General features: G+C 37.3%; 57 protein-coding genes and 2 riboswitches (2 of these 59 cut by a window edge). Of the genes, 46 read left to right on the forward strand and 11 right to left on the reverse strand.

Annotated features, from left to right (window positions below):
• The 11 genes from HMPREF2963_RS00300 to HMPREF2963_RS00350 all read left to right on the forward strand — a co-directional run.
• Window positions 1-109 carry the final stretch of a uracil-DNA glycosylase gene (locus tag HMPREF2963_RS00300; protein ID WP_006269516.1) on the forward strand. The gene continues 545 nt to the left of window position 1, outside the view, so only the last 109 of its 654 coding nucleotides appear in the window; the start codon falls outside the window, past its left edge; the stop codon is at window positions 107-109.
• 8 nt (window positions 110-117) lie between these two features.
• Window positions 118-588 carry an NUDIX hydrolase gene (locus HMPREF2963_RS00305; protein WP_070667943.1) on the forward strand — a complete coding sequence of 157 codons (471 nt, stop codon included), beginning with the start codon at window positions 118-120 and terminating at the stop codon, window positions 586-588.
• Between the two features lie 11 nt (window positions 589-599).
• The gene (locus HMPREF2963_RS00310) at window positions 600-1,874 is read left to right on the forward strand and encodes a dihydroorotase (RefSeq protein ID WP_070667945.1); all 1,275 of its coding nucleotides are present in this window, start codon (window positions 600-602) and stop codon (window positions 1,872-1,874) included.
• 267 nt (window positions 1,875-2,141) lie between these two features.
• A complete protein-coding gene (gene metK, locus HMPREF2963_RS00315; protein WP_003069208.1) occupies window positions 2,142-3,335 on the forward strand; it encodes a methionine adenosyltransferase in 1,194 nt (397 codons plus the stop codon).
• Window positions 3,336-3,692: 357 nt separating this feature from the next.
• Window positions 3,693-4,952, forward strand: coding sequence for a UDP-N-acetylglucosamine 1-carboxyvinyltransferase (locus HMPREF2963_RS00320; protein WP_070667947.1), 1,260 nt, complete (start codon window positions 3,693-3,695; stop codon window positions 4,950-4,952).
• A gap of 76 nt (window positions 4,953-5,028) precedes the next feature.
• Window positions 5,029-5,580: a GNAT family N-acetyltransferase gene (locus HMPREF2963_RS00325; protein ID WP_070667949.1), complete on the forward strand. Its 552-nt coding sequence runs from the start codon at window positions 5,029-5,031 to the stop codon at window positions 5,578-5,580.
• The gene (gene spxR / locus HMPREF2963_RS00330; protein ID WP_039677069.1) at window positions 5,573-6,850 is read left to right on the forward strand and encodes a CBS-HotDog domain-containing transcription factor SpxR; all 1,278 of its coding nucleotides are present in this window, start codon (window positions 5,573-5,575) and stop codon (window positions 6,848-6,850) included. The genes HMPREF2963_RS00325 and spxR overlap by 8 nt, the downstream gene beginning before the upstream one ends.
• Window positions 6,851-6,874: 24 nt before the next feature.
• Window positions 6,875-7,732 (forward strand): methionyl aminopeptidase, encoded by an 858-nt coding sequence (locus tag HMPREF2963_RS00335; protein ID WP_003034526.1) that lies wholly within the window; start codon window positions 6,875-6,877, stop codon window positions 7,730-7,732.
• 52 nt (window positions 7,733-7,784) lie between these two features.
• A complete protein-coding gene (locus tag HMPREF2963_RS00340) occupies window positions 7,785-8,687 on the forward strand; it encodes a YihY/virulence factor BrkB family protein (RefSeq protein ID WP_048800426.1) in 903 nt (300 codons plus the stop codon).
• 86 nt (window positions 8,688-8,773) lie between these two features.
• A complete protein-coding gene (locus tag HMPREF2963_RS00345; protein WP_020997766.1) occupies window positions 8,774-9,235 on the forward strand; it encodes a MarR family winged helix-turn-helix transcriptional regulator in 462 nt (153 codons plus the stop codon).
• The gene (locus HMPREF2963_RS00350; RefSeq protein WP_037597073.1) at window positions 9,235-9,942 is read left to right on the forward strand and encodes a B3/B4 domain-containing protein; all 708 of its coding nucleotides are present in this window, start codon (window positions 9,235-9,237) and stop codon (window positions 9,940-9,942) included. The genes HMPREF2963_RS00345 and HMPREF2963_RS00350 overlap by 1 nt, the downstream gene beginning before the upstream one ends.
• A 67-nt stretch (window positions 9,943-10,009) precedes the next feature.
• Here HMPREF2963_RS00350 and HMPREF2963_RS00355 read toward each other — a convergent pair whose 3' ends face one another.
• Entirely contained in the window at window positions 10,010-10,453 is a 444-nt protein-coding gene (locus HMPREF2963_RS00355) for a GtrA family protein (protein ID WP_039677071.1), read from the reverse strand.
• A gap of 28 nt (window positions 10,454-10,481) precedes the next feature.
• Window positions 10,482-10,591, forward strand: a riboswitch (PreQ1 riboswitch).
• Between HMPREF2963_RS00355 and HMPREF2963_RS00360 the strand changes: the two genes are divergently transcribed.
• The gene (locus HMPREF2963_RS00360; RefSeq protein WP_003034511.1) at window positions 10,589-11,098 is read left to right on the forward strand and encodes a QueT transporter family protein; all 510 of its coding nucleotides are present in this window, start codon (window positions 10,589-10,591) and stop codon (window positions 11,096-11,098) included. Its footprint overlaps the riboswitch before it by 3 nt.
• A 55-nt stretch (window positions 11,099-11,153) precedes the next feature.
• Here the strand turns inward: HMPREF2963_RS00360 and HMPREF2963_RS00365 are convergent, their stop codons facing one another.
• The gene (locus HMPREF2963_RS00365) at window positions 11,154-12,203 is read right to left on the reverse strand and encodes a PTS sugar transporter subunit IIC (protein ID WP_070667951.1); all 1,050 of its coding nucleotides are present in this window, start codon (window positions 12,201-12,203) and stop codon (window positions 11,154-11,156) included.
• Between the two features lie 24 nt (window positions 12,204-12,227).
• Window positions 12,228-13,175, reverse strand: coding sequence for a 2-dehydropantoate 2-reductase (locus HMPREF2963_RS00370; protein WP_070667953.1), 948 nt, complete (start codon window positions 13,173-13,175; stop codon window positions 12,228-12,230).
• A gap of 317 nt (window positions 13,176-13,492) precedes the next feature.
• Here HMPREF2963_RS00370 and ligA point away from each other — a divergent pair, with 317 nt between their 5' ends.
• The 5 genes from ligA (at window position 13,493) to kphA (ending at window position 19,379) form a co-directional block, all read left to right on the forward strand.
• Window positions 13,493-15,451 carry an NAD-dependent DNA ligase LigA gene (ligA, locus tag HMPREF2963_RS00375; protein ID WP_070667955.1) on the forward strand — a complete coding sequence of 653 codons (1,959 nt, stop codon included), beginning with the start codon at window positions 13,493-13,495 and terminating at the stop codon, window positions 15,449-15,451.
• A gap of 8 nt (window positions 15,452-15,459) precedes the next feature.
• Window positions 15,460-16,431 carry a diacylglycerol kinase family lipid kinase gene (locus HMPREF2963_RS00380; RefSeq protein ID WP_070667957.1) on the forward strand — a complete coding sequence of 324 codons (972 nt, stop codon included), beginning with the start codon at window positions 15,460-15,462 and terminating at the stop codon, window positions 16,429-16,431.
• Window positions 16,432-18,732 (forward strand): type I pullulanase, encoded by a 2,301-nt coding sequence (gene pulA, locus HMPREF2963_RS00385; RefSeq protein WP_070667959.1) that lies wholly within the window; start codon window positions 16,432-16,434, stop codon window positions 18,730-18,732.
• Between the two features lie 116 nt (window positions 18,733-18,848).
• On the forward strand, window positions 18,849-19,121 hold the full coding sequence (gene rpsP / locus HMPREF2963_RS00390) for a 30S ribosomal protein S16 (protein WP_003034395.1): 273 nt from the start codon (window positions 18,849-18,851) through the stop codon (window positions 19,119-19,121).
• Window positions 19,122-19,139: 18 nt separating this feature from the next.
• Window positions 19,140-19,379 carry an RNA-binding protein KphA gene (gene kphA / locus HMPREF2963_RS00395; protein ID WP_003001620.1) on the forward strand — a complete coding sequence of 80 codons (240 nt, stop codon included), beginning with the start codon at window positions 19,140-19,142 and terminating at the stop codon, window positions 19,377-19,379.
• 59 nt (window positions 19,380-19,438) lie between these two features.
• Here kphA and HMPREF2963_RS00400 read toward each other — a convergent pair whose 3' ends face one another.
• Window positions 19,439-19,948, reverse strand: coding sequence for a transcription repressor NadR (locus HMPREF2963_RS00400; protein ID WP_006269552.1), 510 nt, complete (start codon window positions 19,946-19,948; stop codon window positions 19,439-19,441).
• Window positions 19,949-19,986: 38 nt separating this feature from the next.
• The gene (locus tag HMPREF2963_RS00405) at window positions 19,987-20,511 is read right to left on the reverse strand and encodes an ECF transporter S component (RefSeq protein ID WP_003034468.1); all 525 of its coding nucleotides are present in this window, start codon (window positions 20,509-20,511) and stop codon (window positions 19,987-19,989) included.
• A gap of 141 nt (window positions 20,512-20,652) precedes the next feature.
• Here HMPREF2963_RS00405 and HMPREF2963_RS00410 point away from each other — a divergent pair, with 141 nt between their 5' ends.
• The 5 genes from HMPREF2963_RS00410 (at window position 20,653) to HMPREF2963_RS00430 (ending at window position 26,468) form a co-directional block, all read left to right on the forward strand.
• A complete protein-coding gene (locus HMPREF2963_RS00410; RefSeq protein ID WP_003034555.1) occupies window positions 20,653-21,516 on the forward strand; it encodes a GNAT family N-acetyltransferase in 864 nt (287 codons plus the stop codon).
• Between the two features lie 55 nt (window positions 21,517-21,571).
• Window positions 21,572-22,204 carry a copper homeostasis protein CutC gene (locus tag HMPREF2963_RS00415; RefSeq protein WP_003024673.1) on the forward strand — a complete coding sequence of 211 codons (633 nt, stop codon included), beginning with the start codon at window positions 21,572-21,574 and terminating at the stop codon, window positions 22,202-22,204.
• A gap of 12 nt (window positions 22,205-22,216) precedes the next feature.
• Window positions 22,217-22,888: an MmcQ/YjbR family DNA-binding protein gene (locus tag HMPREF2963_RS00420; protein WP_070667961.1), complete on the forward strand. Its 672-nt coding sequence runs from the start codon at window positions 22,217-22,219 to the stop codon at window positions 22,886-22,888.
• A gap of 95 nt (window positions 22,889-22,983) precedes the next feature.
• A complete protein-coding gene (locus tag HMPREF2963_RS00425) occupies window positions 22,984-24,726 on the forward strand; it encodes an ABC transporter ATP-binding protein (RefSeq protein ID WP_070667963.1) in 1,743 nt (580 codons plus the stop codon).
• Window positions 24,726-26,468, forward strand: a complete 1,743-nt coding sequence (locus tag HMPREF2963_RS00430; protein ID WP_070667965.1) for an ABC transporter ATP-binding protein — start codon at window positions 24,726-24,728, stop codon at window positions 26,466-26,468. The genes HMPREF2963_RS00425 and HMPREF2963_RS00430 overlap by 1 nt, the downstream gene beginning before the upstream one ends.
• A gap of 30 nt (window positions 26,469-26,498) precedes the next feature.
• Here HMPREF2963_RS00430 and HMPREF2963_RS00435 read toward each other — a convergent pair whose 3' ends face one another.
• On the reverse strand, window positions 26,499-27,770 hold the full coding sequence (locus HMPREF2963_RS00435) for an aminotransferase-like domain-containing protein (RefSeq protein ID WP_083312512.1): 1,272 nt from the start codon (window positions 27,768-27,770) through the stop codon (window positions 26,499-26,501).
• A gap of 236 nt (window positions 27,771-28,006) precedes the next feature.
• Between HMPREF2963_RS00435 and HMPREF2963_RS00440 the strand changes: the two genes are divergently transcribed.
• From HMPREF2963_RS00440 to rpsU, 3 genes are all read left to right on the forward strand, one after another.
• Window positions 28,007-30,310, forward strand: coding sequence for a CAP domain-containing protein (locus tag HMPREF2963_RS00440; RefSeq protein ID WP_003069170.1), 2,304 nt, complete (start codon window positions 28,007-28,009; stop codon window positions 30,308-30,310).
• A gap of 265 nt (window positions 30,311-30,575) precedes the next feature.
• Window positions 30,576-30,914, forward strand: coding sequence for an ATP cone domain-containing protein (locus HMPREF2963_RS00445; RefSeq protein WP_003069168.1), 339 nt, complete (start codon window positions 30,576-30,578; stop codon window positions 30,912-30,914).
• A 161-nt stretch (window positions 30,915-31,075) separates the two neighbouring features.
• A complete protein-coding gene (gene rpsU, locus HMPREF2963_RS00450; RefSeq protein ID WP_000048054.1) occupies window positions 31,076-31,252 on the forward strand; it encodes a 30S ribosomal protein S21 in 177 nt (58 codons plus the stop codon).
• 113 nt (window positions 31,253-31,365) lie between these two features.
• Here rpsU and mscL read toward each other — a convergent pair whose 3' ends face one another.
• A complete protein-coding gene (gene mscL, locus HMPREF2963_RS00455; RefSeq protein WP_070667969.1) occupies window positions 31,366-31,743 on the reverse strand; it encodes a large conductance mechanosensitive channel protein MscL in 378 nt (125 codons plus the stop codon).
• A 154-nt stretch (window positions 31,744-31,897) separates the two neighbouring features.
• Here mscL and dnaG point away from each other — a divergent pair, with 154 nt between their 5' ends.
• The 9 genes from dnaG to HMPREF2963_RS00500 all read left to right on the forward strand — a co-directional run bounded on the left by dnaG (window position 31,898) and on the right by HMPREF2963_RS00500 (window position 41,682).
• On the forward strand, window positions 31,898-33,673 hold the full coding sequence (gene dnaG / locus HMPREF2963_RS00460; protein ID WP_315968410.1) for a DNA primase: 1,776 nt from the start codon (window positions 31,898-31,900) through the stop codon (window positions 33,671-33,673).
• A 2-nt stretch (window positions 33,674-33,675) separates the two neighbouring features.
• Window positions 33,676-34,788 (forward strand): RNA polymerase sigma factor RpoD, encoded by a 1,113-nt coding sequence (gene rpoD, locus HMPREF2963_RS00465; RefSeq protein WP_003031450.1) that lies wholly within the window; start codon window positions 33,676-33,678, stop codon window positions 34,786-34,788.
• An 18-nt stretch (window positions 34,789-34,806) separates the two neighbouring features.
• Window positions 34,807-35,136: a metal-sulfur cluster assembly factor gene (locus HMPREF2963_RS00470; protein ID WP_003069160.1), complete on the forward strand. Its 330-nt coding sequence runs from the start codon at window positions 34,807-34,809 to the stop codon at window positions 35,134-35,136.
• 142 nt (window positions 35,137-35,278) lie between these two features.
• On the forward strand, window positions 35,279-36,607 hold the full coding sequence (gene brnQ / locus HMPREF2963_RS00475) for a branched-chain amino acid transport system II carrier protein (RefSeq protein ID WP_070667973.1): 1,329 nt from the start codon (window positions 35,279-35,281) through the stop codon (window positions 36,605-36,607).
• 140 nt (window positions 36,608-36,747) lie between these two features.
• Window positions 36,748-37,458 carry a thiol-disulfide oxidoreductase-associated membrane protein CcdA2 gene (ccdA2, locus tag HMPREF2963_RS00480; RefSeq protein WP_003069152.1) on the forward strand — a complete coding sequence of 237 codons (711 nt, stop codon included), beginning with the start codon at window positions 36,748-36,750 and terminating at the stop codon, window positions 37,456-37,458.
• Between the two features lie 16 nt (window positions 37,459-37,474).
• Entirely contained in the window at window positions 37,475-38,059 is a 585-nt protein-coding gene (locus HMPREF2963_RS00485; protein WP_003069149.1) for a redoxin family protein, read from the forward strand.
• A gap of 12 nt (window positions 38,060-38,071) precedes the next feature.
• Window positions 38,072-39,181, forward strand: coding sequence for a peptide-methionine (R)-S-oxide reductase MsrB (gene msrB / locus HMPREF2963_RS00490; protein WP_070667975.1), 1,110 nt, complete (start codon window positions 38,072-38,074; stop codon window positions 39,179-39,181).
• A gap of 57 nt (window positions 39,182-39,238) precedes the next feature.
• Window positions 39,239-39,973, forward strand: a complete 735-nt coding sequence (locus HMPREF2963_RS00495; RefSeq protein WP_070667977.1) for a response regulator transcription factor — start codon at window positions 39,239-39,241, stop codon at window positions 39,971-39,973.
• A complete protein-coding gene (locus HMPREF2963_RS00500; RefSeq protein ID WP_070667980.1) occupies window positions 39,970-41,682 on the forward strand; it encodes a cache domain-containing sensor histidine kinase in 1,713 nt (570 codons plus the stop codon). Before HMPREF2963_RS00495 ends, HMPREF2963_RS00500 begins: the two co-directional genes overlap by 4 nt.
• Window positions 41,683-41,709: 27 nt before the next feature.
• Here the strand turns inward: HMPREF2963_RS00500 and HMPREF2963_RS00505 are convergent, their stop codons facing one another.
• From HMPREF2963_RS00505 to HMPREF2963_RS00515, 3 genes are read right to left on the reverse strand one after another with little or no spacing between them, the layout of a single operon-like run.
• Window positions 41,710-42,489 carry an ABC transporter permease gene (locus HMPREF2963_RS00505; protein WP_037619524.1) on the reverse strand — a complete coding sequence of 260 codons (780 nt, stop codon included), beginning with the start codon at window positions 42,487-42,489 and terminating at the stop codon, window positions 41,710-41,712.
• Window positions 42,490-42,491: 2 nt separating this feature from the next.
• Window positions 42,492-43,271, reverse strand: coding sequence for an ABC transporter permease (locus HMPREF2963_RS00510; RefSeq protein ID WP_070667982.1), 780 nt, complete (start codon window positions 43,269-43,271; stop codon window positions 42,492-42,494).
• Complete coding sequence (locus HMPREF2963_RS00515; RefSeq protein WP_070667984.1) at window positions 43,264-44,247, reverse strand: ABC transporter ATP-binding protein; 984 nt, start codon at window positions 44,245-44,247, stop codon at window positions 43,264-43,266. Before HMPREF2963_RS00515 ends, HMPREF2963_RS00510 begins: the two co-directional genes overlap by 8 nt.
• Window positions 44,248-44,787: 540 nt before the next feature.
• On the opposite strand from HMPREF2963_RS00515, the gene nox reads away from it, so the two are divergent.
• The 6 genes from nox (at window position 44,788) to HMPREF2963_RS00545 (ending at window position 52,511) form a co-directional block, all read left to right on the forward strand.
• Window positions 44,788-46,161 carry a H2O-forming NADH oxidase gene (gene nox / locus HMPREF2963_RS00520; protein ID WP_037597045.1) on the forward strand — a complete coding sequence of 458 codons (1,374 nt, stop codon included), beginning with the start codon at window positions 44,788-44,790 and terminating at the stop codon, window positions 46,159-46,161.
• A 146-nt stretch (window positions 46,162-46,307) separates the two neighbouring features.
• Entirely contained in the window at window positions 46,308-47,864 is a 1,557-nt protein-coding gene (locus HMPREF2963_RS00525) for a ClC family H(+)/Cl(-) exchange transporter (protein ID WP_070667987.1), read from the forward strand.
• Window positions 47,865-48,053: 189 nt separating this feature from the next.
• Window positions 48,054-49,037, forward strand: coding sequence for a GMP reductase (gene guaC / locus HMPREF2963_RS00530; RefSeq protein ID WP_003069129.1), 984 nt, complete (start codon window positions 48,054-48,056; stop codon window positions 49,035-49,037).
• A riboswitch (purine riboswitch) is annotated at window positions 49,033-49,128 on the forward strand. It overlaps the preceding gene by 5 nt.
• Before the next feature lie 99 nt (window positions 49,129-49,227).
• Window positions 49,228-49,809, forward strand: coding sequence for a xanthine phosphoribosyltransferase (locus tag HMPREF2963_RS00535; protein ID WP_003069126.1), 582 nt, complete (start codon window positions 49,228-49,230; stop codon window positions 49,807-49,809).
• Window positions 49,809-51,074 (forward strand): nucleobase:cation symporter-2 family protein, encoded by a 1,266-nt coding sequence (locus HMPREF2963_RS00540; RefSeq protein ID WP_003069124.1) that lies wholly within the window; start codon window positions 49,809-49,811, stop codon window positions 51,072-51,074. Before HMPREF2963_RS00535 ends, HMPREF2963_RS00540 begins: the two co-directional genes overlap by 1 nt.
• 99 nt (window positions 51,075-51,173) lie before the next feature.
• Window positions 51,174-52,511 (forward strand): MATE family efflux transporter, encoded by a 1,338-nt coding sequence (locus HMPREF2963_RS00545; RefSeq protein WP_070667989.1) that lies wholly within the window; start codon window positions 51,174-51,176, stop codon window positions 52,509-52,511.
• A gap of 76 nt (window positions 52,512-52,587) precedes the next feature.
• Here the strand turns inward: HMPREF2963_RS00545 and HMPREF2963_RS00550 are convergent, their stop codons facing one another.
• Window positions 52,588-52,788: a 4-oxalocrotonate tautomerase gene (locus HMPREF2963_RS00550; protein ID WP_261786447.1), complete on the reverse strand. Its 201-nt coding sequence runs from the start codon at window positions 52,786-52,788 to the stop codon at window positions 52,588-52,590.
• A gap of 103 nt (window positions 52,789-52,891) precedes the next feature.
• Here HMPREF2963_RS00550 and HMPREF2963_RS00555 point away from each other — a divergent pair, with 103 nt between their 5' ends.
• The 6 genes in view from HMPREF2963_RS00555 to HMPREF2963_RS00580 are tightly spaced (at most 49 nt apart) and all read left to right on the forward strand, a layout consistent with a single transcriptional unit that may run on beyond the window.
• Window positions 52,892-53,497, forward strand: a complete 606-nt coding sequence (locus HMPREF2963_RS00555; protein ID WP_070667991.1) for a thymidine kinase — start codon at window positions 52,892-52,894, stop codon at window positions 53,495-53,497.
• Entirely contained in the window at window positions 53,494-54,573 is a 1,080-nt protein-coding gene (prfA, locus tag HMPREF2963_RS00560) for a peptide chain release factor 1 (RefSeq protein WP_049517428.1), read from the forward strand. Before HMPREF2963_RS00555 ends, prfA begins: the two co-directional genes overlap by 4 nt.
• Entirely contained in the window at window positions 54,573-55,403 is an 831-nt protein-coding gene (gene prmC, locus HMPREF2963_RS00565) for a peptide chain release factor N(5)-glutamine methyltransferase (protein ID WP_070667993.1), read from the forward strand. Before prfA ends, prmC begins: the two co-directional genes overlap by 1 nt.
• Entirely contained in the window at window positions 55,396-55,986 is a 591-nt protein-coding gene (locus HMPREF2963_RS00570; RefSeq protein WP_070667995.1) for an L-threonylcarbamoyladenylate synthase, read from the forward strand. The genes prmC and HMPREF2963_RS00570 overlap by 8 nt, the downstream gene beginning before the upstream one ends.
• A 49-nt stretch (window positions 55,987-56,035) precedes the next feature.
• The gene (gene glyA, locus HMPREF2963_RS00575) at window positions 56,036-57,292 is read left to right on the forward strand and encodes a serine hydroxymethyltransferase (protein ID WP_070667997.1); all 1,257 of its coding nucleotides are present in this window, start codon (window positions 56,036-56,038) and stop codon (window positions 57,290-57,292) included.
• Between the two features lies 1 nt (window position 57,293).
• Window positions 57,294-57,671: the start of a nucleoid-associated protein gene (locus tag HMPREF2963_RS00580; protein WP_020997781.1), read on the forward strand. The gene runs 597 nt beyond the window's last position; only the first 378 of its 975 coding nucleotides appear in the window; its start codon is at window positions 57,294-57,296; its stop codon lies off the right edge, out of view.

Genomic DNA, 57,671 nt, shown 5'->3' on the forward strand with positions numbered 1-57,671 from the left:
TCCGAGTCCTTTATCGGCTCATCGAGGTTTTTTTGGAAGTAGACCTTTTTCTAAGACAAATGAATTTTTAAAAAATCAAGGATTAGAACCCGTTGACTGGTTAGTTTAGGAGGAGAAATGGTTAAATTAGCAACGATTTGTTACATTGACAATGGAAAAGAAATTTTACTACTTCATCGCAATAAAAAGCCTAATGATATTCATGCTTGCAAGTGGATTGGTGTTGGTGGTAAATTAGAAAAAGGTGAAACACCGCAAGAGTGTGCGGTGCGAGAAATCTTTGAAGAGACGGGATTACAAGTAAATAAGCCAGTACTAAAAGGTATTATCACTTTTCCGGATTTCACGCCTCACCATGACTGGTACACTTATGTATTTAAAGTGACAGAATTTACAGGTGAGCTGATTGACTGCGACGAAGGTACTTTGGAATGGGTACCTTATGAACAAGTTCTATCTAGACCGACTTGGGAGGGAGATCACATCTTTGTATCGTGGCTTTTAGAAAATAAACCGTTTTTCTCGGCCAAATTTTCTTACAAAGGAGAGACGTTAGTGGAGAGCCATGTTGATTTTTATGAAGATTAAGGAGAAAATTTATGTTGTTAATTAAAAATGGTCGACTCATGGATCCTAAATCTGGTTTAAATCAGATTTGTGATATCTTGATGAAGGATAAAAGAATTCTTCAAATTGGTCAAGATTTGAAAGTAGAAAATGCTCAGGTAATTGATGCGACTGGATTGGTGGTAGCACCAGGATTGATTGATATCCATGTTCATTTTCGTGAGCCTGGTCAGACACATAAGGAAGACATCCACACAGGTGCTTTGGCAGCGGCAGCAGGTGGATTTACAACGGTTGTCATGATGGCAAATACCACTCCAACGATTTCAACAGTAGAGACACTAAAGGAAGTATTAGCATCTGCCGATCGTGAAAAAATTCATATTAAAGCTGTTGCAACTATTACAAAGAATTTTGATGGACAACATTTGACAGATTTTAAAGGGCTTTTAGCAGCGGGAGCTATTGGTTTTTCAGATGACGGAATTCCATTAAAAAGTACGAAAATGGTACGCGAAGCTTTAGAAGAAGCTGACAAACATGGTGCATTTATTTGTCTTCATGAAGAGGACCCAGAACTAAATGGTATTTTGGGATTCAATGAGCATATCGCTAAAGAACATTTTGGATTCTGCGGTGCGACAGGTGTTGCTGAATATAGTATGATTGCGCGTGATGTCATGATTGCTCATGCAACCAATACTCATATTCATATTCAGCATTTATCAAAAGCAGAAAGCGTGAAAGTCGTGGAATTTGCTCAGCGATTGGGCGCTCATGTGACAGCAGAAGCAGCACCCCAGCATTTTTCTAAAACAGAAGAGCTATTGTTGCTCAGAGGTAGCAATGCTAAGATGAATCCACCCCTTCGTTTGGAATCAGATCGTTTAGCTGTCATTGAAGGGCTTAAATCAGGAGTGATTTCGGTTATTGCGACAGACCATGCACCTCACCATGTCGATGAAAAAAATGTAAAAGATATCACCCAAGCACCGTCTGGTATGACAGGTTTAGAGACATCGCTTTCACTTGGCTTGACGTATTTGGTAGACGCAGGTCATTTGACCCTCATGCAGTTGCTGGAAAAAATGACGATTAACCCCGCACAGCTTTATGGTTTTGACGCGGGTTATCTTGCTGAGAACGGTCCAGCCGATCTCACGATTTTTGATGCAAATGCCGAACGCATGATAACAGAAGATTTCGCCTCAAAATCAATTAATTCGCCATTTATTGGCGAAAAATTGAAAGGTGTTGTTTGTTATACTATCTGTGATGGACAAATCGTGTATGAAGGTAAATCGTGATAAGAACATAAGGTTGGAAATATTTTTCAACCTTTTTATATTCTTAATTTCTTCTAATTTTTATCAAATTGTCTGTTTATTTTAATAAAAAATGATACAATAGAGAAGTTAAAAGAGTCCCGAAAAGGTAGTCAAAGGTTAAATATTGACCGTAGAGACTAGTGCTTTGTAACTTTTTAACGTAAGTCTGTTTACAGATTTTCAAGTAACTTCCTAGCAATAATAGAATTTCTAGGGACAATATTTCATTAAAAGGGGGACATGAATATGTCAGAGCGTAAACTTTTCACGTCTGAATCTGTATCTGAAGGACATCCAGATAAGATTGCAGACCAAATTTCAGATGCTATTTTAGATGCTATTTTAGAGCAGGATCCAGAAGCTCATGTAGCTGCTGAGACAGCTGTCTATACAGGTTCCGTCCATGTTTTTGGAGAAATCTCTACAAATGCTTATGTGGATATTAACCGCATAGTTCGTGATACGATTGCAGAGATTGGCTACACAAATGCTGAATATGGTTTTTCTGCAGAGACGGTGGGAGTGCATCCGTCGCTTGTTGAGCAGTCATCAGACATTGCTCAAGGGGTGAATGAGGCCTTAGAAATTCGTGGGAATGTTGATCAAGATCCACTTGATTTGATTGGCGCTGGAGATCAAGGTCTTATGTTTGGCTTTGCCGTAGATGAAACGCCTGAACTAATGCCACTGCCTATTTCTTTAAGTCACAAATTAGTCCGTCGTTTAGCAGAGCTTCGCAAATCTGGAGAAATTTCCTATCTTCGTCCGGATGCAAAATCTCAGGTAACGGTTGAATACGATGAAAACGACCAAGCAGTCCGTGTTGATACTGTAGTTATTTCCACTCAACATGACCCAGAAGTAAGCAATGAGCAGATTCATCAAGATGTAATTGAAAAGGTCATTAAAGAAGTTGTTCCAGCAGAATATTTAGATGAAGAAAGCAAGTTTTTCATCAATCCAACTGGTCGCTTTGTTATTGGTGGTCCTCAAGGAGATTCCGGTTTAACTGGACGTAAGATTATCGTTGATACTTATGGCGGGTATGCACGCCACGGAGGAGGAGCTTTCTCTGGTAAAGACGCTACAAAGGTCGATCGTTCCGCTTCCTATGCTGCTCGTTACATTGCCAAAAATATTGTCGCTGCTGGCTTGGCCAAGAAAGCTGAAGTCCAGCTAGCCTATGCTATTGGGGTTGCACATCCAGTATCAGTCCGCATTGATACTTTTGGTACAGGTGTAGTTTCAGAAAGCAATCTTCAAGAAGCGGTTCGACAAATCTTTGACCTTCGTCCAGCTGGTATTATTCAAATGCTTGATTTGAAACGCCCAATTTACCGTCAGACTGCTGCCTATGGGCACATGGGACGTACGGATATTGACTTGCCGTGGGAAAAACTTGATAAAGTAGATGCTTTAAAAGCAGTTGTTGCAAAATAAAGAAGAAGTTAGGATACAAGTCTCTTGTTTATAAATTTTTTATGTGGCATTTTACAATCAGCCGCAGTTGCAATCTGACTTAAAACGTATTTATTTGTGCCGATTATATTAGTGTTATCTGCAAACTCCAGCAGTTCCCTAGATTGTCGGATCTAGTTATCATTTTGAGGAGCGGGACAAAATTGATTTTTGTCCCGCTCTTTTTAGAATGCCACCAAAATAAAAGAGTTTTGTAATCGTTATATAACAAGAATGACAAGTTAAAAGAGATTTCTTTAAAAGGATAGGATTTTCACAGAAACTGTGTTATAATAAAGTGCAGTATATTTGATTATAAATTCCTTGAAAGAGCTAAAAATGAAAAAAATTGTAATTAATGGTGGTCGCCCCTTAAAGGGAGAGGTGACCATTAGCGGTGCTAAAAATAGCGTGGTTGCTTTAATTCCAGCGATAATTTTATCTGATGAAATTGTAACATTGGATTGTGTGCCAGATATTTCCGATGTTGTGAGTTTGATTGACATCATGGAAGCTATGGGAGCAAGCGTTGAGCGTCAAGACGATACACTGAAAATTGATCCTCGTGGGATAAAAAATATGCCTATGCCTTATGGTAAAATCAATAGCTTGCGTGCTTCTTATTACTTTTATGGTAGTTTGCTTGGACGCTATGGTGAAGCAACAGTTGGCTTGCCTGGTGGCTGTGATTTGGGGCCTCGACCGATTGATTTGCATATCAAAGCTTTTGAAGCTATGGGGGCTACTATGACCTATGAGGGAAATTCCATGAACCTTTCGACAGGTGGCGAGCGGCTTCATGGAGCTAGTATTTACATGGATACAGTAAGTGTCGGAGCGACTATTAATACCATGCTTGCAGCGGTAAAGGCAAAAGGGCGTACTGTTATTGAAAATGCGGCTCGTGAGCCTGAAATCATTGATGTAGCGACACTTTTAAATAATATGGGAGCCCACATCCGAGGGGCCGGTACTGACATTATTATCATTGAAGGTGTTGATCAACTCCATGGAACTCGTCACCAAGTTATTCCGGATCGAATTGAAGCAGGAACTTATATCTCAATGGCAGCGGCAATTGGTGAAGGAGTGCAAATCAATAATGTCCTTTATGAACACTTAGAGAGCTTTATTGCGAAATTAGAAGAAATGGGAGTCCGCATGACCGTTTCTGAAGATAGCGTGTATGTCGAAAAGCAGCATAATTTGAAAGCAATCAACATTAAGACTGCTCCTTATCCAGGCTTTGCTACAGACTTACAACAGCCCATTACGCCGCTTTTATTAACGGCTAAGGGACGTGGTTTGATTATTGATACGATTTATGAAAAGCGAGTAAATCATGTCGCTGAATTAGCAAAAATGACCGGTAAGATTTCAACAAGTGCCAATCATATTGCTTATGAAGGACCTAATCAATTGCAAGGGGCAGTCGTCAAAGCAACTGATTTGCGAGCAGGAGCAGCTCTTGTAATCGCAGGATTGCTAGCTCACGGAAAAACTGAGATTACAAATGTAGAATTTATTTTGCGTGGCTATTCAAATATTATTGAAAAGTTGACTAATTTAGGAGCAGATATTCAGCTGGTTGAAGAATAACTTTGAATAGTGTTGGCATGATGAAGTGGGATAGCTCAGTTGGTACGCCAGCTGAGCTTTATCTTCGAGGTAAGGTATGAATTTGTGGACAAAATTGGCAGAATTTGCCTTTATAGAAACAGAACATTTAGTATTGCGTCCCTTTTCCTTTATGGATAGTGAAGATTTTTATAAAATTGCCTCCAATCCTGAAAATCTACATTTCATTTTTCCTGCACAGGCTAATTTGCAAGAAAGTCAACATGTATTGGCTAATTATTTCATGAAATATCCTCTTGGAATTTGGGCGATCTGTGATAAAGATTCTGGGCAAATGATTGGTTCTGTTAAATTTGAAAAAATGGATGAAATCAGAGGCGAAGCAGAATTAGGTTATTTTCTTCACCAAGCTTATTGGAGACGCGGTTTGATGACTGAATGTGTCAAAAATATTATTTATCTTTCTTTTACACAATTTGGGTTTAAGAAGTTACGAATTGTCACTCATCTGGAAAATAAAGCTAGTCAACGAGTTGCTCAAAAGTCTGGTTTTCGGTTTGGTCGTCAATTTAGGGGAAGCGATCGTTATACACGTAAAATGCAGGATTATTTAGAGTTTTGCTATGAAAAAGGAGACTTTCATGAGTAAGCATCAAGAAATTATCACTTATTTAGAAGAATTACCAGTAGGAAAGCGTGTCAGTGTACGCAGTATCTCTAATTTTTTAGGAGTAAGTGAGGGAACTGCTTACCGTGCAATTAAAGAAGCAGAAAACCGTGGATTGGTTGAAACGCGTCCTCGTAGTGGCACGATTCGTGTAAAATCTCCTAGGGTGGAGCTAGAACATTTAACATATAAGGAAATTGCAGAAATTACAGGTTCTGAAGTCTTAGCTGGTCAGGATGGACTTGAAAAGGAATTCAGTAAATTCTCAATCGGAGCAATGACCGAAAAGAATCTCTTACGCTACTTAACGGAAGGAGGTCTCTTGATTATTGGAGACCGCACCCGTATTCAGTTATTAGCCTTGAAGCATGAAAATGCTGTGTTAGTGACAGGTGGTTTGGAAGTAAGCCGCGATGTTTTAAAATTAGCGAATCGCTTAAGCATTCCTGTTCTAAGATCACAACATGATACCTTTACAGTTGCGACAATCATCAATCGTGCATTGTCTAATATGCAGATTAAAACAGATATTTTAACAGTGGAGCAAGTGTATCGGGGGAGTCATGAATATGGATTCTTGAAAGATACTGATACCGTTCGTGATTTTATGGATTTGGTCCGGAAAAATCGCAACAGTCGTTTTCCTGTCGTTAATCAGCACAATATGGTAGTTGGTGTGGTAACAATGCGTGATGCTAGCGATAAATCACCTCACACTATTTTGGATAAAGTTATGACGAAAAATATCTATGCCGTCACTTTAAATACTAGTATTGCCAATGTTAGTCAGCGTATGATTACAGAAGATTTTGAAATGGTGCCAGTTATTCGCAACGATCAAACTCTGCTTGGAGTCATCACGCGTCGTGATGTCATGGAAAAAATGAGTCGCGACCAAGTCTCCAGCCTGCCCACTTTCAGCGATCAAGTCTCTCAAAAACTGCGTCACATTAATGATGAATTTACTTTTGTTGTAGAACCCTTTATGTTAGAAAATAACGGTGTCTTATCTAATGGTATTTTGACAGAAATTTTAACGACAGCAACGCATCAGTATGTGACATCTGGCAAGAACAATATTGTCATTGAGCAAATGACAATTTATTTCTTGCAAGCTGTTCAGATTGATGAAAGTTTGACACTTCGTCCAAGAATAGTTCGACAAACAAGGCATTCTGCCATTTTAGATTACGATATTTATTTAAAACTTCAATTGGTTGCAAAAGCGACCATTACAGTAAAGATAAACTAATACCTCAGATATTAAGGAGAAAGAATGATAACTTTAAAATCACAACGTGAAATTGATTTAATGGAAAAAAGCGGCGCATTTCTCGCCAGTATTCATATTGGTTTAAGGGATTTGATTAAGCCGGGCATTGACATGTGGGAAATTGAAGAATATGTCCGCAGACGTTGTAAGGAGGATAATGCTCTTCCGCTTCAGATTGGTGTGGAAGGCAGCATCATGGATTACCCTTATGCCACTTGCTGCTCATTGAATGATGAAGTGGCACATGCTTTTCCACGTCACAAAAAATTAGTTGAAGGTGACTTAATCAAAGTAGATATGGTCGTTGGCTTGGTTGATAAAGCTGAGTTAGATGTTTCTAAACTTGATTTCAATAATGTGGAACAAATGAAACACTATACGGAAAATTTCCGTGGAGGTGTGGCGGATTCTTGCTGGGCTTATGCAGTTGGTCAAGTGAGTGAAGAAGTACAACAATTGATGGAGGTTACAAAAGAATGCCTTTATCGTGGAATTGAAGCTGCTCAAGTTGGCAATCGGATTGGTGACATTGGTGCAGCGATTCAAGAATATGCGGAAAGTCATGGTTATGGTGTTGTTCGTGACTTAGTAGGACATGGTGTTGGACCAACTATGCACGAAGAGCCAATGGTGCCTCATTACGGACGTGCTGGACGTGGTTTACGTCTTCGTGAAGGAATGGTCTTGACAATTGAGCCGATGATTTCAACAGGCACTTGGGAGATTGACACAGATTTTGAGACGGGGTGGGCTCATAAAACGCTGGACGGTGGACTTTCTTGTCAATACGAACATCAATTTGTGATTACCAAAGATGGTCCTGTTATCTTGACCAGTCAAGGGGAAGAAGGAACGTATTAAAACTAGAAGTAGAATGAGGGGGCTTTTTGCTCCTTCTTCTATAGGGGATGAGATGAAGAAGTTGGTTTCTAGGATCGGACATAATCCATTTTTACAAGCTTTTTTTAAATTTTATCAGGCATCTGAGATTGATTTGACCAGCATTGCAGTGGCTTATTATTTGTTGATTTCAATTTTTCCATTGCTGTTAATTGTTGTGAATATATTGCCTTATTTTCAAATTCCAATAGCAGAATTTTTAGAAGCGATAGAAGATGTTCTGCCAGAGTCACTTTATGAAGTGATTGCAAAGGTCATTCGTAATGTATTAACCCAACCATCTTCTGGCTTGTTGAGCTTCTCCATTCTTTCGGCTTTATGGGCTTTTTCACAATCAATGTCTTTCTTGCAAAAAGCTTTTAATAAAGCTTATGGTGTCGCCAAAGATAGAGGACTCATTTCGCACAGATTGTTTAGTATAGTGATGAGTTTAGGATTACAGTTGCTCTTTGCTCTTTCTCTTTTGCTGACAATGTTTGGGCGAATGTCTCTTCGTCTGCTCCATAGTTTTTGGGGATTTGATAACCAGCTTTATACTAGTCTACAAAAGATGACGCAGCCAACCATTTACACTTTACTTTTTCTTTCTTTATTGATGTTGTATTACTTTTTACCTAATGTCAAAATCAAGAAAATTCGCTATGTACTACCAGGAACGGTTTTTGTAGTTCTTACAATTGGTGTATTGCTAAATTTGTTTTCCGTTTATTTGGACACTTATGTAAATCACTTAATGGATGTTCGATTTTTCAGTTCCATTTTTGTTGTGGTCGTGATGATTTGGTTTACTCTCATTGCTCAAATACTTATTATTGGCGCGATTCTAAATGCAAGTTATCAACGTTGTCACGAAAGTTCATTTGAAACAAGGCATAAACAATTGACCACACGACTCATTCAAAAAACAAAAAAATGAAAAAAGAAGATAAAACTTCTTTTTTTAATATCATTTTATTGCATTTACAACAAAAATAGTTTATAATAATTGGCGAAGGAGGGAATATGACTATTTTGCGGGAAATTGGAATTATTGCTCGAGCGCTGGATTCGATTGCGAATATTGAATTTCGTGATATTGATTTGGCACGTGGACAGTATTTGTATTTAGTCCGAATTGCTGAAAATCCAGGGATTATTCAGGAAGAGTTGTCTGAACTTTTAAAAGTAGATCGTTCAACGGTTGCCCGTTCTGTGAAGAAATTGGAGAAAAAAGGATTTTTAGAACAGAAGTCAGCACCTGATAACCGAAAAAACAAAGAATGGTTTGTTACAAAAAAAGGCGCGGCTCTCTATCCATTTATTTTAGCTGAAAATCAATATTCTGAGCAAACTTCATTGCAGGGATTTTCGATAGCAGAAGCAAAGCAGTTGGAGGAAATGTTGATTCGAGTTCGCGAAAATATCACGGGTGATTGGGATTCAGTAAAAAAAGGACAAAAAAGAAATTATGAAAGAGGTAGATGATGAAAGTTACAGTTGAAAATGAATTTTGGGAGTTATTTCCTCAAGCACAAATTAGTATTATGGTAGCTAAAGGATTGGATAATAGTGTTGATGAAAGTAAGGACCTTTATTTTAAATCCTTGTTAGACAAGGGAAGCAAACGAGCAGAAGATTTTATTTCTGATGAACCATTTACGCAAAATGAGGTTATTCAGGAATGGCGGCAGGCTTTTACCAAATTTAAAACTAAAAAAGGAGCCCGTTCTTCCATTGAAGCACTTTTAAAAAGAGTGAGTCAAGGTCGTGAGTTCAATCCAATCAATCCATTGGTGGATATTTATAATAGTGTTTCACTTTCTTATGCTGTGCCTTGTGGTGGTGAAGATATTGACAAAATTGAGGGAGGACTACATTTAGCTAAAGCGCAAGGTGGAGAATCTTTCTTTCCGCTTGGAGCGGAGACGGATGCACCAGCTCTTCCAGAAGAAATCATCTACCATGATGATGAAGGAGCGGTTTGTCGTTGTCTCAACTGGCGCGAAGCTAAGCGAACTATGCTGACAGAAGAAACCAGAGATGCAGTGCTAGTTATTGAAGCTGTCAATGAAGAACAAGCAAAACGTGCACAAGCTGCTATGCAAGAATTGCAATATTTGGTAGAAGATTATTTTGGTGTAAAAGGAGAAATCACTCACTTGACAATGGAGCATCCAAGTGTAGAAATTTAAGAATAAAAAAGAGCTTCGAAGCTCTTTGGGATTAAAAACAAGCCACCATTTTGAGTAGGTTTGTTTTTTATTTCTTTGATTTATTTTTAAATACAAAGATTTTACTGAAAACATAATTGAGCACAATAATAATAATTTGAGCAAGCAAAGTTTCAATAGTGTTGACCGTTTTAATGTCATTGTGGACAAATTGACCAATAATAGCAGGAAAAGTAGTAACGAAAACGAGTGTGAGTCCCATATCCAATAAAAAGGTAGAGAGTCGCGCAACAACAAACTTGATAAAACGAGAGAACCAACCCTTTCTTTCTTGTTTAAAAACAATCGTATCGTTTGTTACAAAAGCAAAGAGGATACCAGCGATATTTCCCAAAGCTGTAGCTAGCAATTCATTGCTTGTATAAGCGTAACAAAGCATACGAGTAAGAACAGCAACAACAGTTGTAGCAACACCAAAAAACAAATAAGACAAAATTTCATTCTCAAAAAAGTGTGTAATATATTTTTTCATATATTTACTCTATCATATTTAAAAAAATTGTGCTATACTTGAAAAGCTGTATTAATGTTCTCAATGCAGCCCTTGGCGCTTAGTTTCCTTTCGCCAAGCATATTATACGCGGTTATAGCCGCCAAAGGAGAAAACATGGAAAAATTTACTATTCGCGATATGGCTCAGATTGCTCTCGTTGCTGCGATTTATGTCGCTCTAACAATGACACCGCCCCTGAATGCTATTAGCTATGGTGCCTACCAATTTCGGATTTCTGAGATGATGAACTTTATGGCTTTTTATAAACCTAAGTACATCATTGGGGTCACACTGGGCTGTATGATTGCTAATTTGTTTAGTTTTGGAATCATTGATGTCTTTGTTGGTGGCGGATCAACCTTGGTCTTTTTGAGCTTGGGTGTGTATTTCTTTAGAAAATACATGAACGAATATTTGTTTAACGGATTGATCAATAAAGCTTTCTTTTATTTTGCGATTTTCTTTTCATTTTCAATGATTACAATTGCCGCAGAGTTATATTTTGTTGCGAAAGCCCCGTTTCTTTTTACATGGTTTACAACGGCAATTGGAGAGTTTGTTTCACTCATTATTGGTGGAATTTTAATGGACAAGCTAAATAAGCGGATTGACTTGGGGAAATAAATGCTTTGAATAGCAGACTAATAAAAAATCTGTCGAATCTTCGACAGATTTTTTATTAGTCTTGGAATTTAAATACAACAGAAGAGTCATATAGTTTCAAGATTTTTTCAAAAACAATTTTACTTGCAAGGGCTGCAAGGATTGGAACAATGAGCCATACAACAACTGCTAAAGCTATATTTAATCCTGCATCAATAGAGGCTAATGGTCCAACCAAACCTACGAGACCAAAACCTGCTGACTGAGCTGTTCCACTGACTGAGAAAAGAGCTACCGGGATAGCGGATATAACGGCTGTTGTCAAACACGGAACTAAAATAATTGGATATTTAAAGACGTTTGGCATCATCAATTTCATAGCTCCCAAAGCAATAGCTAAAGTCACCCCTGAATTATTCACTTTCCAAGAGTGAACAACTAAAGCAACGGCTGTAGCTGCCACGCCCATTGCTGAAGCTCCGGCTGAAATTCCATTTAATTGAATGGCTAAACCAATGGCAACGGTTGAGATTGGAGAAATGATAATAAAGGCAAATGAACAACAAATTAAAATCGACATCAATAGCGGTTGTAAGTGTGTAAATTCATTGATAACCACTCCAATGCCAGTTGTAATTTGTTTAACAAATGGCAAGAGCAGTAAGCCAATCAAGGCTGCACCTACCCCGACGACAATTGGCATAGCTACCACAGCTGTTGAACCAAATCGATCTTTGATTAACATAAGCATGCCAACTGCGATAGCTGCTGTTAACATGGTGTTAATTAGGTCTCCTGTGCCAGCTCCGACATATTTTCCAAGTTCAGTATTGAAAGTGACGACACCTGAAGCTACAAAAGCAGCTCCTGCAGTGACCATCATCTGCATGGGTTTAAATCCAAATTGCAAAGCGATTAACCCACCGATAATCAATGGTGTAGCTAATTGGAAGATAACAGCGATATGAATAATGGTCTGTGCAATTGGCACGGTGCTGAAATATTTTAAAATAGCTGATAAAACAGCGTTTGGAATTAAACCAATAATAACTCCTAATGCCGTTCCCGACAATACTTTATTGACAAAAATTTTTGTCGTCATCTTTTCTTGTGCTTGTGTTTCCATCTAATTTCCCTTTCTGTTTCCAAACTATTTAGCGCCTAATATTTGTTCTTTGCAGTGAACCAATTCTGTCAAGAAGGAGCAATATGGAGTTTGTATACCATACTTTTGACCTTTTCGTACGACAGCTCCGTTGATATAATCAATTTCTGTCAGACGATTATGCTCGTTCAAATCTTGATACATTGATGGGTGATGTAATCCGATTGTATCTCGATTGTAGCAATTTTTTTCGATGTAATCTACAGTTTCCTCAACATTCAAATCGACATTTTCATATTTTGCAACCGCCGCAAATTCATTGACAATGCGCTCAACAATTGTATGGGCGGGAGTGGTGTCACCGAAATCTGCCATATTAGAAAGTAAAATAGTGCATAAACCATTCATTGTCCCGTTTACACAGGCTTTTTTATAAATGGCGTGCAAGATATTTTCAGAATACTGTGCGTTCAATCCAGCAGAATTTAAGATTTCTACAATGTGATCAGCTGCTTGTTTCGCTTTTGAATCTGAAACGAGATTCTTCAGTGCAACAGTTCCGTTTCCGAATAACTTCACTCGACCTGGTCCTTCCATACCTGCTGTCCACATAGTATTTCCGATCATGATATGCTCTTTTGGAACATATTTTTCAATGATTTCTTCATGTCCAATTCCATTCAATAAACAAAGAACATTTGTGTGCTCTTTTATCAATGGCTGAATGTCTGTTAGCATTGCTTCTAACTGCATTGCTTTAGTAAATAGAATGATTAAATCACTGGACAAAGTTGGTTCTACTTCGTTTTGAAGATAAATTGGCAATTTCGCAACAAGCTCCTCGCCATTAAAATTAGCCTGCAAGCCATTTTTTTGGATAGCTTTTACATGGTCTGCCCAACCATCTACTAAAATGACCTTATGACCCGCTTGATGCAACATGAGACCAAACCGGCTGCCCATTGCACCTGCACCTGCAATTGTAATATTCACAATAAGATTCCTCCTCTATATTGTTTGGATTATTTCTTTATTAAAAGAAAATGAACTATATATATTTTACTTCTTTTATCTTTTTTTATCAATTAAATTTTGAATTTATAATTTTTGAAGTTGTAGGCTAGCTCTAGCTTTTTAACCAAAAAAATTCATTAAATTATTTGTAAAAATACAGCAGATTTTAGCTAGTAAATACTTATAATATTTAGACATCATTGTTTTTACGCTGTTTTATTTGATATGTCTAAATTTTTTATGATATTAACAGTAATAATCCTGTAGAATCGTATGTTTTATGATAAAATAGAAATATGAAAGACAGAATGTTAGAACTGGTGAATCTACTAAATCAATATGCGCATGAATATTATACAACTGATAATCCAAGCGTATCGGATAGTGAATATGATAGGTTATATCATGAATTGTTAGATTTAGAACAGCAATACCCAGAGCTCGTTCAGGCTGATAGCCCAACTCATCGTGTGGGTGGTAAGGTTTTAGAAGGGTTTGAAAAATACCAACATCAGTATCCGCTATATAGTTTGCAGGATGCTTTTTCACGTGAAGAGTTAGAGGCATTTGATGTACGGATTCGCAAAGATTTTCCAAAGGTGAGTTATCTGTGTGAGTTAAAAATTGATGGTCTCTCCATTTCTCTTATGTATGAAAATGGTATTTTGGTTGCAGGAGCCACTCGGGGAGATGGCTCCGTCGGAGAAAATATCACAGAAAATTTAAAAAGGGTGAAAGATATTCCGCTAACTTTGCCAACTGCTGTAAATTTGACAGTTCGTGGTGAATGTTACATGCCACGTAGTTCTTTTGACGCAGTGAATCAACTGCGTCAAGAAAATGGAGAGCCAGAATTTGCAAATCCGAGAAATGCAGCGGCAGGAACGCTGCGTCAGTTGGATACTGCAATTGTTGCCAAGCGAAATCTAGCAACTTTTCTTTATCAAGAAGCCAGTCCAACAGATGTGTCAACTCAAGAAGCTGTTTTAAATAAGTTATCTAAAAATGGCTTTAGCGTAAATGAACGGCATATTTTGGCATATTCGATGGATGAAGTATGGCGATTTATAGAGCAAATCAATCACGAACGTGCGCAATTGCCTTATGATATTGATGGTGTTGTCATCAAGGTAAATGATTTATCTGTTCAAGAAGAGCTCGGTTTTACCGTGAAAGCTCCTAAATGGGCGATTGCTTATAAATTTCCGGCGGAAGAAAAAGAAGCACAGCTTTTATCGGTTGATTGGACGGTTGGGCGAACTGGAGTGGTTACACCGACCGCTAATCTTACACCTGTGAAATTAGCAGGGACAACCGTCAGTCGAGCAACTCTGCACAATGTCGATTACATTGCTGAAAAAGATATTCGTAAAGACGATACAGTTATCGTTTATAAGGCGGGTGATATCATTCCAGCTGTTTTGCGAGTGGTTGAAAACAGGCGCCGATCAGAAGAGCAACTAGAGATTCCAACGAACTGTCCAAGTTGCAACAGCGAGCTGATTCACTTTGAAGATGAGGTGGCTTTGCGCTGTATCAATCCGCGCTGTCCTGCACAAATCAAAGAAGGTTTAATTCATTTTGCTAGTCGTGATGCCATGAATATCACAGGGCTTGGACCAGCAGTGGTGGAGAAATTATTTTCTCAGGAATTGGTGAAAGATGTGGCTGGCATTTACCACTTGACTGTCGAAGATTTGTTGCAATTGGAGAATATTAAGGAAAAATCAGCTAACAAGTTGTACTCTGCTATTCAAGCTTCTAAAGAAAATTCAGCAGAGAAATTACTATTTGGGCTGGGCATTCGCCATGTTGGAAGCAAAGCGAGTCAGATTTTGTTAGAGCATTTTCATGATTTGGAACAATTAGCAAAAGCAGAAAGAGAAGAAATTGTTGCACTGGATAGTCTAGGAATGGTGATTGCTGAAAGTTTGACTAGTTATTTTGCTCAGGAAGGATCGCAGATTCTACTGAGAGAATTGAAAGAAGCAGGGCTTAATCTAGCTTACTTAGGTGAAAAAGTTGCAGCAAACGCAGTTCTTTCTGGATTGACCGTTGTCTTAACAGGAAAATTAGAACGCTTGAATCGTTCAGAAGCAAAAGTAAAATTAGAAAGTTTAGGTGCAAAGGTGACGAGCTCTGTTTCTAAAAAAACGAGTTTAGTCGTTGCTGGAGCAGATGCAGGAAGTAAATTAATAAAAGCTCAAGAGTTAGGCATTGACATTCGTGATGAATCTTGGCTTGAGAGCTTGTAGAGGTTTGTATGGAAACAGCTAGAAAAAGAGCACGATTGATTTATAATCCGACCTCTGGTCAGGAAATTATTAAAAAAAATATCGCAGAAGTTTTAGACGTTTTAGAAGATGTGGGTTATGAAACAAGTGCTTATCAGACAACGCCCGCTCCTTTATCAGCTCAAAACGAAGCAGAGAGAGCGGCTAAAGCAGGATTTGATTTAATTGTGGCAGCTGGTGGCGATGGAACAATTAACGAAGTGGTTAATGGCGTGGCACCGTTGGAAAACCGTCCTAAGTTGGCGTTTATTCCTACTGGTACAACCAATGATTATGCGCGTGCTCTCAAAATTCCAATGGGAGATCCAGTAGCAGCTGCTCGGATTATTGAAAAAGATCAAACCATAAAAATGGATATTGGTCAGGCTTATGGGGAAAAATATTTCATCAATATCGCTGCGGCAGGGACTTTGACAGAATTAACATATAGTGTTCCAAGTGAAGTAAAATCGCGCCTTGGTTATCTTGCTTATGTAGCCAAGGGAGCGGAAATGCTGCCAAAATCTAAATTACGTAAAGTACATATTGAGCACGACCACGGTGTGTTTGAAGGCAAGGTCTCTTTAATCTTTGTTGCCTTAACCAATTCAATCGGTGGTTTTGAAAAATTAGCGCCAGATACGGTGTTAGATGACGGAAATTTCACCTTGATTTTAGTGAAAACTGCTCGCTTATTTGATATGCTGGGCTTAATGATTCAAGCCATCAATGGCGGACAGCATGTGACTGATGCGAATGTAGAATATTTAAAAACAAGTAAATTAAAATTAGAAGTTTTAGATAAAAAAGCACCATTTATGTTGAATTTGGATGGTGAATATGGTGGAGACACTCCTGTTGAGTTAGAAGTTCTTCATAACCATTTAGAATTTTTTGCAAATATTGATGAGATTAGCGATAGCGCTTTGTCATTAGAAAATAAAAATAATCAGGAGAATTAGATGTTAGACTATCGTGTCTTAATTCATTACCACAATCAGTTAGACAATTATGCTGCTTACAATATGTGGAAGTGGCAAATGAATCAATGGGGAGAGGAGGCTTCTTTTTTTCAGAGAGATGACTTTGGCATTCAAGGGAATTTATCGTATAAGAGTAATCAGGCTTTGGGATATGTACATGTCATTGTAAAAACAATCGATTGGTCTCACCAGTCGGTTGATTATTCCATTCAGTTATTACCTCCTCATCTGGTGACGGAAATTTGGATTATTGAAGGAGACAGTCAAGTTTATTATTCCCGACAAGCTGCTATGACTAGTCCGTATTATGCAAAGCAAGATCCCCATGCTTTTGATATGGCATTAGATAGCAAACGTTTTGATCAACATTGGGGCTATCAAGGTTGGCTAGGTTGTCGGTATGATGGTAAAAAAGCTGAATTTAAACTTTGGGCACCTACTGCAAAAAAAGTTCAATTAGTGGTGTATAAGAATGGTAGTAACCACTCGAAAATCTGGAAAGTTTATGACTTACAAAGAGGGAAAAATTTTTCAAAAGATCATTCTGAAAATACAATCGGAATTTGGTCTCGAGTGATTTCAGATGATCTAGCAGATAGAGCTTATCAGTACCAATTAGAGTTTGAACATCACAAAACATTGACGCGTGACCCATACGCCGAAGCAACAACTGAAGACGGGAAACGCTCTGTCATTTTGTCACCTACAGAGCGAAATCCAAAACATTTTCAAGTGAAACAAGGCCAACAAGCGACTTGGCGTTTGGATAATCCTTGTCAGGCAGTTATTTATGAAATGCATGTGCGAGATTTGACAAAGTCTAGTAGTTCTGGTGTATCTAAAAAATACCGAGGTACCTTTTTAGGTGCTTGTCAAAAAGGAACTAAAAATCGATCTGGTCAAGCGACGGGATTTGATTATATCCAATCTTTAGGTATCAATGTTGTACAATTGCAGCCAATCTCTGATCGACACAAAGAGTATGATTGGCATGGAAATGTGACCTACAATTGGGGGTATGATCCACAAAATTACAATGCTCCAGAAACGAGTTTTTCAACAAATCCAACAAAGCCATCTCAAGGCATGCGGGACTTAAAAACAATGATTCAAGCCTATCACGATGCAGACATTTCCGTGGTGATAGACGTTGTCTACAACCATATTTATTCTACCTATGATTCTTCTTTTCAAGCCACAATGCCCGATTATTATTATCGAATGAATCCAGATGGCTCTTTCCAAAACGGAACAGGTGTAGGGAGCGAGACAGCTAGTGAGCACGAGATGTTCCGGAAATATATGATTGATTCGCTCCTTTATTGGGTAAAAGAGTATAATATTGACGGTTTTCGTTTTGATTTGATGGGAATTCATGACATTGAAACCATGCGTCAGATTCGAGAAGCGTTAGATGAGATTGATCCGAGAATCCTGACTTATGGAGAAGGCTGGGACATGGGAACAGGATTACTTCCTCTTGATAAAGCTAAGAAAGATAATGCTTTTGAATTGTCAAATATCGGATTTTTCAATGATACTGAACGTGATGCGATTAAAGGAGCAGAGGTCTACGGTGGCTTAAAAGCTGGTTTTGTCAGTGGAGAGGCAACAGAGGCTATTATTGCGAAAGCAATATTAGGAAGCAATGAGTTAGGGACTTATCTGACGCCAAACCAAGTTGTGAACTATGTAGAAGCGCATGATAATTATAATTTGCATGACTTGTTAGTGGAACTACACCCAGATGATGATGACTTGACTCGTACTAAACGGATTGAATTAGCGACTGCGATGAATCTGCTGTTGCAAGGTATGAGTTTTATGGAACTAGGACAGGAATTTTCACGTAGCAAGCTAATAGCAACTGGAGAAAATGGTCAAACTATTCAGGAAGATCATGAGCGTGCTATGAATAGTTATAACGCTCCTGACACTGTCAATCAGGTAAATTGGGATTTGATAGCTGATCACCAAGAAAGTATTGACTACATCAAAAAGATTATCCATTTAAAAACTATGACAAAAGAATTTTCTTATCAACATTACGAAGACATTTACCAGCACGTCTTTGTGCACTCAGCTCATACAGGAAGTGGAGTTGTCATTTTTGAAGTGAAAGATGAGAAATATTATCTCATTATTTTCAATGCAAGCGGTCAAAGTTACAACATTGAAGATATTGGCAATTTGAGACTTGTAGCTGGAAATAGTCGTCAAGTTAGTGATTCTTTTGTTGAAGATTTGACAGCGACAGTCTTTGAAGTTGTAGAGTGGTAAATTTAAAGATGTCAAGTTTTTTTCTTGACACCTATTCTTACTTGTGATATGATAGAGTACATTGGTAATAGCTCTGCTATACCTAAAAATAAAAAGAGAAAAGAGAAAATTTAAAAATGGCAGTTAAAATTCGTTTAACTCGTATGGGTTCTAAGAAAAAACCTTACTATCGTATTAACGTAGCAGATTCACGTTCACCACGTGATGGACGTTTCATTGAAACAATCGGAACTTATAATCCACTTGTTGCTGAAAACCAAGTTACCTTGAAAGAAGATCGTGTTCTTGACTGGTTGTCGAAAGGTGCTCAACCTTCTGATACAGTTCGTAACATTCTTTCAAAAGCTGGTGTGATGAAGAAATTTCACGATTCAAAATACTCTAAATAACAGAATTGCAGGTTGACTATGGACACGATTGAAAATCTTATTATTGCAATAGTGAAACCTTTGATTTCACAACCAGATGCTTTAACTATCAAGATTGAAGATACACCAGAATTTTTGGAATATCATTTGGATCTTGATCCTAGCGATGTTGGACGTGTAATTGGTCGTAAAGGTCGCACAATTTCTGCGATAAGAACGATTGTTTACTCTGTTCCAACCGAAGATAAAAAAGTTAGAATTGTTATTGATGAAAAATAAAATAGAGCCACTTAGGCTCTATTTTTGGAAATCTATACTTAAAATGACTTGTGTATGTTTTACATTAGAAAACCTAAGTTTTCTAATGCTTTTTCGATATAATCTAAATCTTGCTGCGAATCGGCTTCAACCAAATGATAATGAATACCATCTGTCAATTCAGATAAACCTCGAAAATTACTTTCATGAATTTGTTGGATAAAATGTTGGACATCTCTGCGACAAGTTAATTTCAGATACGTTTGGATTTCCCCATAAACGGGATGCTCCACCATAATATTTTGGACTCGTCCGCCATTGTCTACGATTGCTAACAATTCTGTTTCGATATCTTCAATTGTGTGCTTGACTTTAAAAAGCTGGTGGTAATATTTAACAGTATCGTTCATTTTGTAAATATAACCCCGATTTGTGCTAATAATAGGAGCACCATCAGCTCGAAGAACGGCAATATCTTGAACAATAATTTGGCGCGTAACATTGAATTTTTCTGCTAGAATTTGACCATTTAAAGGAGTTTCCGCATTTTTTAAAAGTTGTAATAAATCAGTTCTTCTTTTTTTTATCATAAATTCATTGTAGAATAAATCCGTTAAATATTCAAGGTTTAACGGATTTTTTGTAGAGTCTTATAAATAAATTGTGCAATGATAAAGTCAACGATGCTATGAATAATTGTTCCAACACCTACGAGAATGAAGAGAAGGTAAAACATATTTTCTGGAAAAGAAGTAGAGGCGTAAAAGATGAGACAAGCAAGAACTTCAGCAATCGCGTGAACGAAAGCAAGAATAATATTTAGTATCCAAGTTTGAATTGGTTTATCTAAAGTTTTAGGATATTTTCTAAGGTAAAGAGCACCTAACAATCCGAAGAAGAGATGAGATAAGGCACGAAGAACAATAACAATAGGATAACCAGCTGCTAAGAATCCAAAGGTGGAACCTAGAATAACGACTAAAGTCATCAAAGGAGAGATAAACATGGCTAAAAAGATAGGGACATGGCTTGCTAACGTATAAGAAGCGGGTGGAATAATAATTTTTACAGGCATAATCATAGGAATGACAATAGCTAGCGCTGTCAAAAGAGCTGTGAGAGTTATAAATTGGTTTTTTGTTTTTGGTTTCATAATCCCCTCCATTTACTGTATACACATAAGTATATTTTACTGTTTTTACAGATAATGTCAAGAGAAAATTTTGATAAAGTAAACAAAATTCTTAAATAGTAGGTACTATGTTTGTTAGAATATTAATAAGAGGAGAAAACTATGATAGATATGTTGGAACAGCCAGAGTATATTGCTATTCATTCTTCCTTACGTTTGCGAAAGTATGATGGACAAGCTCATCTAGCTTTTTCTTGGTATCAGAATCCTGATGTAATCCGTTTGATTGATGGTAGTAGAGAGCCTTATACACTTCAGCGAATCAAGAAAATGTATGACTATCTTACTCAGCATGGAGAAGTGTATTTTATTGAGATTCTGATAAATGAAAATTGGATGCCAATTGGTGATGTAAGTTTTTGGCAAGAGGATATGCCTATTGTTATTGGTAACTCAGATTATCGTGGTCATGGAATCGGGAAGACCGTTGTTCAAGCATTAATTGAACGTGGACGTCAGCTGGGCTATGAACGTTTGTATGTTCGAGAAATTTATGATTACAATACTGCTTCTAAAAAGATGTTTGAATCGGTAGGATTTTATCCCATAGAAAAGACTGAAAAAGGACATCGCTATGCTTTGGATTTACTGCTTCCTTTATCAGCTATTCAACCAAGTCAATTTTATCTTTCAGAAGAGAAACTAAAGCAGGTTCAGACATGGTTTGATACAAAGAACATAAGTAGTTTAAAACCCTTGCCAATTAAGCGCTTCCAAGACAAAATCTTTTTTACTGATGGACACAGTAGAGCATTTATAGCTTATCAAGCTGGTTTTGAAGAGATTCCAGTTTATGCAGAAAAAGACGATTTGAATTGGGAGTTCTATTCCTATTGTCTTCAAGTTTGTGACAAAATAGGTATTGCTACAATAAAAGATTTAGAAAATCGAATTTTGTCTGTGTCGGATTACAAGAAAAATTGGTTAGATTGGTGTCAACGAGTCGCAAAGAAGTTTGAGGAATAAATAAAGATTGTGTTATAATGGTCAAGAAAACTGTTTCATATAGAAGAGGTCAAAAATGATTTATGAATTTTGTGCAGAAAATGTGACTAATTTGGAAAAAGCCATGCAGGCTGGTGCTCGACGAATTGAACTTTGCGATAATCTAGCAGTTGGCGGAACAACGCCTAGTTACGGTGTCATAAAAGCAGCTGTTGAGCTAGCAAAACCTTACAATGTGACCGTTATGACGATGATTCGTCCACGCGGGGGAGACTTTGTATACAATGACTTGGAAATGGAAATCATGCTAGAAGACATTCAAATGGCGCGTAGCGCTGGGACACACGGACTTGTTTTTGGTGTTTTGACAACTGCTAATAAAATTGATTATCCAAAAATGGAAAAATTATTAAAAGCCTCGCAAGGGCTGGAAGTCGTCTTTCACATGGCTTTTGACGCTACTCCAAGAGAACATCAATTTAGTGAAATGGACTGGCTAATGGAACATAGCGTGAAACGGATTCTAACTCACGGTGGACTGGCAGAAGAGCCGATTCAAGAGCATTTTTCTTGGTTATATGAATTGATAAATCATGCAGCTGGTCGGATTGATATTTTACCAGGAGGCGGTATTACGGTTGATAATCGTGATGAAATTGTTGCAAAGCTCGGCGTCAATCAACTTCATGGTACCAAAATTGTATTTTAGAAAGTGAAGATCATGTTAGACTTATTTGAGAAATATCAAGCAAATCCAGAAAAATTACAGGTATTTGGTTTTGAAAAAAGAGGAGAAGAGTTTGTTTATTCTCAGGAAATAATGAATGGTGATTTTCTGTTACAGCTAAAACTTCAGGGTGAGAAGCTGGACTATCAAGTGTTTGACCAAGAGACTGGTGATGAATACGTGCAAGTCAAAATGAGGACTATGACAGGTGAATTTGTCGGTCAAGTCCGTGAAGCTTGTCAGAAGATTTTTTTGATGATTCGAGCTAATTGTTTTGAGGAAGTTGGCTTTCTTTATGAACAGAGCAGCCGCTTGCAGGATTATGTAGCGAAGACCTATGGCGGACGACTGGAATATCTCTGGGAGAGTTCTTCAAAAAATGGCAATCTTCATGCTGGTGTTTTTCGACATCAGGATACTAAAAAATGGTATGGGGCCTTTCTGACTACAGATTGGTCTAAGTTTGAAGCAGATCGAAGTGGTATTATTGAGATACTTAATATTAAGAATGAACATGTGGTAGAGCTAATTCAGAGAAAGGGGATCTACCCAGCCTTTCACATGAACAAAAAATATTGGCTTAGCCTGCCCTTGGATGATACTTTAACAGATATAGAACTTTTTGCTCTTTTGGACGAAAGTTTTACATTAACCAAAAAGAAATGAGAAACACAGTTAGCTTGCACTGACTGTGTTTTATTTTTACGAGTGATTGTACAAAATAGTGTATAATGGTAATCAGCAATAATTGAGGAGAGAATATGAATCTTATCAGAAAATTAGGTTGGTTTTTCAGGCTAGAGAGAAAGCGATATATAATTGGAATTCTAGCCTTGTCTTTGGTTAGTGTTTTTAATTTAATCCCCCCTAGAGTAATTGGTGTGGTAATTGACCGTATTGCTAGTCGAAATCTAACATCAAACCAATTAGTTTTAAATCTTTCGGTTTTGCTTGCTTCAGCTTTTATCATGTATGGACTGCGTTATCTTTGGCGGCTATATATTTTTGGTACAGCAAATCATTTGGGAAGACTGTTGCGTTCTCGGCTTTTTGAGCATTTTACTAAAATGTCTCCGTCTTTTTATCAAAAATATCGAACAGGAGACTTGATGGCGCATGCAACAAATGATATTAATGCAGTTGTGAGCGTGGCAGGTGGAGGCGTTATGTCGGCAGTAGATGCCACTATCACAGCTCTGGTAACGCTGTTGACTATGTTTTTTGTTTTAGACTGGCGCCTGACTTTGATTGCCACCTTACCATTGCCATTTCTTTCTTGGGGAACGAGTCTAATTGGGCGAAAAAATCATGAGAGTTTTAAGGCAGCCCAAGAAGCTTTTTCTGATTTGAACAATAAGGTGCAGGAAAGTGTTTCGGGAATTAAAGTGACTAAATCATTTGGCTATCAAACAGCAGAAAGTCAATCTTTTGCAAAAATAAATCAGGATGTCTATGAAAAAAATATTCTAGCTGCAAAATACAATTCTCTCTTTGATCCTATGGTGTTGATTTTCATCGGCTTATCTTATGCTTTAACCTTGATTTTTGGTGGACTGTTCATCTCTAGAGGACAATTTACAGTTGGAGAATTAGTAACATTTATCACTTATCTGGATATGTTAGTGTGGCCTTTGCAGGCAATGGGTTATCTTTTTAATATTAGCCAGAGGGGGGCAGTTTCTTATGAGCGGATTGAGCGACTGTTAGCAGAAAAATCTGATGTCAAAGAGACAAAAAAACCAGTTTCCCCTATCCAAAACGGTCGTTTGGTCTATAACATTAAATGTTTTTCTTATAAGGAAACAGCAACTTTGTCCAATATTCACTTTTCGTTAGAAAAAGGGCAAACGTTAGGAATCGTCGGACAAACAGGTTCTGGTAAGACGACACTTTTGCGCTTACTGATGAGAGAGCAAGATATTCAAGATGGTGCTATTTATCTGAATGATCATGATATTCGAGAGTATAGATTAAAGGATTTGCGGAGTTTGACTGGTTATGTACCACAGGAGCAGATTCTTTTTGCAATGTCAATTATAGATAATATTCGATTTGCAAATCCAAGTCTATCAGATGATGAAGTGATTCAAAGTAGTAAGCTGTGTGGTCTTTATGAAGATATTGTTGCCATGCCAGAAGGTTTTCATACGATTGTTGGTGAGAGAGGTGTGTCTCTTTCAGGGGGACAAAAGCAACGTTTAGCAATGAGTCGAGCACTTGTTCTTAAACCAGATATTTTAATATTGGACGACTCTTTATCTGCTGTTGATGCTAAAACAGAACACTTGATTTTGAAAAACCTCAAAACAGAAAGAGACGACAAAACAACTATTATTACCGCCCACAGACTGTCAGCGGTTGTTCATGCTGATTTGATTTTAGTGATGGAAAATGGACGAATTAAAGAACGGGGTACTCACCAAGAATTATTAACTCAAAATGGTTGGTATGCACAAACTTATCATAAACAACAATTGGCAGAAAATCTAAAAGAGGATCGATAATGAGAAAACAAGTAACCTTTTATCGCCTTCTAACTTATATGTGGCGTTATAAATGGATTAGCATTTTGGCGCTCGTTTTCATCTTTGCGACAACCTTGGTAACGACAACTTTGCCACTTTTAGCTCGCTATTTCATTGACCATTTTATTAGTCGTTATCAGATTATGACAGGTTTTTATGTTCTGATTATGTACTATGCTCTTTTTCTTTTGCGAGTGTTATTTACTTTCTTGGGACAATATTCTTTTGCCCGTGTGGCACATAGCATTGTTCGCGATTTGCGTCAAGAAAGTTTTGAAAATATTGAGCATTTAGGGATGGTCTATTTTGATCAGACCCCAGCAGGAGCGATTGTCTCCCGTTTGACAAATGATACACAAGCAGTAGCGGATATGTTTAGTAGTATCTTTTCAAGTTTTTTAAGCTCTGTTTTTATTCTTGTTGTAACATTGGTGACGATGTTTAGCTTGAATTGGCGATTGACAGGTCTTATTGTACTCTTTTTACCAGTCATGTTAAGTTCCATTTTGCTTTATCAACGCTTATCTAATCGTCTCCTCAAGCTTGTCAGAAGTAAACTAAGCGATTTGAATGTTAAACTTTCTGAAAGTATTGAGGGAATGCGTATTATTCAGGCATTTGGTCAGGAAAATCGATTAATAAAAGAATTTGAAACTATTAACAGCGAGCATTTGGATTATACAGTTCGCTATCTTAATATTAATAGCCTTTTTCTGCGGCCAGCCATGTCTTTGTTGAAAATTTTAGCTTATGCGGTCATTTTAGCTTATTTTGGTTTTACTTGGCAAATTGCAGGAGTAACAGCCGGAGTTATGTATGCCTTTGTCCAATATGTCAATCAGCTTTTTAATCCTTTGATTGATTTGATGCAGAATTATTCTGTTTTGCAAACATCTATAGTAGCTGCAGGCCGCGTTTTTGAAATCATGGACTGTAAAGATTATGAACCGAAGCAAACCAATTTACCGCTAGAGATTACAGATGGAAAGATTGAATTTCGGCATGTTTCCTTTTCATATGATGGCAAGCATGATATTCTTAAGGATATCTCATTTTCAGTCAAACAAGGGGAGACAATTGCTTTTGTCGGTGCAACGGGCTCAGGCAAGTCTTCTATCATCAATCTCTTTCTGCGTTTTTATGAATTTGAAAGAGGAGAAATTTTAATTGATAATCAAAACATTAAGGATTACGGCCAAGCTGAACTGCGTCGCAATGTTGGATTAGTTCTTCAAGACCCATTCCTTTATCATGGTACCATTGCTTCTAATATCAAAATGTATCAAGAAAATCTAGGCCGAGAAGAGATTATAGACGCTGCTAAATTTGTTGACGCGCACGACTTTATCAGTCGGCTACCTGCAAACTACGATAGCCCGGTGACAGAGAGAGGGGCGACTTTTTCGAGTGGTCAAAGACAATTGCTAGCTTTCGCTAGAACAATTGCAAGCAAACCTAAAATCTTAATTTTGGATGAAGCAACCGCCAATATTGATTCAGAAACCGAAGAACTGATTCAGGCTTCGCTGAGAAAAATGCGTCAAGGACGAACGACTATTGCCATCGCTCACCGCCTGTCCACTATTCAGGATGCTAACTGTATTTATGTGATGGAGCAAGGCCGAATTATCGAATCAGGCACTCACGAGGAACTCTTAACTCTCAACGGTACTTATTATAAAATGTACCAACTTCAAGCAGGTATGATGGGAGAGGAGTGATTTCTTAGAAAAAAGGAGCTTCGGCTCCTTTTATAAATATTTATTTAAATGTTGTAAGGTTTTTTCTAGATTTTCATATCTAATTTTTGCGTATTGATAAGGACAATCATGTATGTAACTTGATTCAAAAAAATCCAAAGATAGATTGCTGTGTTTGAAAGAGCTGACAGATTTAAGTCCACGTAGATCCAGTAAGATACCATCCCTATTGAGAAAGTAGGAAAGTTTGAGTTGATTTTCACTTAAAAGTTTTTTAGCTCTCATTACTTCTTTTTCTTGTTTATTGAGAAGAAAAAGACGATTTTTCTCAAACATAAGATTATCAATGTAAAGAGATAGGGCTTTTTGCATGATGAGATTGCTATCGTAGTCTACTGCTTTCTTATAAGCAATGAAAGCCGATTGAATATCCGATGGCAGTAGTAGAGCTGTTATTCGTAAGGCGGGAAAAAGACTGGCAGAAAAAGATTTGATATAAATGACATGTTGGCTGTCGTCCAAGTAATGAAAGGTCAACTCATGTTTGCTGTCAAAGTCAGCTAAATAATCATCTTCTACGATATAAACATCATAAAGCTGAGCAAGACGAATGATTTCCTCTTTTTCTTTTCGGTTGTAAGAATGTCCTAAAGGGTAGTGAAAGCGTGGAATGGTATAGAAAAACTTGATATGACCCGTTCGGAAAATCCATTCCAATTCTTCTAAATCAATTCCTTCCGGAGTCCGTTCAATCGTTTGATAAGGAAGTTTTTGGGCAGTTAGCAAATCGTTTATTCGATGATAAGTCGGCTGCTCAACTAAAATTTCATGTTTTTCGTTTGGAAAGACAATTTGTGACAGAATATAAAGAGCTTGCTGGGTACCAGAGGTTAGAACCAGTTTGTCGGCAGATGTGTAAACAGCTGAATCGAGAAGCAGTTGCTGAACCGACTGACGCAAGTCCTCCAACCCTTCCTGCTGTGAATAGTAGTTAAAAAGATAATTTTCTCGTCCAATCAGTGTTTCATTGAGACAAATTCGAAAATCTTCATAAATTTGGTGGCGGTCATCCCTGACAGATAATTCCATATATTGCTGATCTTCCAGACTATTTTCTAAGACATAGTAGCCACTCTTGGGAACAGCATAGATGTATTTTTGATATTTTAATTCCATTAGTGCCTTCTGGGCTGTATCTTTGCTACAATGATACTTATCTGCTAACTTACGAATAGAAGGAATCTTCTGCCCCTTGAGCAATTTCCCATTTTGAATATCTTGACGAATCCGATCTACGATACATTGATATTTAGATTTTGGCATCTTAACTGTCCCCATACAGAAGAAATTTTCTTTATTGTAGCGTATTTTGAAATCTTTTACAATCAGGAAATGATAGTTTGTGTTGTATAAGATTGTCCTGTGGATTACTCTCCACTAAATAATCAGTGTAAAAGAAATTTAATGAAATAGTTATCTGTGTAATACATTAGTGGAATTGTAATTTGGGTTGAAATGGTTTATAATAAAAAATAGCAAGTATATTAGGAGGTCCTCTAATGGAGAGAAAACTAAAAAAGTCAGTCGTTGCGACCGGTTTAGCTGCAACGACAATTATTTCGGGTAGTTTATCACATCAAGTAAGCGCCGAAGAAGTAAAACCACAATCTACTGAACCAAAGACATCTGAAAAAATTACCAAACCAGTTACAGAATCTGACGTTCAATCAGCAAAATTGGAAGCAAATGCTGCGAAAGTTCAGAAAGATACACAACAGAAAGTTGTAGATAAAGTAAAAGAGGATGTAAATACTTCAAAGGAAGCGGTCGTAAATAGACAGAAAGCCGTAGCAGATGCAGAAACAGAAAAAAATGCAGCAACTTCAGAAGTGATTGAAACTGCAAAAGAAAAAGTAAAAACAGCAGAGGACACTGTTGTAACAGAGGAGAAGAAGGTTCAAGAAGCAAAGTGTTCGGAAGAAAAGGCAAAAGAAGCTGTTAAAAATCAAGAAAATATTGTAGCGGGGCAGCAATCACTTGTTGATGTTGCACAACGTGAATTAGACACAGCTAAAGCTCCAGTTGCCAATGAGGAACACGATCTTAACCGCGCAAAAGAAGAAGAAAAACAAGCGGAAAAGAATTTGGCAGAAAAGCAAAAAAATCTTGCTAAAGTGAAAGAAGAAATCGCTAATCTTCCTAAAGAAATCAATGCAGCTACTGAACAAGTCAAGCAAAGTGAGCAAAAAGTTGCAGAAAATCAAGCGGCTATTGATCAAAAAGCTGCTGAAGTAACCCGCGCTGAACAATCAGTTGCTAATAGAAGAAATGTTGACTTGAGTAAAGCAACCTATGGTGAATTTTTGCAACATGCTAAAACAAATGGAGCCAACCAAGCGATTCGTAATGCAGCTGCTGAAGCTCTAGCGACTTATGAAAGAGCTAAACATGAAGACGGTATTACAGTTGGTTCTGATTCAACAAGTCCAGCAACTTTAGAAAATAATTTAAAAGCGATTGAATTGGTTAGGGCAATTAATGCTTACCGTAGACAAGCTGGATTAAAAGAACTGTTGATTGATCCTTACAAAAATCCAGCCAGCCAAGTCCAAACTCTTTATTTTAGAAGAGCAAATTGGCATATGGGCAAATATTTTGGCAATGAAAACGTGGCCATTAATAGCTCTGTAAGAGGAGCGGTTGACTACTGGTATAAAGAAAAAGCCTTATATATGGCTGAGGCAGCTAAGTATGGGCTAACAACAAATGAGCGAGACATTGATTCCAATAAAATTTATACTACTCTTTACAAGCGAGGTCAGCTTGATTTCTTCTACAAAGTTGGTCACTATCTTCAAATGATGGATAAAAACTTTAATTCGATTTCAGCAGCATATTGTAGTGATCCAAATCCATATAATAATTTATATGAAGTTGGTTTCCACACAGCATCTAATGAACGCTTCAATAACGGTACTCTTCTTAGCGCAGATGCTTATGAGCAAGCAATCCGTAATTTTGCTGGTGCTGCAAAAGCCGCAAATGCACAAGCGACAGCAGCCAAGAATCAATTAGGTGTGTTGCGAGCTCAAAGAACGGGTTATGTATCTACTTTAAATATCCAAAAGGCAAAATTAGCAGACCTTCAAAAATTAGCTGCGAATCGTTCGGCTGCTCTTGCTACTGCGAATGCTGGAGTGATTACAGCCGAAGCAGCTTTGACAAAAGCGAAACAAAATGTTGTGACAAAAGAAGCAGCTTTGAAGCGTGCAACTGCAGCTATTGCATCCAAGTTGGCGCCAAAACAAGCAGCGTTAGCAAAAGAACAAGGATTACTAGAAACCGCTAAAAATAAGTTAGCAGAACTAAAGAAAGCCTTAATTACAGCAGAATTGAATGTTGCTAAAGCAAAAGATGCTTTGCAAACTAGTCAAACTGCACTAAAAGTAGTACAAGATAACTTGGCAAAATTACAAAATGCACCACAAGCACTTGAAGCAGCTCAAAAGGCTTTTCAAGCTGCACAAGCTGATTATGCTGCTAAGGTTAAAATGTTAAATGAGGAAGAAACAAAACTGGCTATTTCTCGTTCAATTTATACCAAGTTACAAGAAAACTACGAACAATTGCAAAGTCAACTTCCTCCGAAGGCTCAAAAAGAAACAGGTGTAGAAGTACAAAGATTACACTTATCTAGAACTTACCAACCAAAACCATTGCTAGTTAGACAACAACAAAATAGCAGTCAAAAAGTTCTGCCTGCTACTGGTACCAAAACAAATCAGGTTGCTGCATTAGGACTGCTACTTGGTTTGGGAACTTTATCCAGTGCTCGCCATCGTAAAAGAAATAACGAAGATTAAATAGCTGAAGATTTTAGAAAAGTCTAATCTTTTGACCCAAAGACAAACAACTCTATTTTTAAGTGTTTGTCTTTTTTAGATTGAGAGATCAAAAGCTAACATTGAAGAATGAAAATGTTTGTAAATAAAATCAGGCTTGAGAAAGCGTAATTTTCATCTACTAAACTTCTCAAAATATCTATCGTTTTGAGAATTAGTGAAAAAATAGTATAATATTTTTACTGTACTAAGTACACGAAACTAACTAATTTTAAAGGAGTCTCTCATGCAAGTCATCAAACGTAATGGAGAAGTTACTGATTTTAATCCAGATAAAATTTATCAAGCTATTCTGAAAGCAGCACAAACAGTCTATGTCTTGACAGATGATCTACGTCAAAATTTAGCACTTGTAACCAAAAAGGTAGTGCTAGATTTGGAAGAAGCGAGGGTTGAGCGAGCTACTATTAGTATGATCCAATCTATGGTAGAAAATCGTCTGTTAGGTGCTGGTTATATTACGATTGCTGAGCATTACATTTCCTATCGCTTGCAACGTGATTTAGATCGGAACGGCTATGGCGATCATATCGCAGTTCATTTGCATTTTGAACAAATCCGATAAATTTGTAGCCTAGATTACAGAATGAGGTAGTTGTCAGATGCTCAATCAATTTTTTCGATTTCTCCAAAAAACAGACACATTCCACATTCTCATGGGACTTGACAAGTGTATTTCAATATGATAAAATTTAAAGGATTTTAAGCTTGAAGGGAGTGAAAAAAATGTCAAAAACAGTAGTACGTAAGAATGAATCCCTTGACGATGCTCTTCGTCGTTTTAAACGTGCGGTTACTAAAGCTGGTACTCTTCAAGAAACACGCAAACGTGAATTCTATGAAAAACCTTCTGTAAAACGCAAACGCAAATCAGAAGCAGCTCGTAAACGTAAAAAATTCTAATAATAGAAAAAGCAGGATTGAAATCCTGTTTTTTTGTTTCTATTTCAAAAGAAAAGAGTCTGAGATAAAAATTTTCTCAAACTCCTACAATGTTTTATTTTTCTCCCAAATCTCTATTTCTTTTCGAGCAAGGCTTTGATTTCTTGAAGAACTTCTAATTCAGTTGGTCCTGCGGATTCTTCAACAGTATCTTCTTTTTTAGTAAGGTTTTGTGCTTTTTCAACAGACTTAACGATGAAGAAGAGGACTGTTCCAATGACGAGGAAATTGATAATAGCACTCAAGAAACTGCCGTATGCAATTCCATTCCATTTTAGATCAGCAATTTGTTCTACACCAGCAGCTTTTATAGCTGGATTGAGAAACAAAGGAGTAATAACGTCTTCAATCAATGATTTGACGATGGCTCCAAAAGCATTAGCGATGACGACACCGACCGCTAGGTCAATCACGTTACCGCGAAGAAGAAAGTTTTTTAATTCCTTTAACATTTTCTTTTTCCTTTCAAAATACTAAACTATATTATATCTAAAAAAAGGGGAAAGTCAATAAAATGTCTAAAAAATATAGTGAATATTTTACTTTTTGGTAAATTTATTATAAAATGTAAGTTGTTATTCTATGATAAATTGGGGGTGTTGTCTATTGATTGATAAAGAAATCATTTCTGATATTAAAAATAGCGTCAATATCGTCGAAATCATAGGAGAAGTCGTTGCTCTAACAAAGGCCGGAAGGAATTATCTGGGGCTTTGTCCTTTTCATGGGGAAAAAACTCCATCATTCAATGTAGTAGAAGAAAAACAATTTTATCACTGTTTTGGCTGTGGGAAGTCAGGTGATGTCTTTAAATTTATTGAAGATTATCGCGGCGTTTCTTTTATGGACGCTGTACAAATTGTTGCCGATCGTGCAGGGTTTCCGTTAGAAATAGAGCATAGTAGAACAGAACAGTCAACTCATACTAATCCTCATCAAGCACTTTATGACATTCACACGGAAGCTGCAAGGTTTTATCATGCAGTATTGATGACAACAAAGATAGGAGAAGAAGCACGTTCTTATCTTTATGAGCGTGGCTTGACAGATGAGGTGATAAAGCATTTTCAAATCGGCTTAGCGCCTCATGAAAACAACTATCTTTATAGAAGTGTTAGTGGGAAATTTGACGAACACGTCATTATGAATTCAGGTTTATTTAACTTAGCTGATAATAATCTGGTTTATGATGCTTTTCAAAATCGGATTATGTTTCCGTTGACAAATGATGCAGGGCAAGTTATTGCTTTTTCGGGTCGTGTTTGGCAGGCTAATGATATAGAGCAGAAAGTTGCTAAATATAAAAATAGCCGCAGCACACCAATTTTCAATAAAAGTTATGAGTTGTATCATCTAGACAAAGCTAAAGCGACTATCAAGAGAAGTCATGAAGTTTACTTAATGGAAGGCTTTATGGATGTTATTGCAGCTTATCGCGCTGGAATTGAAAATGCTGTGGCTTCTATGGGGACAGCTTTGACGCATGAGCATGTAGAGCATCTTCGTAAGTTCACAAAGAAAGTCATTTTAACATACGATGGTGATAAAGCGGGACAGGCAGCAACACAAAAAGCACTGGATGAATTACATAATTTGTCAGTTGAAATTGTTAGGATTCCCGATAATATGGATCCAGATGAGTTTATCAAAAAAAATTCTGCTGACGATTTACAAAATTTACTTATCAAAACACGAATTAGTGATATAGAATTTCTTTTAAACTATCTGAAGCCAGATAATGTAGAAAACTTGCAAGCTCAGCTAGAATTTGTGGAGCGAATGTCGCCTTTGATTGCACAAGTCAAGTCGATTACTGCACAGAATTCATATATTTATATGTTAGCTGAGCTGTTACCTGATTTTGACTATCAGCAGGTGGAGCAAGCTGTTAATAATCATCGCCTGGTCAATAGAAAAGAACAGCAACAGCAAGTTCGTCAGCAGGTGACACGATTTGATATTCCAATAACGAAGCAAGTATCGCGATTGATTAAAGCTGAAAGTCATCTCTTGCAACGTATGATTGAGAATCCTGTCATCTTAAATGATTATCGTTTAAGAGAAGATTTTCATTTTGCAACAGCAGAATTGCAAACTTTGTATAATATTTTAAAAACGAATGGTGAAGTTACGCCACAAGATTTATCTGAACAAAATGACTCAGTACAGCAATCCTGGTATCGGGTTTTAGAAGAGAATCTGCCCAAAGAGGTATCTGAGCAGGAGCTAGTCGAAGTGGAACAGACTCGAGATAAAGAATTGCTTCGAAAAGAAAATCAATTGATTGGCAAAAAAGTTCGTGAAGCATCTCACAATGGTGATGCAGATACGGCATTAACAGAGTTAGAGCGATTTATTGCTCAAAAAAGGAGAATGGAGTAAGAATGGCTACAAAACAAAAAGAAGTAACAACTTTTGATGTTCAAGTTGCAGAATTTATTCGCAACCATAAAAAAACTGGTACAGCAACCGATGATGAGATCAATGATCAATTAGTCATTCCATTTACTTTAAATGCTGATGGTATTGAGGATCTTCTTCAACGAATTCAGGACGCAGGGATTGCTATTACGGATAAAGAGGGCAACCCAAGTGAACGGGTCTTAAATACAGAGGAAGAAGAAGCTGAATTAACAGATGAGGAGTTGCTTGGTAGCAATTCTGCTAAAGTAAACGACCCTGTCCGTATGTATTTAAAGGAAATTGGTGTTGTTCCGCTGTTGACCAATGAAGAAGAGCAAGAATTAGCTGTCCTCGTGGAACAAGGCGATTTAGAAGCCAAGCAACGTTTGGCGGAAGCTAATTTGCGGTTGGTCGTTTCCATCGCTAAGCGCTATGTTGGGCGTGGCATGCAGTTTCTTGACTTGATTCAAGAAGGAAATATGGGATTGATGAAAGCTGTTGATAAGTTTGACTATACTAAAGGTTTCAAATTTTCAACATATGCTACTTGGTGGATTCGTCAAGCGATTACTCGTGCGATTGCCGATCAAGCTCGTACAATTCGAATTCCGGTTCATATGGTCGAAACAATCAATAAATTAGTACGGGAACAACGCAATCTTTTGCAGGAATTGGGGCAAGATCCAACGCCAGAGCAAATTGCAGAGCGGATGGACATGACGCCTGATAAAGTCCGTGAAATTTTGAAGATTGCACAAGAACCTGTTTCTCTTGAAACACCAATTGGAGAGGAAGATGATAGTCATTTGGGTGATTTCATTGAGGATGAGGTTATTGAAAATCCAGTTGATTATACAACGCGTATCGTTTTGCGTGAGCAATTAGATGAAGTTCTTGATACATTAACAGACCGTGAAGAAAATGTGCTGCGTCTGCGTTTTGGGCTAGATGATGGGAAAATGCGTACACTGGAAGATGTTGGAAAAGTATTTAACGTAACTCGTGAACGGATTCGACAAATTGAGGCTAAAGCCCTGCGCAAATTGCGTCATCCAAGTCGTAGCAAACCGCTTCGTGACTTTATTGAGGATTAGTAGATAAAAGGAGACACCATGACATACACAAATGAACAAATTGATGATATTAAAAATCGTATCTTGGAAAGTTTGGAACAAGTTATTGATCCTGAATTAGGAATTGATATTGTTAATCTTGGTTTGGTCTATGAAATTCGTTTCAATGACGAAAATGGTGAAACGCAGATTGATATGACTTTAACTACTATGGGATGTCCGTTGGCTGATTTCTTGACTGATCAAATCCGTGACGTGATGACCGATGTGCCAGAAGTTAGCAAAGTAGACGTGAGATTAGTATGGTATCCGGCATGGACTGTAGATAAAATGAGTCGCTATGCACGTATTGCTTTAGGAATTAAATAAAGCAAAAAAAGCAGTGCAATCTATTTTGTTGTGCTGCTTTTAATTTTAATCTAAATATTCAGAATTCATAAAATATTTAAAATTATATCGGAATTTTTTGAATTATAAAAAATGAATCTATCAAAATTTTTAAGGAGATAAGATGATAAAAAAAGGAGCATTAACAGGATTACTCTTATTCGGAATATTTTTCGGCGCAGGTAATTTAATTTTTCCGCCAACTTTAGGAGCTATGTCAGGTAAGAATTTTTGGCCAGCAATTTCTGGATTTGTACTTTCGGGAGTTGGAATTGCTATTTTGACATTGATTATTGGTGCATTAAATCCAAAAGGTTATGTTTATGAGATTTCTAAAAAGATTTCTCCGTGGTTTGCAACGAGTTACTTAGTGGCTCTTTATTTAGCAATTGGTCCTTTTTTTGCCATACCACGGACAGCAACTACCTCCTATGAAGTTGGGATCGCACCATTGCTTCCGAGTAATATGACTGGTTTGGGACTCATTATTTTTACAATTTTATATTTTGTATCTGCTTATCTGATTTCATTAAATCCTTCTAAAATTTTGTATCGGATTGGTCGTATTTTGACCCCTGTCTTTGCCATCTTGATTATCATTTTAATCATTTTAGGAGTCATTAAATATGGGGCTACCGTACCACAAATAGCTAGTGCAGAATACGCAAAGGCAGCTTTTGGATCCGGCTTTCTTGAAGGGTATAATACGCTTGACGCACTTGCTTCTGTTGCCTTTAGTGTTATTGCTGTCCAAACATTGAACCAACTTGGTTTTGCCAATAAAAAAGAATATATTTCGACTATTTGGATTGTTGGAGTGGTGGTGGCACTTGGGTTTAGTGCGTTGTATATTGGATTGGCTTTCTTAGGGAATCATTTCCCGATTCCTGCTGATGTAATGGCGTCTGATGCCAATAAAGGGGTCTATGTCTTGTCCAGAGCTACACAGGCTATTTTTGGATCAACAGCGCAAATTTTCCTTGCTGTAATGGTGATAGTGACTTGTTTTACCACAACGGTCGGTTTGATTGTTTCAACATCTGAATTTTTCAATAAAACGTTTCCTGCGATTGCTTACAAAACTTATGCGACAGTCTTTACATTGATTGGATTTGCAATTGCAAATCTTGGCTTGGAAACAATTATTCAGTATTCTGTGCCAGTTTTACAAATTCTTTATCCAATTACTATTGCAATCGTAATGATTGTGATGGTCAATAAATTTGTTGCCTTATCTAAAGTAGGGATGCAATTGACAGTAGCCGTTGTGACAACTATCGCCTTTGCAAGTATTATTGGACAACAATTTAAATTAACTGCTCTTATAAGTATAATCAACATCCTACCACTTGCACAAGCATCTATTCCTTGGTTATTACCAACAGTTATTGGAATTATAATCTCTTTGTTTTTACCGAACAAGCAAAAAAGCGATACTTTTGAAATGGAATAATCTCAAGAAGTCTATCACGAAAGTGGTAGATTTTTTTATGACCATATTAAATTCAAGTTTTTTCAAATCGTCGTCTCTATTTTTTTTTGCTCATCACATATATACTAGCTATATAAAGAAAATTAGTAAGGAGAAAAGGTATGGCATCAACCGTATTTTCAATTTCTGTATTTTTGGCCGGTATCTTATCTTTCTTCTCGCCGTGTATTTTACCTCTCTTACCGGTGTATGTTGGAATTTTGTTAGATACAGATGAGCCGAGGACAGTGACTGTTTTGGGAAAGAAAATCTCTTGGTATGGCATTGTAAAAACACTATTTTTCATTGCTGGTTTATCAGTTGTATTTCTAATTCTTGGATATGGAGCAGGATTTTTAGGAAAAATCTTGAACGCTGATTGGTTTCGTTATGTACTGGGGGCTATTGTCATTCTACTTGGTATTCATCAAATGGAGTTGATAAATTTCAAGGTATTACAACGACAAAAAAGTCTCCAATTAAAGCAAAATAAGAATAGGAATGATTTTTACAATGCTTTCTTATTAGGTGTAACTTTTAGTTTTGGTTGGACACCTTGTGTTGGCCCAGTCCTTAGTTCAGTATTAGCTATTGCTGCTTCTGGTGGAAATGGAGCTTGGCAAGGTGGATTGCTCATGTTGGTTTATACCCTAGGATTAGCTATCCCATTTCTTATTTTAGCTTTTGCTTCTTCAATTGTATTGCGCCATTTTGGGAAAATTAAACCTTATATGAGCACATTGAAGAAGATTGGAGGGGCTCTCATTATTTTAATGGGAATCTTACTCATGCTAGGAAATTTCAACGTTCTGGCTTCAATATTTGGTGGATAAAAAAGGAGGAAATCCCATGAAAAAATCAATGTTAGTTGTTACGAGTTTGTTATGTGCTACTTTTTTAGGTGCATGTGCAAATCAAAAAACAAATTCTTCAGCAAATGATACAAATAAAGCTGAACAAGGACAAGTAGCTAACAAGAACAATGAGGTTACTGCTACAAAAGCAAATCAAGGAGAAGCTGTTCCTGATTTTAATCTAAAAGGAGTCGATGGCAAGACTTATAAACTATCAGATTTTAAAGGAAAAAAAGTTTATTTGAAATTCTGGGCATCATGGTGCTCAATCTGTCTATCCACGCTGAAACACACGGATGAATTGGCGAAAGAAAATGGCAAAGACTACGTTATTTTATCAGTCGTTTCTCCAGGTCATAAGGGTGAAAAATCAGAAGCAGATTTCAAAAAGTGGTATTCAAAACTAGATTATAAAAACTTACCTGTTTTGATTGATTCAAGCGGAAAATTACTAGAGCAATATGGAGTTCGTTCTTATCCAACAGCCGCATTTATTGATAGTAATGGAAAATTAGTTAAAACTCGTCCAGGTTTTATCAAAAAGTCTGAAATTGAATCAACTCTGAAAAGTATTAAATAGGAGGTAATGACAATGGATCACAAAATGAAATTGCTTTTACTCCTCGGATCCATTTTACTTATCCTTGGTACAATTGTTTTGGGTGGGCGTTTTATGACAACGAAGTCTTCTATTGACAAAATAAAAGAAGCGTCCGTTAGCCAAACGACACCCGTCAACAACAAGAAACCTGATTTGAAAAATGCTAATTTAAAACATATTTATCTTGCAGGTGGCTGTTTCTGGGGGGTGGAAGAATATTTCTCTCGTGTAAATGGTGTAATAGATGCAGTCTCTGGCTATGCGAACGGAAATAGCGAAACAACGAATTATGAATTAATCTCACAAACTAAACACGCTGAAACGGTTCATGTGACTTATGATGCCAATAAAATTTCTTTAAGAGAAATCTTGCTGCATTACTTTAGAATTATCGATCCAACCAGCAAAAATAAACAAGGAAATGACCGTGGCGTACAATATCGCACAGGAGTATATTACAAAGATCAAGCTGATGTTGAAACGATTAACAAGGTTTTTGAAGAACAAAGCAAAAAATTTAAAACAGCTTTGGCGGTTGAAAAAGAACCGCTCAAACATTTTATCAAAGCTGAAGAATACCATCAAGATTATTTGAAGAAAAATCCAAACGGATATTGTCATATCAATGTTAAACAGGCTGCCTATCCAGTCATTGATGCTTCTAAATATAAAAAACCGTCAGATGCTGAAATTAAGAAAAAACTGACAGAGGAAGAGTATGCAGTGACTCAAAAAGATGATACAGAGCGCGCTTTTTCAAATCGTTATTGGGATAAATTTGATGCAGGAATCTATGTCGATGTTGTAACAGGTGAGCCATTATTCTCATCAAAAGATAAATTTGAATCAGGCTGTGGCTGGCCAAGCTTTACACGTCCGATTAGCCCGGATGTCGCAAACTATAAAGAAGACCATAGCTTTAATATGACTCGGACAGAAGTGCGAAGTCGCGTTGGAAATTCCCATCTGGGGCATGTTTTTACAGATGGTCCTAAAGATAAAGGTGGACTTCGTTATTGTATTAATAGCTTGTCTATCAAGTTTATTCCTAAAGACCAAATGGAAAGCAAAGGTTATGGATATTTATTGAACTATGTCTAACAGCATTTTAAGAAAAAATTTGCTATAATGAGTTTAGTAAATGGTAGGAGCGCGCTCGTGTATTCAATTATGATTGTAGAAGATGAATACCTTGTTCGACAAGGTATTTCGTCTTTAGTAAACTTTAAAAAATTTAACATGCAAGTGATAGGTGAGGCTGAAAATGGTTTAGAGGCTTGGGAAAAAATTCAAGCAGAATGCCCAGATATTATCCTGACTGATATTAATATGCCTAAGATGAATGGTATTAAATTAGCCCAATTAGCAAGAGAACAGTATCCGCAATTACATATTATTTTTCTGACGGGGTATGACGATTTTGATTATGCTCTTTCGGCTGTTAAATTGGGTGCAGATGATTATTTGCTGAAGCCATTTTCGAGAGAAGATGTTGAAGCTATGTTGATAAAAGTAAAAGAAAAATTGGATAAGGAAAGGAAACAGCAACAAGTGCATGAGTTAGTGGAGAAAGCAGAGTTTTCGGACTTGGAGCAAGCGATTCATGACCGATTAGCTGACACAGAATTATCCTTGAAATCTTTATCATTTCAATTGGGCTTTAATTCTTCCTATTTAAGTGTATTGATTAAAAAAGAGCTAGGCTTGCCATTCCAAGATTATTTAATTCAAGAGCGAATGAAAAAAGCAAAGTTGCTATTGCTAACGACGGATTTAAAAGTATACGAAGTAGCAGAGCAAGTCGGCTTTGAGGATATGAATTATTTTTCTCAACGCTTTAAGCAAATCGTTGGAGTGACACCTCGGCAATTTAAAAAAGGAGACAGTAAATGAAACGTTATTCGCTGCTGATTCAGTTAGTGATTTATGTTTTTGTGATGATATTAGTTCTTTTAGGAATTGTTGGAGGGTTGTACTATCAAACTAGCTCGGCGGCTATTCGACAAACGACGGAGCAAACGACGCGTAATACCATTCAACAAAGTGGACAATTTATCACTTCTTATTTACAAAAGCTAAAAGAAACTACCAGCAGTTTAGCTGAAAGCGATAAAGTAAAAGCGTATGCTCAAAAGCCCGATGCGGATAATGCTGAACAGCTTAGTCAGTTGATGGGAATGATTTTAAAGACAGATTCAGATTTGGTATCCGCTGTTTTGGTAGCAAAAAATGGCAATCTCATTTCAACTGATCCCAATTTAACAGTGAAAACATCTAATGATATGATGCAAGAAAGTTGGTATCAGGATGCCATTCACAAAGGGACTATGCCTGTCTTAACACCAGCGCGCAAAACTGTTGATAAGGTAGAAGCTGCTGAAAAATGGGTTGTGTCCATTACACAAGAAGTAGTAGATAAAGACGGGAAGAATTTGGGCGTTATTCGGCTTGACATTGGTTATAAGACATTGGAAGCTTACCTGGACCGATTACAATTAGGAAAAGAGGGTTTTACTTTCATTGTGAATGACAAACATGATTTTGTCTATCACCCAAAGAAAACAGTTTACTCGTCCGCTACTGAAATGCGCGCGATGGCGCCCTATATTGCTGCAAAAAATGGTTATGTAAAATCAAAGCAAGCCTACGTATCTCAGTACCAAATTCCACATAGTGACTGGACCTTGATTGGTGTGTCTTCTATGGAGCAACTGCATGCTGTGCAAAAACAAATTCTTTGGTCTTTTATCGGAACAGGATTATTAGCTTTAGGTATTTGTCTTATTGGCATTTGGTTTATCTTGCGTTTATGGATTAAGCCCTTGCATGAGTTGCAAGAGACCATTTTAGCTATCGGATCTGGGAATGCGCACTTGCGAGCTGTTGAAAAAGGATCCCCTGAATTGATTGATTTGGCCAAGCAGTTTAATACAATGCTCAATCAGATTGATAAATTGATGATGGCTGTAAAAGAAGAAGAACAAAATGTCAGAAAATATGAATTGCAGGCACTTTCCAGTCAAATTAACCCTCATTTTTTGTACAATACATTAGATACCATTGTTTGGATGGCAGAATTTAATGATAGCAAACGTGTTGTAGAAGTCACAAAATCACTGGCTAAGTATTTCCGTTTGGCACTTAATCAAGGTCATGAACAAATTTCTCTCAAGGATGAAATTGATCATGTTCGGCAATATTTGTTCATTCAAAAACAGCGGTATGGAGAGAAATTACAGTATGAAATTGAAGAGTTAAGTGCTTATGATAATTATCAGATTCCAAAATTAATTTTGCAGCCTTTGGTTGAAAACGCGATTTATCATGGTATCAAGGAAATGAATCGTCAAGGGATGATTCGAGTTAGTGTTTATGAAAATAGTCATCAACTAATTCTTTCCATTTACGATAATGGCCGAGGATTTGTCACTCATGATACAGCTGATACCCTCCTGATGCACCTAGGTGGTGTCGGTTTGAAGAATGTTAATCAGCGTTTACAATTACAATTTGGTAAATCCTATCACATGGAAATTAAATCTGAAGAAAATACTTATACGGAGATTCGTCTCTATTTTCCAAAGACAAATAAAACCAACTGATGAAAGATTTCAGTTGGTTTTTAATATTTAATTCCCAACACTGGAGAATTTTTTCATGCCGTATTTGAATAGAGCGTAGTTGATAGTAAAAATAACAAGTAGGACTAAAGGAAGTAGCAAACCAATCCAGCTTAGATTTAAAAAATAAAGAGCTGGAAAAAAAGAAGTAAAAGCATAAGGAAATACAAAAATTAGTATCAATTGGATAAAGGTTGGGTAAATTTTGATAGGGTATTGTGCCATTTGATTGAGGGAGAAAATCCCCATTGTGATAGGGAAAGATTCGACAATCCAAAAAGCAAGAGCAGTAGGTCCTAATTGAATAGCAGCATATAGTAAACCAATACAAATACAGATAAAGACAAAGAGAAGTAGATGAAAAATGTTCCAGTGCAGTCCGAGTAAATGATAGGCTTGATAAGTTGCAATAGCTCCCATCAGTGTTGTGCCAAATCCTTGTAGCTGCACGCGTTCACAAATTAGCTGAAAAAGAGGATTGATGGGCATGATAAGCAGGCGTTCAAACTCACCTTTGCGAATATAGCGGCTTCCAAACATCCAAAGATTGTCAAAGAAAATCAGGTGAACTGAACGTCCGATAGTTGCCATTCCATAAATAAATAGCATTTGTCCATAGTTGAATCCAGCAATTTCCTTGATATTTGCAAATAATACATTTAAAAAGATTAAATAAACAATCTGTTCAATCAAAGAAGAAATAAGTCCAATAAAGAAGTCCATCCTATAAGACATACTAGCAATCAAGTAAGCTTTGAGGTTATAAAAATAAATGCTGATGTATTTCATCTTCAACCTCCTAAAATAACTAAACGACGTTTAGCTTGATACCAAAGAAAAGTAATGAAAGCTGAAAGTATCGGAATCCAAGCCAATTGAATCCAGAAGAGTTCAAAATTAACCTGTCTTTTCAAAAGGATATTGACCGGAAAATTAACAGCAAAGCTATAAGGTAATAGTTTCAAAATGTTTGCAATATTTTCTGGATAAAAACTTAGTGGCAAAAGCGCTCCTGAAGCGAGTGAAAAAAGCCCGTTTCTGAGAATCAAAATTCCCCAAGTATTTGCCGTGAAGAAGGCTGTTAAGCTAAATCCTAAATCTAACAGGAGGATGATAAACATTCCTAATAAACTAGAAAATAGGAAAAGCAATCCTGTCTGCCAATTTGGAAGATAAATCTGTCCTTGAAGCAAAGGGATAACTAATAAAATTGGAATGAATTTGACAATTTCAACGATTTTGACAGCAAAGTCTTGGAAAAAGAGAGAAGTAATGAGGGAATAAGGATAGAGTAGCTCGCCAGTAATATTCCCATCAACAATCATTATAGACAAATCCCGTCCAATGCTGAAACTATTTAGATTTCCCAGTAGATTTGCAAAGATAATATAGGTTGTGAACGTTTCTAAAGTATAACCATTAACGTGAGATTGGGTGAAAAAAATGGTTTTCCAAACAAAAATAGAGACAAGAACTTGTATGAAAGTACGAATCAGAGTTGCAACAAAGAAAGATTTATATTGAAGTTGCGTAATAAGAGCTAATCGTGTGATATGAATATATTTACTCATCAAGCCCCTCCTCATAAATTTGTTTGACGATATTTTCAATTGTCAATTCTTTGATAGCTAGGTCTTCGATTGAATAATGATCAAAAATCTGATTAATAACTTGGGCACTAGTATAAATATCTGTCTGATAGTGAATATTGAAATGATAAGAGTCAATTTTCTCAAAACGAAAACCATTGATTTGGAATAGCTCTTCTATTGGCGTTTGCGTTTTGAAAGAAATGGTTTTAATTGTTGAAAACTTTTCTCTTAATTGCGTCAGACTTCCGTCATAAACCTTTTTGCCCTTATCAATAATGAAAATTCGTTCGCAGAGCGACTCAATATCCTGCATATCATGAGACGTAATGAGGAAAGTTGTCTGATACTCTTTATTCATAAAGCGAATGAAAGAGCGGATGGTTTCTTTTACACTGGCATCAAGACCGATTGTAGGTTCATCCAAGAAAACAACGGCAGGTTGATGAATGAATATAGCAGCAAATTCGCAGCGAACTCGTTGCCCGAGCGAAAGATTACGAACAGGCTGGTGAATAAAATCTCCTAGCTGCAACAGGTCGATTAATTGCTCCAAGCGTTCCTCAAAAACTTTATCAGGAACGTCATAGATCTTCGCATGCAAAATAAAAGATTCCAGCACAGGAATATCCCAACGTAAATGTGATTTTTGTCCGAACAAAACGCCAATTTGCTTATTGACTGTTGTGCGATGTTTCTGTGGGGTAAGTCCATTAATTTTAACACTGCCTCGATCTGGATAAAGAACACCCGTCAGCATTTTTATAGTCGTGGATTTTCCGCTTCCATTCGAACCAATATAACCAATAATTTCACCTTTTTGAACCGTTAATGAAATATTCTGTACAGCGTGAATTTGTTTTTTCTTGGGGTGAAAAAAGGCTTTGATAGAACCTTTAAGGCCTAATTCTTTCTCGACAATACTATATGTTTTATATAATTGATTTGCTTCAATCATCATTATCTCCTTGTGGCAGAAAACGTTTGCGTATATTCATTATAACAAGTTCACGAAATCTGCGCAAGTGAATCTTATAGAATGATCTTTTGCACAGAAAAAGGATGAGACAAGATTTCTCAACCTTTTCTTTAGATCAATGACTGGAAGCAGCAGAAGTAGCATCTCCTTCACCCGCACCGTCACTGTGGCTACCTGCATCTGAAGCGCCAGAAGTAGTGTCGACACTGGCTTGACCACCTACAAGATGTCATCAATACCTTTTATTATATCTTTATTGTAACAGATAAATAGTACTTTCATAAAGTTTTTCTAAATAATTTTATGATAATGACAAAGGAACTATCTACCTCAAACAGAATAATACCGTCTGGAGGGAGCTTACATACATTGAGATTAGAAATGAAATCATTCATGAAAAGTTCTATTAAATTGATAAGAAATGTAATATTTTTCAGTTTTATGAACAAATATATTGTAAACGTTCACACGAGATGTTATAATAAGTCTGTAAATTAAAATTAAGGTAGGAATTGCTCTATGAGTAAAATTGTCGTTATCGGTGCCAATCATGCCGGCACAGCTTGTATCAATACGATGCTTGACAACTTTGGAAATGAGAATGAAATTGTTGTGTTTGATCAAAATTCAAATATTTCATTTTTAGGATGTGGAATGGCACTTTGGATTGGAAAACAAATTGATGGTCCAGAAGGTTTGTTCTATTCAGATAAAGAAAAGCTTGAAGCTAAAGGTGCTAAAGTTTATATGGAAAGTCCTGTTTTGTCCGTTGATTACGACAAAAAAGAAGTGACTGCACTTGTAAATGGGCAAAAGCATGTAGAATCTTATGAAAAATTGATTTTTGCAACAGGTTCACAACCGATTATTCCAGCAATAAAAGGCGTAGAAATTGTTGAAGGTAATCGCGAATTTAAAGCAACTCTTGAAAATATTCAATTTGTAAAATTGTATCAAAATTCTGCCGAAGTGATTGAAAAGCTGAAAAACAACGAAGGTATTAATCGTGTTGCTGTTGTGGGAGCTGGTTACATTGGTGTTGAACTGGCAGAAGCTTTCGAACGTCTCGGAAAAGAAGTGACCTTGATTGATGTGGCAGACACTTGTCTTGCTGGTTACTACGATCGTGAATTGTCTGACTTGATGAGTAAAAACTTGGCAGATCATGGCATTAAACTTGCCTATGGTCAAACTGTGCAAGCGGTTGAAGGTGAAGGCAAAGTTGAACGGATTGTAACGGATAAAGAAACGTTTGATGTTGACATGGTCATTATGGCTGTTGGCTTCCGTCCAAACACGGCTCTTGGCGCTGGCAAAATTAAGCTTTTCCATAATGGTGCTTTCCTTGTTGATAAAAAACAAGAAACAAGCATTCCAGGAGTTTATGCAGTTGGTGACTGTGCAACGATTTATGACAATGCTCTAGATGATATGAGTTATATCGCCCTTGCTTCAAATGCTGTTCGTTCAGGTATTGTCGGAGCTTACAACGCTACTGGTCATGAGTTAGAAGGCATTGGTGTGCAAGGTTCAAACGGTATCAACATTTACGACCTTAAAATGGTTTCAACTGGTTTGACCTTAGAAAAAGCAAAAGCTGCTGGTTACAATGCCGTCGAAACTGGCTTTAACGACCTTCAAAAGCCAGAATTTATCAAACACGATAACCATGAAGTGGCTATTCGTATCGTATTCGATAAAGATACACGTGTCATTCTTGGAGCACAAATGGCTTCACACGAAGATATTTCAATGGGTATTCATCTCTTCTCACTTGCAATCCAAGAAAAAGTGACTATTGATAAATTAGCGTTGACAGATATTTTCTTCCTGCCACACTTTAACAAGCCTTATAACTACATTACAATGGCAGCTTTAACAGCTGAAAAATAAGGATAAGATATTGAGTTTACAAACCAGTTTCGTATGAGGCTGGTTTGATTTTTTATCTAGATTTCATTCTCCAAAACAATTTCCGCAAGCAATAAAAAATGAAAAATTATGCTAAAATAGAAAGAGAACATATTCGGGAGGCAATGATGTCTGTTCAGACAGAAAAAGGAGTATCAAATACTAAGAAAGAATTCGCATTTACATCTAGTTCAATCATTCTGCAAGTTTCAAGAGGAATTTTAGTCGGAATCATCGTGGGTGCAATTGTTGGTTCTTTTCGTTTTTTGATTGAAAAAGGATTTCATATTGTTCAACATTTCTATCAACAAGGCCATGGCAATACCATTTGGTTTGTTTTCATTCTGCTGTTTTATGCTTGTGTCATTTGGATTAGTGCAAAATTAACGCTTTCAGAAAAGAATATTAAAGGTTCTGGAATTCCGCAAGTAGAAGCGGAATTGAAAGGACTGATGAGCTTGTCATGGTGGAGCGTCCTCTGGAAAAAGTATATTCTTGGGGTTTTAGCCATTGCAAGCGGCTTGATGTTAGGGCGTGAAGGTCCAAGTATTCAGCTTGGAGCAATGGGAGGAAAGGGAATTGCCAAATATCTTCATTTAAGCCCTGTGGAAGAGCGTTCTTTGATTGCTAGTGGAGCGGCAGCAGGGCTGGCAGCAGCTTTTAATGCTCCGATTGCGGGTTTACTGTTTGTTATTGAGGAAGTCTATCATCATTTTTCGCGTTTCTTTTGGGTCTCGTCTTTGGCGGCAAGTTTAACGGCGAATTTTGTTTCGCTTATGATTTTTGGAATGACTCCTGTATTAAATATGCCAGATAATATTCCTCTGATGGGGCTAGGGCAATACTGGCTTTATTTGTTGTTAGGAATTTTTCTTGGTTTTTCAGGATTTTTATATGAAAAAGTTGTTCTAGCTATGCCTCGTATTTATGATATGATTGGAGAAGTTTTGCACCTTTCTTCGCAATACTATCCCATTATAGCTTTCTCTTTCATTCTTCCAATAGGGTATTTTCTTCCACAACTTTTAGGTGGTGGCAATCAACTGGTTCTCTCTTTAACCAGTCAACACTATCTGCTATTAACATTAATGATGTTTTTCGTTATTCGCTTTATCTGGAGTATGATTAGCTATGGTAGCGGGCTTCCTGGCGGTATTTTTCTACCCATTTTAGCTCTCGGCTCTCTTCTAGGAGCAATTGCTGGCGTCATTTGTGTGCAATTAGGCTTTGCAACACAAGAGCAATTTCCTATTTTTATTATTTTAGGTATGAGCGGCTACTTTGGTGCAATTTCTAAAGCTCCATTGACAGCAATTATCTTGGTGACTGAGATGGTTGGCGATATACGAAACCTCATGCCTCTTGGTTTAGTGACTTTAGTGGCATACGTTGTAATGGATTTATTGGGCGGAGCACCTGTGTATGAAGCTATGCTAGAACGAATGCTTCCAGATAGTGTGGCAGATGACGGAGAGACGACGCTTATCGAAATTCCTGTCTCTGAAAAAATAGCCGGCAAGCAAGTTCATGAGTTGGAGCTGCCAAGAGATATTCTGATTACCATGCAACACCACAACGGAAAGAACCAAACAGTGAATGGCAGCACGCGCCTGTATCTAGGAGATATGATTTATGTGGTATTGAAAAAATCAGATATTGGACGCATTAAAGATTTACTATTATAAAAGAGGGGGACCTCTTTTTTTAGAATCTGAAAGAATAACTTGCAATTTCCGAACGATAAAAAATATTATACGTCATTATATTGTAATTTCTGTACCTTGTGTTATAATACTAAAGGAAACGTCAGGAAAGGCGTAGCGATGCGAAAGCATAGGTAGGTCATTTTTAGCATAAAATTAAAGGAGAATGATATGCTGAACGAATTTCCTATTTTTGACTACGAAGATATCCAATTGATTCCGAATAAATGTATCATCAAAAGCCGCTCAGAAGCAGATACGACAGTTACTTTTGGGAATCATACTTTTAAACTTCCTGTTGTTCCAGCTAACATGCAAACAATTCTGGATGAAGATGTAGCAGAAAAATTGGCGAAAAGTGGCTATTTCTACATCATGCACCGTTTTGACGAAGCTGGCCGCATTCCTTTCATCAAGCGCATGCATGAGCAAGGACTGATTGCGTCTATTTCAGTTGGTGTGAAAAATTATGAATATGATTTTGTTAGCCAGTTGAAAGAAGATGCACCAGAATATATCACGATTGATATTGCGCATGGACATTCAGATAGTGTGATTGATATGATTCAGCACATCAAAAAAGAACTCCCCGATACTTTCGTGATTGCAGGAAATGTTGGGACACCAGAAGCTGTTCGTGAGCTGGAAAATGCTGGAGCAGATGCAACCAAAGTTGGCATTGGACCAGGAAAAGTTTGTATCACAAAAGTAAAAACTGGCTTTGGTACAGGTGGCTGGCAATTAGCGGCTCTTCGTTGGTGTGCAAAAGCTGCTCGCAAACCGATTATTGCAGACGGTGGTATTCGTACGCATGGCGACATTGCCAAATCCATTCGCTTTGGTGCTACCATGGTGATGATTGGTTCCCTATTTGCAGGTCATATCGAAAGTCCAGGCCAAACGGTCGAAGTAGACGGCAAACAGTTCAAAGAGTATTATGGTTCGGCTTCAGAGTACCAAAAGGGTACGTATAAGAATGTGGAAGGAAAGAAAATTCTTTTACCAGTTAAAGGACATTTAGCTGACACTTTGGTAGAAATGGAGCAAGATTTGCAAAGTGCTATTTCCTATGCTGGCGGAAGAGACTTAGCTGGTCTTAAGCACGTAGATTATGTCATTGTGAAAAATTCCATTTGGAACGGTGATGCGCATTAACAATAAAATAATTACTTATTTATATTACGAATTTGGCGTAATGTTTCTACAAGGCACCTAATGTCTAACAATAAGTAAGTCTTCAACTTTCTTGCTATGTTTTTAGCAAGGAATTTTGTATTCAGTTGGTTAACCAATTGTTTTAGGCTTGCTTTTAGCAAGCCTTTTGTTTTTTCTAAAAGGAGATTTTATGAAATTATTAGAAGAACGTATCCTAAAAGATGGAAATGTTTTAGGAGAAAATATTTTAAAAGTGGATTCATTTCTGACTCACCAAGTCGATTTCAACTTGATGAAAGAAATTGGGAAAGTGTTTGCAACCTATTTTCGCTCGGCTGGTATTACAAAAGTTGTGACAATTGAAGCATCTGGCATCGCACCTGCTATTTATACAGCAGAAGCGTTGGGCGTTCCAATAATTTTTGCGAAAAAGTCAAAAAACATCACTATGACGGAAGGAATTTTAACGACCGAGGTTTATTCTTTTACCAAACAAGTGACAAGTACGGTATCAATTGTAGGGAAATTTTTAAATCGTCACGATAAAGTACTTATTGTCGATGATTTTCTAGCAAATGGGCAAGCAGCTAAAGGGCTGGTTAATATCATTGAACAATCAGGTGCCCATGTGGAAGCGATTGGCATTGTGATTGAAAAATCATTCCAAGAAGGAAGAAAGTTGCTAGAAGAAGATAAGCGAAAAGTCGTTTCGTTGGCTCGTATTCAAAAATTTGAAAATGGAAAAGTTGTATTTATGGAGGCTGATGCATAATGGAACTGAAAGAAGAAAAACATTCACAGGCGGCTGTCTTAGGTTTGCAGCACTTATTAGCAATGTACTCTGGGTCAATCCTTGTACCCATTATGATTGCCGGTGCGCTAGGTTATTCGAGCCAACAGCTGACCTATCTTATCTCCACAGATATTTTTATGTGTGGTGTGGCAACATTCTTGCAATTGCAACTCAATAAATATTTCGGAATTGGCTTGCCAGTCGTACTTGGCGTTGCTTTTCAATCGGTTGCACCTCTGATTATGATTGGTCAAAAACATGGAAGCGGAGCTATGTTTGGAGCGCTCATCGTTTCCGGTATCTACGTTCTTTTGATTGCAGGCATTTTTTCTAAAATTGCTAATTTATTTCCACCAATTGTGACGGGCTCAGTCATTACTACCATTGGTTTAACACTTATTCCTGTTGCGATTGGCAATATGGGAAATAATAGTGAAAAACCAACTGCACAAAGTTTGCTGTTGGCTGCTGTCACGATTTTAATTATACTGTTAGTAAATATCTTTGCGAAAGGCTTTCTAAAATCCATTTCCATTCTGATTGGCTTAATTATTGGAACGATTAGTGCTAGCTTTATGGGCTTAGTAGATTTTGCGCCAGTAACTCAAGCTCCTCTTGTACATGTTCCGACACCGTTTTATTTTGGAATACCTAAGTTTGAACTTTCATCCATCGTCATGATGTGTATTATCGCAACAGTTTCTTTGGTAGAATCAACAGGTGTTTATTTTGCGCTTTCAGATATTACGAATGAAAAGTTAGACAGCATTCGTCTGCGAAATGGTTATCGTGCAGAAGGACTTGCAGTGCTTCTTGGCGGTATTTTTAACACTTTCCCTTATACAGGATTTTCACAAAATGTTGGTTTGGTCAAACTTTCTGGAATAAAAACACGGCTCCCAATTTATTATGCAGCAGGATTCTTAGTCTTGTTAGGATTGGTACCGAAATTCGGCGCTTTGGCACAAATTATTCCAAGTCCTGTACTCGGTGGTGCCATGCTTGTCATGTTTGGTTTTGTTTCTGTCCAAGGAATGCAAATGCTAGCACGAGTTGATTTTGAACACAATGAACATCATTTCTTGATTGCCGCTGTATCTATTTCCGCAGGAGTCGGCCTAAATGGAAGCAATCTTTTTAACAGTTTGCCAACTGGCTTGCAAATGTTTTTCTCAAATGGAATTGTTATGGCGAGCGTCATTGCGATTGTATTGAATCTTAGTTTAAATCGTGAGAAGAGATAAAGCTCGACAAGAGGCTGGGAAGATTTTCTCCTAGCCTTTTTGACTATTCCAATTGCTTATAGTATAGTTAAGAGAGAAAGAACTGTTTGAGGAGATTTTATGTACCAAACTCGCAATTTAAAAGAACGAATGATATTATTCGTCTCAATTTTTTTGCCAATTTTGATTTATCAACTTGCCAATTTTTCAGCCTCTTTTGTAGACACAACAATGACGGGACATTACCATACTTTACATCTAGCCGGAGTTTCAATGGCGACTAGTTTATGGAGTCCTTTCTTTACTTTTTTAACTGGCATTATCTCAGCTTTGGTTCCAATTATTGGGCATCATTTAGGACAAAATCGAGAAGAAAAAGTCGCTTCTGATTTTTATCAGTTTATTTATTTATCTCTTGGCTTGTCTCTTCTCTTGTTCGGCCTCGTTTTTTTAGGCGGACCGCTGGTTTTGTCCAACATGAACTTAGAACCTTTAGTAGCAAAAGTTGCTATACATTATCTCTGGTATTTAGCGTTTGGAATTATCCCGTTACTTTTATTTAGTGTTGTTCGCTCTATATTAGATGCTTTAGGTTTGACAAGACTATCTATGTATCTAATGTTACTTCTGTTGCCATTGAATGCTAGCTTTAACTATATTCTAATTTATGGTGCTTTTGGATTTCCAGAAATGGGCGGAGCAGGAGCAGGGTTAGGCACTTCATTGGCCTACTGGGTACTGCTAATTCTTTCAATGGTCGTTGCAAAAAGACACTCTAAAATCAAAAAATATCAATTATGGAAAATTCGTCCTTTAGACAAAAAAGGGTTGCTGGAAGGCATGCGCCTAGGTTTTCCTATTGGAGGGACCGTTTTTGCAGAAGTTGTGATATTTTCAGTTGTCAGTTTACTCATGGCAAAATTTTCTTCATTAGTCATTGCCAGTCACCAATCTGCTATCAATTTTTCAAATCTTATGTATGCTTTCCCCATGAGTATTTCTAATGCAATGGCGATTATCGTATCTTACGAAATTGGTGCTCAACGACTGGATGACGTGAGAAAATATTGTACTCTTGGGAGAGTGACCGCACTGGGATTTGCTATTTTCACACTGACATTTTTATATCTTTTTCGTCATCAAGTCGCTTCATTGTATGGAACGAACAAAGAATTCATTCGTCTGACATCGGTTTTCTTAACTTATAGTTTGTTTTTTCAATTAGCAGATACTTTTGCAGCGCCTCTGCAAGGAATTTTACGCGGTTATAAGGATACAAAAGTGCCATTTTATTTGGGATTGATTGGTTATTGGGGGGTGGCGTTGCCTATTGGATTACTATTAGATCACATCACAAATTTAGGTCCCTTTGCTTATTGGTTTGGCTTAATTGTCAGTCTGGTTGTTAGTGGCATTTTATATCAACTCCGACTTAACCATATTCAAAAAAGAAATTAGGTTATATACCGCACATGCTTTCTTACTATTTTGAAACAAAAAGAATCTCAGATTTTTATCCAAGATTCTTTTTTTGTTATTTTGTACGCATTTCTCCTTGTGGGAAATAACTTCCTTCTGGCATATCATTAATAATGACATGAACAGCCGATTGTGGTGCGCCAGTATTTTTCACGACAGCAGCAGTAATTTCTTTTGCAAGAGCTTTCTTTTGTTCTAACGTGCGTCCTTCAAATAAATCAATTCTGACAAATGGCATGTTGTTTCTCCTTTTTATCTTTGATATTTTTATTTTATCATAAATTAGGTTTTAAAGCGTGTCAGAATATGGTAAAATAAGAAATATTAAAAATTGGAGAATTTGGAACGAATTAAAGAAAATGGCTCAGTTGTATTATAAATATGGCACGATGAATTCGGGCAAAACAATCGAAATTTTAAAAGTAGCACACAACTACGAAGAACAAGGCAAAGGTGTTGTCATTATGACGAGCGCACTTGATACACGTGACGGTTTCGGCGTTATTTCTAGTCGTATCGGAATGAAGCGAAAAGCAATTGCGATAGCAGAAGATACTGATATTTTCCGCTTTATTCAAGAAATGCCCGAAAAACCTTATTGTGTATTGATTGATGAAGCGCAGTTTCTATCTCGTCATCATGTCTATGATTTGGCAAGAGTAGTTGATGAATTAAATGTACCAGTTATGGCTTTTGGTTTGAAAAATGATTTTCGCAATGAGTTGTTTGAAGGCTCCAAATATCTCCTGCTTCTAGCAGATAAAATTGATGAGATTAAAACCATTTGTCAATTTTGCTCCAAAAAAGCAACCATGGTATTGAGAACAACGAATGGTAAGCCGGTCTATGAAGGGAAACAGATTCAAATCGGTGGGAATGAAACATATATTCCTGTCTGTCGGAAGCATTATTTTAAACCAGAAATAGAGGAAATGAGAAGTGAAGGAGAAAATAGCAAACGATGAATATCTATGAACAGTTACAAGCCGTTGAAGATCGTTACGAAGAGCTGGGGGAGCTTTTGAGTGACCCTGATGTTGTCAGTGACACCAAGCGTTTTATGGAATTGTCCAAAGAAGAAGCGAGTACGCGCGATACGGTAGCAGCTTATCGTGAATATAAAAGGGTTCTTCAAAATATTACAGATGCGGAAGAAATGATTAAAGATGCTACTGGCGATGCTGATTTGGAAGAAATGGCAAAGCAAGAGCTCAAAGATGCAAAAGCTGAAAAAGAAGAATACGAGGAAAAATTGAAAATTCTTCTTTTACCAAAAGATCCAAACGATGATAAAAACATCATCTTAGAAATCCGTGGTGCAGCAGGAGGTGATGAAGCTTCACTCTTTGCTGGTGATCTTCTGACAATGTATCAAAAATACGCCGAATCGCAAGGATGGAAATTTGAGGTTATGGAAGCCTCCATGAATGGAGTCGGTGGCTTCAAAGAAGTAGTAGCGATGGTTTCTGGTCAATCCGTGTATTCCAAATTAAAATACGAATCAGGTGCTCATCGCGTACAACGTGTCCCAGTAACAGAAAGTCAAGGACGAGTTCACACTTCAACAGCAACCGTCTTAGTTATGCCTGAAGTTGAAGAAGTGGAATATGATATTGATCCAAAAGATCTTCGAATTGACATTTATCACGCTTCTGGTGCTGGCGGTCAGAATGTCAACAAAGTTGCAACAGCCGTTCGGATCGTTCATTTGCCGACAAATATTAAGGTTGAAATGCAGGAAGAACGAACCCAACAAAAGAATCGCGACAAAGCTATGAAGATCATTCGTGCGCGCGTAGCGGACCATTTTGCGCAAATTGCGCAAGACGAGCAAGATGCTGAGCGAAAATCAACTATTGGTACTGGAGATCGCTCAGAGCGAATTCGTACCTATAATTTCCCACAAAATCGTGTGACAGATCATCGTATTGGTTTAACGCTGCAAAAGCTAGATACGATTTTAGCTGGCAAACTGGATGAAGTTGTTGATGCCTTGGTATTGTATGACCAAACACAAAAACTAGAAGAATTGAATAAATAATGAAATTAGCTCAAATTCTTGCTGAAATGGAAAAACAGCTTGAAGCAGTTGGCGAAGAAGCTGAAAGTCTCTCCTTTACTTTTCAAGTTTTGAGAAACTTATCTTTTACCCAATTTGTGTTGAAAATGCAGGCAGAAGCAACAGAAGATGATATAGAATTACTGAAAAAGATTCAATCTCAATTATTAGTTCATAGACCTGCCCAATACATTATTGGGAACGCAGAATTTCATGGACATTCGTTCAAAGTAGATGAACGAGTGCTAATTCCCCGACCAGAAACTGAGGAATTGGTCAACCTTATCTTGTCTGAAAATCAAAATAGCAGTCTGAAAGTTTTGGATATTGGCACTGGAAGTGGAGCAATTGCTCTATCTTTGGCTGCTGAGCGTGCGAATTGGCAGGTCACGGCTTCCGACATTTCCCAAGATGCTCTGGATTTGGCGCAAGAAAATGCGGAAGCAATTGATGTAGCAATTGATTTTGTTCAGTCTGATTGTTTTCAGGCAATTACAGGAAAGTATGATATTATTGTATCCAATCCGCCCTATATTTCAGAGACGGACAGAGAAGAAGTAGGACTAAATGTACTTGCTTCAGAACCTCATCTTGCTCTTTTTGCTGAAGAAGACGGGTATGCTGTTTATCGAAAAATTGCTCAGAACGCCCAAAAACATTTGACAGAAAAAGGAAAAATCTATCTCGAAATTGGCTACAAACAAGGGGAACATGTAAAAAAAATATTTGAGTCTGCATTTCCAAAAATGAGAATTCGTGTCTTGCAAGATCAATTCGGAAAAGATAGAATGGTAGTGGTAGATCGTGGATAAAATTGAAGAAACGTTGAGTAGCGGAGGAGCAGTCGTATTGCCAACAGAAACGGTATATGGTTTATTTTGTAAGGCATTGGACGAGCAGGCTGTCAATCATGTCTATGATTTAAAAGATAGACCTCGCAACAAAGCTTTGAATTTAAATGTTTCAAGTTTAGAAGATATTTATCAATTTTCCAAACATCAGCCTCAGTATCTAGAAAGGCTTTACCGATCTTTTCTACCCGGTCCTTTAACTATTATTTTACAAGCTAATGAACAAGTTCCAACTTGGGTAAATTCAGGTATGAAAACAATTGGTTTTCGTGTTCCTAGTCATCCTAAAACATTGGACTTGATTAGAAAATTTGGACCTCTCATTGGTCCGTCCGCAAATTTATCTGGAAAGAGTAGCGGAGTAAACTTCCAGCAAATTATGACCGATTTCAATCACGAAGTTCTTGGTATAGAAGATGATGCTTTTCTAACAGGACAGGATTCAACTATTTTGGATTTATCTGGTGAAACAGCATATATTCTACGCCAAGGTGCTGTCACTTGCGAAGAAATTCTCGCTAAAATTCCAGAAATTCACTTCTAAACCTTGACTAAATAGGTTTTAGCCCCGCTTTAAGAGAAGGGAGACTCTTATGATTTTTGACCATAAAAACTATAAAGAATATGACGCTGAGCTTTGGGAAGCCATTGCTGCAGAAGAAAAACGTCAGCAAAACAATATTGAATTGATTGCTTCAGAAAACGTTGTTTCAAAAGCTGTTATGGCAGCACAAGGTTCTATTTTAACCAATAAATATGCCGAAGGTTATCCAGGTCGTCGCTATTATGGTGGTACGGACGTTGTGGATGTGATTGAGACATTAGCAATTGAACGTGCTAAAGAAATTTTTGGAGCAAAATTTGCCAATGTTCAACCCCACTCAGGCAGTCAGGCGAATTGTGCGGCTTATATGGCCTTAATTGAGCCAGGTGATACAGTAATGGGAATGGATCTTGCAGCAGGCGGACATTTGACACATGGCGCAGCTGTTAGCTTCTCTGGGAAAACCTATAACTTTGTGTCTTATAATGTCGATCCTGAAACGGAACTTTTAGATTTTGAGGCTATTTTGGCACAAGCTAAAGAAGTCAAACCTAAATTGATTGTTGCAGGTGCTTCTGCCTATTCACATATTATTGATTTTGCTAAATTCCGTGAAATTGCAGATACTGTCGGAGCCAAACTCATGGTAGACATGGCTCATATTGCCGGTTTAGTTGCTGCTGATTTGCATCCAAGTCCAGTACCGTATGCACATATTACGACAACTACCACTCATAAAACCCTTCGAGGCCCTCGCGGCGGTCTCATTTTAACCAATGATGAAGAATTGGCGAAAAAGGTCAATTCTGCAATCTTCCCAGGCATTCAAGGAGGACCACTAGAGCATGTTGTGGCAGCTAAAGCAGCTGCTTTCAAAGAAGTATTGGATCCAGATTTTAAAGTTTATGCTCAGCAGATTTTGGATAATGCTAAGGCAATGGTTCAAGTATTCCAGCAACATGCTAATTTTCGTGTCATTTCAGGTGGTACGGAGAATCATCTTTTTCTTGTAGATGTGACCAAAGTCGTTGAAAATGGAAAAGTCGCTCAGAACCTTTTGGATGATGTCCATATCACTCTCAACAAAAACTCTATCCCTTATGAAACCTTATCTCCATTTAAAACAAGTGGCATTCGTATCGGAACTGCAGCTATTGCAGCTCGTGGCTTTGGGGTAGCTGAAAGTACTAAAGTAGCAGAATTGATCATCAAAACTTTAGAAAATGCAGAGAATGAAGCTGTTTTACAGCAGGTTCGTGCAGAAGTTAAAGAATTGACCGATGCCTTTCCACTATATGAGGACTGAAATGGACATTTACGTAAAAAAAGCTATTATTCATCAATTTAGTCCGTCAGACACCGACCTTCTTTTAGCAGATAAATATCTCAATATTACTCCTAAAATTGAGGAATATCTCCGTAAGAAGATTGAACATGTCTATTCGGATGAAGCCAAAACGGGTATTTTTACCGAAGCTAGTGTCTTTTTATCACATATTACAAAAGACCTTTTAGAAACTTCTATCACTATTGCCAATCTCTGGAAAGAGGAATTTTTGGTAAGCGAAAATCAGAAAACCAACGATTTGATTTTTGTTCAATTTGACAAGGAAGGAGTCGAGCATTTTGCTTTTTTGCGCATTGCTCTACGAGAAACACTCACTCATTTGAGTGGAGAAGTAGAC

This window comes from Streptococcus sp. HMSC067A03 (assembly GCF_001814295.1).
Taxonomy (GTDB): domain Bacteria; phylum Bacillota; class Bacilli; order Lactobacillales; family Streptococcaceae; genus Streptococcus; species Streptococcus constellatus.

Excerpts from the sequence above, each read along its gene's own strand:
- HMPREF2963_RS00445 (WP_003069168.1), top strand. The coding sequence starts at position 30,576 with ATGCAAGTCATCAAACGTAATGGAGAAGTTACTGATTTTAATCCAGAT.
- rpsP (WP_003034395.1), top strand. The coding sequence starts at position 18,849 with ATGGCAGTTAAAATTCGTTTAACTCGTATGGGTTCTAAGAAAAAACCT.
- HMPREF2963_RS00380 (WP_070667957.1), top strand. The coding sequence starts at position 15,460 with ATGGAAACAGCTAGAAAAAGAGCACGATTGATTTATAATCCGACCTCT.
- HMPREF2963_RS00325 (WP_070667949.1), top strand. The coding sequence starts at position 5,029 with ATGAATTTGTGGACAAAATTGGCAGAATTTGCCTTTATAGAAACAGAA.
- HMPREF2963_RS00440 (WP_003069170.1), top strand. The coding sequence starts at position 28,007 with ATGGAGAGAAAACTAAAAAAGTCAGTCGTTGCGACCGGTTTAGCTGCA.
- guaC (WP_003069129.1), top strand. The coding sequence starts at position 48,054 with ATGCTGAACGAATTTCCTATTTTTGACTACGAAGATATCCAATTGATT.
- HMPREF2963_RS00525 (WP_070667987.1), top strand. The coding sequence starts at position 46,308 with ATGTCTGTTCAGACAGAAAAAGGAGTATCAAATACTAAGAAAGAATTC.
- ligA (WP_070667955.1), top strand. The coding sequence starts at position 13,493 with ATGAAAGACAGAATGTTAGAACTGGTGAATCTACTAAATCAATATGCG.
- prmC (WP_070667993.1), top strand. The coding sequence starts at position 54,573 with ATGAAATTAGCTCAAATTCTTGCTGAAATGGAAAAACAGCTTGAAGCA.
- prfA (WP_049517428.1), top strand. The coding sequence starts at position 53,494 with ATGAATATCTATGAACAGTTACAAGCCGTTGAAGATCGTTACGAAGAG.
- HMPREF2963_RS00430 (WP_070667965.1), top strand. The coding sequence starts at position 24,726 with ATGAGAAAACAAGTAACCTTTTATCGCCTTCTAACTTATATGTGGCGT.
- HMPREF2963_RS00535 (WP_003069126.1), top strand. The coding sequence starts at position 49,228 with ATGAAATTATTAGAAGAACGTATCCTAAAAGATGGAAATGTTTTAGGA.
- HMPREF2963_RS00350 (WP_037597073.1), top strand. The coding sequence starts at position 9,235 with ATGAAAGTTACAGTTGAAAATGAATTTTGGGAGTTATTTCCTCAAGCA.
- HMPREF2963_RS00420 (WP_070667961.1), top strand. The coding sequence starts at position 22,217 with ATGTTAGACTTATTTGAGAAATATCAAGCAAATCCAGAAAAATTACAG.
- ccdA2 (WP_003069152.1), top strand. The coding sequence starts at position 36,748 with ATGGCATCAACCGTATTTTCAATTTCTGTATTTTTGGCCGGTATCTTA.
- pulA (WP_070667959.1), top strand. The coding sequence starts at position 16,432 with ATGTTAGACTATCGTGTCTTAATTCATTACCACAATCAGTTAGACAAT.
- HMPREF2963_RS00500 (WP_070667980.1), top strand. The coding sequence starts at position 39,970 with ATGAAACGTTATTCGCTGCTGATTCAGTTAGTGATTTATGTTTTTGTG.
- HMPREF2963_RS00470 (WP_003069160.1), top strand. The coding sequence starts at position 34,807 with ATGACATACACAAATGAACAAATTGATGATATTAAAAATCGTATCTTG.
- HMPREF2963_RS00510 (WP_070667982.1), bottom strand. The coding sequence starts at position 43,271 with ATGAGTAAATATATTCATATCACACGATTAGCTCTTATTACGCAACTT.
- HMPREF2963_RS00545 (WP_070667989.1), top strand. The coding sequence starts at position 51,174 with ATGTACCAAACTCGCAATTTAAAAGAACGAATGATATTATTCGTCTCA.
- HMPREF2963_RS00505 (WP_037619524.1), bottom strand. The coding sequence starts at position 42,489 with ATGAAATACATCAGCATTTATTTTTATAACCTCAAAGCTTACTTGATT.
- nox (WP_037597045.1), top strand. The coding sequence starts at position 44,788 with ATGAGTAAAATTGTCGTTATCGGTGCCAATCATGCCGGCACAGCTTGT.
- HMPREF2963_RS00355 (WP_039677071.1), bottom strand. The coding sequence starts at position 10,453 with ATGAAAAAATATATTACACACTTTTTTGAGAATGAAATTTTGTCTTAT.
- brnQ (WP_070667973.1), top strand. The coding sequence starts at position 35,279 with ATGATAAAAAAAGGAGCATTAACAGGATTACTCTTATTCGGAATATTT.
- rpoD (WP_003031450.1), top strand. The coding sequence starts at position 33,676 with ATGGCTACAAAACAAAAAGAAGTAACAACTTTTGATGTTCAAGTTGCA.
- HMPREF2963_RS00365 (WP_070667951.1), bottom strand. The coding sequence starts at position 12,203 with ATGGAAACACAAGCACAAGAAAAGATGACGACAAAAATTTTTGTCAAT.
- HMPREF2963_RS00405 (WP_003034468.1), bottom strand. The coding sequence starts at position 20,511 with ATGAAACCAAAAACAAAAAACCAATTTATAACTCTCACAGCTCTTTTG.
- HMPREF2963_RS00435 (WP_083312512.1), bottom strand. The coding sequence starts at position 27,770 with ATGCCAAAATCTAAATATCAATGTATCGTAGATCGGATTCGTCAAGAT.
- HMPREF2963_RS00335 (WP_003034526.1), top strand. The coding sequence starts at position 6,875 with ATGATAACTTTAAAATCACAACGTGAAATTGATTTAATGGAAAAAAGC.
- HMPREF2963_RS00345 (WP_020997766.1), top strand. The coding sequence starts at position 8,774 with ATGACTATTTTGCGGGAAATTGGAATTATTGCTCGAGCGCTGGATTCG.
- HMPREF2963_RS00540 (WP_003069124.1), top strand. The coding sequence starts at position 49,809 with ATGGAACTGAAAGAAGAAAAACATTCACAGGCGGCTGTCTTAGGTTTG.
- HMPREF2963_RS00310 (WP_070667945.1), top strand. The coding sequence starts at position 600 with ATGTTGTTAATTAAAAATGGTCGACTCATGGATCCTAAATCTGGTTTA.
- HMPREF2963_RS00555 (WP_070667991.1), top strand. The coding sequence starts at position 52,892 with ATGGCTCAGTTGTATTATAAATATGGCACGATGAATTCGGGCAAAACA.
- msrB (WP_070667975.1), top strand. The coding sequence starts at position 38,072 with ATGGATCACAAAATGAAATTGCTTTTACTCCTCGGATCCATTTTACTT.
- HMPREF2963_RS00485 (WP_003069149.1), top strand. The coding sequence starts at position 37,475 with ATGAAAAAATCAATGTTAGTTGTTACGAGTTTGTTATGTGCTACTTTT.
- spxR (WP_039677069.1), top strand. The coding sequence starts at position 5,573 with ATGAGTAAGCATCAAGAAATTATCACTTATTTAGAAGAATTACCAGTA.
- kphA (WP_003001620.1), top strand. The coding sequence starts at position 19,140 with ATGGACACGATTGAAAATCTTATTATTGCAATAGTGAAACCTTTGATT.
- metK (WP_003069208.1), top strand. The coding sequence starts at position 2,142 with ATGTCAGAGCGTAAACTTTTCACGTCTGAATCTGTATCTGAAGGACAT.
- HMPREF2963_RS00340 (WP_048800426.1), top strand. The coding sequence starts at position 7,785 with ATGAAGAAGTTGGTTTCTAGGATCGGACATAATCCATTTTTACAAGCT.
- HMPREF2963_RS00415 (WP_003024673.1), top strand. The coding sequence starts at position 21,572 with ATGATTTATGAATTTTGTGCAGAAAATGTGACTAATTTGGAAAAAGCC.
- HMPREF2963_RS00320 (WP_070667947.1), top strand. The coding sequence starts at position 3,693 with ATGAAAAAAATTGTAATTAATGGTGGTCGCCCCTTAAAGGGAGAGGTG.
- HMPREF2963_RS00400 (WP_006269552.1), bottom strand. The coding sequence starts at position 19,948 with ATGATAAAAAAAAGAAGAACTGATTTATTACAACTTTTAAAAAATGCG.
- HMPREF2963_RS00515 (WP_070667984.1), bottom strand. The coding sequence starts at position 44,247 with ATGATTGAAGCAAATCAATTATATAAAACATATAGTATTGTCGAGAAA.
- HMPREF2963_RS00360 (WP_003034511.1), top strand. The coding sequence starts at position 10,589 with ATGGAAAAATTTACTATTCGCGATATGGCTCAGATTGCTCTCGTTGCT.
- mscL (WP_070667969.1), bottom strand. The coding sequence starts at position 31,743 with ATGTTAAAGGAATTAAAAAACTTTCTTCTTCGCGGTAACGTGATTGAC.
- rpsU (WP_000048054.1), top strand. The coding sequence starts at position 31,076 with ATGTCAAAAACAGTAGTACGTAAGAATGAATCCCTTGACGATGCTCTT.
- HMPREF2963_RS00305 (WP_070667943.1), top strand. The coding sequence starts at position 118 with ATGGTTAAATTAGCAACGATTTGTTACATTGACAATGGAAAAGAAATT.
- HMPREF2963_RS00425 (WP_070667963.1), top strand. The coding sequence starts at position 22,984 with ATGAATCTTATCAGAAAATTAGGTTGGTTTTTCAGGCTAGAGAGAAAG.
- glyA (WP_070667997.1), top strand. The coding sequence starts at position 56,036 with ATGATTTTTGACCATAAAAACTATAAAGAATATGACGCTGAGCTTTGG.
- HMPREF2963_RS00410 (WP_003034555.1), top strand. The coding sequence starts at position 20,653 with ATGATAGATATGTTGGAACAGCCAGAGTATATTGCTATTCATTCTTCC.